We start from the raw sequence: 57,671 nt of genomic DNA, 5'->3' as shown, positions 1-57,671 counted from the left end.
CCGCCTTCACCGAACTGCTGGCGCGGGTGCGCGAAGCCAATCTGGCCGCCTACGACAACTCCGACATCCCCTTCGAGCACCTAGTAGAGATCGTCAACCCCGCCCGTTCCATGAGCCGCCACCCGCTGTTCCAGGTGATGCTGGCCTACCAGAGCGGCGCCGGGCCGCGGCTGGCCATGGAAGGCGTGCAGGCCGAGCGCGAGCCGGTGGCCGCCCCCGGCGGCAAGTTCGACCTGGCCGTGGAGTTCCGCGACCCCGGCGAGAGCGCCGGTCCCGACGGCGGGGCCATGCGCTGTGTCGTCGACTACAGCTTGGACCTGTTCGACGACGCGACGGTGCGCAACATCGCGCTGCGGCTGGAGCGGCTGCTGGCGGCCGCCGCCGAGGACCCCGCCGCACCCATCGGGCGGCTGGGCCTTCTCACCGCCGAGGAGTCCGCCCGACTCACCCGCGACGCCCAGGGCCCGCGCGTCGCGGTGTCCGCCCCGGAGACGGTCCCCGCCCTGTTCGAGGCCGCGGTCGCCGAGGGCCCCGATCTCCCGGCGCTGGTATGCGAGGGCGAGAGCCACGTTTTCGCGGAGCTGAACCGGCGCGCCAACCGCCTCGCCCACGAGCTGATCGCCCGCGGCGCCGGGCCGGAGGCGGTCGTCGCGCTGCTGCTGCCGCGCTCGGCCGACACCCTGGTCGCGATCCTGGCCGTGCTCAAGGCCGGGGCCGCCTACCTGCCGATCGACCCCGCCTACCCCGATGAACGCGTGGCCCACATGCTGAGCGACGCCGACCCGCTGCTCACCGCCACCACTCCCGAGCTGGGGGAGCGCGCGGCCGCGCTGGGGGCCCGCGGGATCCTCGCGCTCACCCCGCAGGCAGCGGCCGAGCGGTCGGCGACCGATCCCGCCGACGCCGACCGCACCGCGCCGCTGCGCCCCGACCACCCCGCCTACGTCGTCTACACCTCCGGCTCCACCGGACGGCCCAAGGGCGTCGTGGTCACCCACCGCAGCGTCGCCAACCTGTTTCACAGCCACCGCGAGACGCTGCACCGGCCCACGCGGCGCCGCGCCGGCCGCGACCGGCTGCGGGTGGGCCACGCCTGGTCGTTCTCCTTCGACGCCGCATGGCAGCCGCAGCTGTGGCTGCTGGACGGCCACGCCGTGCACGTCGTCACCGAGGAGGCCATGCACGACCCCGCGCTGCTGGTTGAGCGCATCCGTGCCGAGCGCATGGACTTCATCGAGGTGACCCCCTCCCACCTGCTGCAGCTGATGCGCGCCGGACTGGGCGAGCCGGGCACGCACACCCCGCTGACGCTGGGCGTGGGCGGCGAGGCGGTGCCGGCGTCGCTGTGGAGGCGGCTGGGCGAGCTGGAGGAACGGGGCACCGTCACCTTCAACCTCTACGGACCCACCGAGGCCACGGTCGACGCCCTGGCGGCCCGTGCCGCCGGACACGAGCGCCCGGTCATCGGCTACGCCACCGCCAACACCGCCGCCTACGTGCTCGACGAGCGGCTGAGTCCGGTGCCGCCGGGCGTGGTCGGAGAGCTGTACCTGGGCGGCGCCGGGCTCGCGCGGGGTTACCTCGCTCGCCACGGGCTGACCGCCGACCGGTTCGTCGCCGACCCCTTCGGCGCGTCAGGCGCACGCATGTACCGCACCGGCGACCTGGTGCGGCGGATGCCCGACGGGTCGGTGGACTACGTCGGCCGCGCCGACGACCAGGTCAAGGTGCGCGGCTTCCGCGTCGAGCCGGGAGAGATCGCCGCGGCGCTGAGCGAGCACCCCGCCGTCGACCAGGCGGTCGTCGACACCTGGGAGGCCGCGCCGGGGGATCGGCGGCTGGTGGCCTACGTCGTCCGCGGGCAGCAGCGGCAGCGCGGTTCCGGAGAGGGCGGAGCGTCCGAGGGGACGTCCTCGGCCGGCGGTGCGGCGCGGGGCAGGGGCGGTCCCGGTACCGCCGAGCTGCGCGCCCACCTGGCCGGGCGACTGCCCGACTACATGGTGCCCGCGGCGTTCCTGCCGCTGGAGTCCTTGCCGCTGACCGCACACGGCAAGCTCGACCGCGACGCGCTGCCTGCGCCCGACCCGGCCGAGCTCGCGCCGGAGCCCGGGCGCGAGCCGCGCGACGCCGCCGAGGCGGTGCTGTGCGAGGTGTTCGCCGAGGTGCTGGGCGCCGACCGGGTCGGCGCCGACGACGACTTCTTCGACCTCGGCGGACACTCGATGCTGCTGGTGCGGCTGCGCTCACGTGTCGAGGCCGAGACCGGCACCCGCGCGGCGATCGCCGACCTGTTCGCCAATCCCTCGCCGGGTGCGCTCGCCGCGCACCTGGCCGCACTCGGCGCCGGGCCGGGCGGCCGGGCCGACCGGCCCGGGTCCGCCGCGCCGCAGGAGGCCCCGGGCGAGCCCGGCGTCGTCGTACTGCGCTCGGGCGGCGAGCAGGCACCGCTGTTCTGCCTGCACCCCGCGAGCGGGTTCAGCTGGCCCTTCGTCGGACTGCGCCGCCACATCGGCGCCGACGTGCCGCTCCTGGGAGTGGAGGCGCCGGCGCGCGGAACCGCCGCGGGCACCGTCGCCGCACTCGCCGGCGTCTACGCCCGACGTATCCGCCGCGCCCACCCGCACGGCCCCTACCGGCTGGCCGGGTGGTCCTTCGGCGGGACCCTGGCCCAGGCCGTGGCCGCCGAGCTGGCCCGGGACGGCGCGGACGTCGAGTTGCTCGCGCTGCTGGACGCCTACCCGGCGCCCTGGCACGCACGGCGCGGCGCCCGAGCCACCGGGACCGGAGCCGGGGAGGAACCGGAGCGGCCGGCCGATGCCGGCGCCGCCGCGCTGGCCGCCCGGATCGGCGCCGAACGCGGCGACGCCGGCATGGCCGAGGCGAACCGTCGCTGGGCCGCCGAGGTCCTGGCCGCCTCCGTCGGCGAGGAGCCGCCCCGCCACATGGGCGATGCGCTCTGCTTCACGGCCAAGGACGCCCCCGCCGGCGCCGCCCGCGCCTGGGAGCACGGCATCGGCGGCGGCGTCGAGCACCACGAGGTCCCCACCGCCCACGACGATCTGCTCGCCTCCGAAGGCCTGGCGGTCATCGGCCCCGTCCTCGCCGCCCGCCTTGCCGGACCCCCGGACCGCACGGGGTGATCCCCGCCCCCCGAACGCGCGGCGGCCGCACCCGCTTGTCCCACCCCCGCATCAACCCTCTAAGGTAAGCCTCACCTTCCATAGATGTCTGGAGTCTCCATGAACCGATACCGCGCCTTGATCCCCCGATGGGGCATCGGTTTGATCGCCGCGGCGGCACTCACACTCAGCGGCTGCACCAGCGGCGCCGAGGGCGAGGAGAGCGGGTCCGAGTCCGCTCCCGTGCGCGAGTTCACCAGCGACCACGCCGATCAGCCGGTGGAGATCCCCCGAGACCCCCAGCGCATCGTCGCCATCGGCTGGGCCGTGACCCCGCTGATCTCGGTGGAGGAGGCGAACCTGGTCGGGGTCTCGAGCGGCACCCACGACACCGGCATGACCCCTGCGGAACTGGAGAAGGCCCAGGGCCTCCCTCAGGTGGGCCGCGACCTGGAGATCAACGTCGAGAAGGTCGCCGAACTGGAGCCCGACCTGATCGTCTCCGGCCTGCCCGCCGCCATGGAGTTCGACTACTCCAAGCTGGAGCGGATCGCCCCCGTCGCGGTCGCCGCGATGAACATCCCCTCCGAATGGAAGGACATGAACCGGCGCATCGCCGACGCCGCCGGCGTCTCCGACGCCCACTCCAAGCTCATCGACACCTACGACACGCGGGCGGCCGAACTCAGCGAGGAGTACTCCGAGGTCCTCGCCGACACCACCTTCGTCTCCATCGACGCCTACGGCGACGGCAAGTGGACCCTGGAGCACCAGGGCTCGCACGGGACCACCGTGCCCGCCGACGCCGGCCTGCGCTTCACCCCCGAGTCCGACGACGGCAACTTCAGCGAGTCCCTGCCGCTGGAGAACCTGGACCGGTTGAACGAGTACGACGTCGTCCTCACCCGCGCCGACGCCGAGGGCGATCCCACCGAGCCCATCCAGGAGGTCATGGACCAGGGGCCGTGGCAGGACCTGCAGCCCGTCCAGGACGAGCGCGTCTACTCCGTCCCGCAACTGGGCGCGATGAGCTACACGACCGGCCTGGACCTCTTCGACCAGCTGGAGGAGCGCGTCCTGCAGGACCTGTGAGCCGTCCGGCGCGCCCGCAGGCACGGCGCGCCTCGGCGGGCGCCCGGCACGGCCCGGGCGCCCGCCGGGCGCGGCGGCGCGAGTCCGCGGCGCCCGCCCTCGTTCCGCCCGCAAACGCCAGCACACCGCCCCGGTCCGCGGGGCACGACCGGAGGTGACGCACGTGTCCGTGCCCGAATCGACAGGCACCGGGCAGGCGCCCGACGCGGCGTACCGCCCCTCACCCCGCGAGATCCCCGTCGGCTCCGACGTCCTCGCCGTCGGCCCGCCGCCGACTCCGACGCTCGCGCCGCCCTACTCCGCGCGCCAGGCCCAGCCGCACGGCGCCGACCTGGACGCCGTGCACACCTGGATGAACCTCCCGCACGTGGCCCCGTTCTACGACCAGGCCTGGAGCCGCGAGCACTGGGCCGAGGAACTCGCCTCGCAGCGCGCCGGCACCTTCTCGCGGCCGTTCGTCGTCAGCAGCCACGGCGTCGACCTGGCCTACGTCGAGCTGTACCGGGCGGCGCGCGACGTCATCGCCTGGCACTACGACGCCGAACCGCACGACATCGGATTCCACATCGCCATCGGCGACCCGGGGGAGACCGGCCGCGGCGTCGGCAAGGAGATCCTGGACGCCTTCGCCGCCGCCGTCTTCGCCGCCGATCCGCGCTGCCGGCGCATCCTCATGGAGCCCGACGCCGACAACGCCGCCGCCCGCCGTGCGGCCCGCAAGGCCGGGCTCGGCTTCCTCGCCGAGGTCGACCTGCCGCACAAGCGGGCGGCGCTGTTCGTCCGGACGCGCGAGTGAGGGCGGTCGCCGGGGCGCACACGGGCGTATGCGAGGTCGCCCGGCCGCAGGGTCCTGCGCCGCGGGGCGGCCACAGGCCGCGACCGGTCCGCGCCCGAGGGGCGCCCTCGCGCGGCCGGACGGGGACCTCCGACGAGCGCGGAAGGGGGTCGGCGTGGCCGCGAGGCCGGTACTGCGGGGCCTGGTCATCGACCTGAGCCCGCTGCGCAGCGGCAGAGGGTTCAGGATCGTCTTCGCGGTCCGGCTGATCTCGCTGTTCGGCGGCGGGTTCCGACTCGTCGCCCTGCCGATGCAGGTCTATGCCATGACCGGCTCGTCGGTGCTGGTCGCCAGCGTCAGTGTCGTCAACGGGCTGGCCAGCTTCGCCGGCACCGCCCTCGGCGGGCTGCTGGCCGACAAGCTGGACCGGCGCCGGCTCATGCTGGTGAGCCTGGCGGTGGAGACGCTGGTCGTGGGCATGTTCGCGGTCAACACCTACCTTCCGGGCGGACCGCTGCTGGCCGTGATCTATGTGTGCGCCACCGTCAACGGCGTCATCGGCACCATGGGGCTGATCGCCCAGCAGTCCATGGTGCCCGCGCTGGTGGGCCCCGACCGGCTGCCCGCCGCCGGCGCGCTGTTCGCGCTGACCGCCCAGTCGGGCGCGGCGGCGGCGCCGGCGCTGGGCGGCGCGCTGATCTCGCTGGGCGGTGTGGGCGCCGGCTACCTCGCCACCTGCGCGATCGCCGCCGTCGCCACCGCGGCGGTGTGGTTCGTGCCGCCGACGCCCTTGGCCGGGGCCGCGGACGACGTCCCCGCGCTGCGCGCGGTCGCCGACGGGCTGGCGTTCGTCGCCCGCAATCCGGTGGTGCGCCCGCTGCTGCTGCTCGGCTTCACCCAGGTGCTGTTCACGATGCCCACCGTGCTGATCCCCGAGTTCACCGACCGTGTACTGGGCGGCGATGCGGCCTTGGCCGGGTTGCTCTACACCGCCCCGGCGGCCGGCGCGCTGGCGGCGTCGCTGACCAGCGGATGGACGGGCCGCATCGCCCGCACCGGCCCGATCGTGCCCGCGGCGGTGGCGATGTGCGGTGTCTCGGTGGTGCTGCTGGGCGCCGCCCGCAGCGCGGTGCTCGCGCTGGTCGCGCTGGTGCTGCTGGGGTGCTTCCAGGCGGTCGAGGAGATCCTCCGCTACTCCCTCATCCAGGCCCACACCCCCGACATGCTGCGAGGGCGGGTCAACAGCGCCTGGTTGGCCCAGGCCACGGTCGGCGGGTCGCTGGGCGCGTCGCTGATGGGCGGGCTCGCCACCGCCCTGGGCACGGCGGCGGCGCTGGTCGCGGCCGGAGCGGCGGGGGCGGCCCTGGTCGGTGCGATCGCCTTGACGGCGCCGGGTCTGCTGTCCACCCGCGGCGTCGTGCCGCCCCTTCCCGACGAGACGCGAGCTTGATAAGGTAAGCCTTTCCTAAAGTGATTGGAGTCGCGGTATGAGCAATCCCTTCGACGACCCCGAAGGCCGCTTCCTGGTGCTGGTCAACGACGAGGACCAGCACTCGCTGTGGCCGGAGTTCGCGGCCGTGCCCGACGGCTGGCGGCAGGTGCACGGCCCGGTCGACAGGGAGGCCGCACTGGCCTACGTCGAGGAGAACTGGACCGACCTGCGCCCGCGGAGTCTGCGCGTCGCGATGGGCGAGGCGTGAGGCGGAGCGCTCCGCCGCACAGAACCGCGTCGACCGTGCCCCCCTGGTCACCGGAGGACGTCCACGGTGACCACGGGTGCGCGCTCGGCGAAGGCCGCGCCCCTGCGGAGGCGGGCCGGTGAAGCTGCGCAACGCGCTCATCGACCTCACCCCGCTGCGCGTCAGCCACGCGTTCCGGGTGGTGTTCACCGCACGGCTGATCTCGGTCTTCGGGCTCGGATTCGCCATGGTGGCGCTGCCCATGCAGGTCTACTCGACCACCGGGTCCTCGGTCCTGGTCGCCGTCGTCAGCGCGGTCAACGGCGTCTCGATCTTCGGAGGCACGCTGGTCGGGGGAGTGCTGGCCGACCGGTTCCCCCGCCGCGGGCTGATCGTCGCCGGGCGCGGCGCCGCCGCGGTCGCCTTCACCGGGCTCACGCTGAACGCGGTGTGGGCCCAAAGCGGCGGCGCCGAGGCGGCCTTCGCTGTGATCTGCGCCTGCGCGGCGCTGAACGGCTTCGTCGGCACCTTCAGCACCGTGGCGCTGCAGGCGGCCGTGCCCGGTCTGCTCCCGCGCGATCGGCTGCCCGCCGCCGGGGCGCTGCTGGCACTGACCGGCCAGCTCGGGTCCATCGCCGCGCCCGCACTGAGCGGCGCCGTCATCGCGCTGTGGGGTTTTCCCGCCGTCTTCGGCATCACCGCCGCAGTCAGCGTGCTCACCACTCTGCTCGTCCTGCGCCTGCCGCCGCTGGCGCCGGAGGCCGAACACGGCGGGGGCAGGCAGGCGATCGCGGCCGCAGCGGTCGACGGGATGCGCTTCGCCGCCCGGCACCGCACCGTCGGGCCGCTGCTGCTGCTCGGATTCGTCCAGCTGCTGTTCGCCACGCCCTACGTGCTCATCCCCGAGTTCACCGACACCGTGCTGCACGCGGGCGAGACCGTCGCCGGCCTCCTGTACTCCGCCTCCGCCCTCGGCGCGGTCCTGGCTTCGGTCACCAGCGGGTGGACCGGCACCGTTCGGCGCAGCGGCACGGTGCTGCTGGCCGCGGTGGCCGGCTGCGGGGCGGCGTCGGCCGCCTTCGGCGCCTCGGGCCAGGTGGCGCTCGCTGTAGCGGCGCTGGTCGTGCTCGGCTTCGCCGAGATCGTCGAGGAGGTGCTGCGCTTCGCGCTGCTGCAGTCGCACACCCCCGACGCGCTGCGCGGGCGGGTCAACAGCGTCTGGAGCGCACAGAACACCGTGGGCGGGGCGCTGGGGGCGCTCGCTCTGGGTTCGCTGGCCCCGCTGATCGGTGCCGGTGCGGCCGTGACGGCCGGCGGCGCCGTGACCGTGGTCCTGGTGGCGGTGCTGGCAGCGGCGGCGCCCGGGCTGCGTCGGGCCGCCAACGCCGACGGTCGCAGCGGAGCCGAGGACGCGTCCGCGCAGCCGCGCCCGCCCGCCCCCGCGGCGAACAGACCCGCCGACGGCGGCGGTCCGGACGAACCCGGGCTGTCGAGTTAGCCAAGCCTAAGCTAAAGTGCGCGCAGGGGTCCGGTCCGCGGCGCGGAACCCGAACCCGCCGCCCTGCGCGGCCACGCCCGACACGACAGGAGTGATGCGCTCATGACCACCGTCCGCGACCCGCGCGTGGAGTTCTACCCCCTGCGCTCCCGGACCCTCCAGGCGCGCACCGTCGAGCGCATCACCCCCGGCATGATCCGCGTCGTCCTCACCGGGGACGACCTCGACGGCTTCCGCACCGACAACTTCACCGACCACGTGAAGCTCTTCTTCCCGAACGAGGAGACCGGCGAACTCCACCTCCCGCAGTTCAACGAGGACGGCCGGTGGAACATGCGCGCGCCGGAGCTGATCTACCGCGACTACACGGTCCGCCGCTACGACGCCGACGCCGACGAGCTGACCGTCGACCTCGTCGCCCACGACCACGGCCCGGGCGGCCGCTGGGCGGTGCGTGCCCGCCCCGGCGACCGGCTCGGCGTCCTCGGTCCGCGCGGCACCCACCACATGGACTACGACTTCGACTACTTCGTCATCGGCGCCGACGAGACCGCCCTGCCCGCGGCCGCACGCTGGCTGGAGCAGGAGCTGCCGCGCGACGCGCGCGTGCTGGCGTTTCTGGAGGTGGCCGACGCAGGCGAGGAGCAGGACCTGGACGTTCCCGCCGGCGCCACGGTGGCCTGGCTGCACCGCGACGGAGCCGCCCCCGGCAGCACCGACCTGCTGGAGCGCGCCATCCGCGGCGCGGAGCTGCCCGAGGGCCGGGGGTTCGCCTGGTGCGCGGGCGAGGCCACCACTCTCAAGCCGATCCGCCGCTACCTCAAGGAACGGGGATTCGAGCGCGGCACGGGCTTCGACGTCGACGGCTACTGGCGGCGCGGCACCAGCAACCACGACCACCACGAGGACGAGGAGTAGGCGCTCCTCCCGGGGCCCGCGGCCCCTCCGACGCTGCGGATGCACATGCCCGGCCCCGGTGCACGCGCGCGATCCGGCGCACACTACCCTCGGGGGCGATCGCGGAATTCGGTGCGGACCACGGGTGTTCCCGGCTTCGAGAAGACGGCACCCTCGCACCGCCGCGGTGCTTCGGACGCCGCCACGAGCGTGCACGGGACCCTCCACCAGGGCCTGTAGTCATATCGCAGTGAGGGAAACGAGGTAGGAGATCGTGCGTCGCACCCTGTTCCACGGCAAGATCCACCGCGCGACGGTCACCCAGGCCGATCTGCACTACGTGGGATCGATCACCATCGACGCCGACCTGCTGGAGGCGGCCGACATCGTCGAGGGCGAGCAGGTCCACGTCGTCGACATCGACAACGGCAACCGCCTCGTCACCTACACCATCGCCGGAGAGCGCGGCAGCGGTGTGATCGGCATCAACGGCGCGGCGGCCCACCTGGTGAACCCGGGAGACCTCGCCATCATCATGTCGTACGTGGAGCTGGAGGAGTCCGAGCGCTCCCAGCACCGGCCCCGCGTGGTCCACGTCGACACCGCGAACCGCATCGTCTCCCTGGGAGACGACCCCGCCGAGCCGGTCCCGGGCTCGAACCTGGTCCCGGGCACGGCCCTGGCCGGAGCCTGAGGAGGCGGGAGCCACGCCCGGCAGCAGCGCAGAAGGGCCTCGGAGCCGCCGGCTCCGAGGCCCTTCGTCTGCTGCGCGGACTCCGCCAAGGCGCCTCCACCGGGACCGGCCCCGGAGCTTCCCGGGGGTATACCTCGCGGGGCGCAGGGCGGCTAGGAGACGGCTTTCAGCGGGAGGTCGCCGCCACGCCAGGTGGCCGCCAGTTCCTGCACCGGCACGTTGAGCGCCTCGCCGAGGCTGATGATCGTGCCGAACCCGGGGGAGGGCAGGCGGCCGGTCTCGATCTTGCGGAGGGTTTCCGGCGAAACGCCGGCCGCGTGCGCGACTTCCGCGGGGTCGCGCCCCGCCCGAGCGTGGCGCAGCAGGGCACCGAGACGCCTGCCAGCCTCGATCTGTTCGGGCGTGAGCGGTTGGCGGACCATGCCCTCATGCTAGATCTGGTATTTCTATACCGAAACTCTAGCGCTTGACGGTATAGAAATACCAGAACTCCCTGCGTGAGGTGCTCGTGATCGAACTGAAGACGCCCGCGGAGATCCAGCGCATGCACGTGGCCGGGCGCTTCGTCGCCGAGGTGCTCTCCGAGGTCGGACGGCTCGCCGAGGTGGGCCTCAACCTCCTGGACCTGGAGCACCACGTTCGCGGCATGATCGAACGGCGCGGGGCGCAGTCGTGCTACTGGGACTACGCCCCGCCCTTCGGAAGGGGCTCGTTCCGCAACGTCGTCTGCCTGTCGGTCAACGACGCCGTCCTGCACGGCCTGCCGCACGACTACACGCTGCGCGACGGTGACGTGCTCACCGCCGACCTCGCGGTCAGCGTCGACGGCTGGGTGGCCGACTCGGCGCGCACGGTCGTCGTCGGGGCCGCCGCCGAGGAGGACCTGCGGATCGTCCGCGCCACCGAGGAAGCGTTGGAGGCGGCGATCGCGGCGGCGCGTCCGGGCAACCGCCTGGGTGATGTCTCTGCGGCGATCTGGGCGGTGGCCCGCGACTACGGTTATCCGGTCAACGACGAATTCGGCGGCCACGGCCTCGGCCGCACGATGCACGAGGGACCCCACGTGTCGAACAAGGGCAGGGCGGGCCACGGCCTGAGGCTCCGCCCGGGCCTGACCCTCGCGCTCGAACCCTGGTTCGCCCGCACGACCGACCGGATCGTCTACGACCCCGACGGCTGGACGATCCGGTCGGCGGACGGCTCGCGCACAGCCCACTCCGAGCACACGGTGGCCATCACCGAGGACGGCCCCCTGGTGCTCACCCGGCGCGCGCCCGGCGGCAAGCAGGCACACGCGCTCCCCGCAGATACCCCCATCGCCCCGGCCTCCGGGTGACCGGCCCCGGGCTCGCCCGCTCCCGGAGGGCCCCGGGCTGGACGCCGACAGTTAGGGAGCGGTCTGGAAGGCGCTGCCCATCTCCGTGGGGGCGGGGCCGCCGCGGTACAGCGCCGTGGTCGGCCCCGCCTCGTCGGTGCCCAGGCCGAACCAGGCGTAGCGCTTGAGGAAGGGCAACTCCGACAGCATCGCCGAGGACGCGGTGACGAAGGCGGCCTGCCGTGCCGGGGCGGGGTAGCGCGGTGTCCCGTCGGAGAAGTCGATCAGCGCGTACTCGGTGAGCCAGACCGGTTTGCCGTACTTCTCGTGGACCGCGGCGAGGTAGCCGCGCAACTGCTCGACGGCCGGACCCGTGCGGAAATCGGAGCCGTACCAGTGCACCGCGATGAAGTCGACGCGGTGGCCGCGCTGCTCGGCGCCGGTCATGAACCGGTCCAGCCAGCCGCCGTCGACGTCGGCGTCAGTGGCCACGGCGGGGCTTCCCAGAGTGCTGCCCGTCTCCTCCAACCGCGGCCACAGCTCCAAGGCCTGCTCCACGGTCATGTCGGCCTGCTCGCCCATGTCGGGCTCGTTGAACCCCAGCAGGTACGGGCCCGCCGCCTCGGCTTCGGCCAGGGCCTGGTCCGTGACCGAGTCGGCGCCCCAGACCATGGGTACGAACTCGGCCCCGGACGCGGAGCCGACGCCGGGAGGGGCGGTGGACCAGGTGTAGTACCAGCCGGCGCCCGACTGCCGCAGCGCCGCGTCTGCGCCTTCGAACTCCCACACGCCGACGCCCTTGCCGCCGGAGGCGGCGACCTCGGCGGCGTCGGGTTCGGGCTCGGCGGTCGGCGACGGCGGCGCCGCGGAGGCGGCCGCGCTCGGCGAGGCCGACGGGGAGGGCGAGGGAGAGTCCGGAGCCTCGCTGGACTCCCGGACCGCCATGGGCCCCGGGGCGGGAGCGGCCGACTGCGGCGACGCCGGGCCGTCGTCCGTCAGCGCGGACGCGACCAGGACACCCGTGGCGACAGCTCCCGCGCCCGCGGCGACCAGGATGCTCCGCCGGGCCGCGGGCGGGCGCGCCCGGCGGAGACCTGGAGCGTGCCCGCCGTGGTGCGAGGGCGGGCCGGCATGCGACTGCGTGCCGCCGACCGGATCGGAGCCCCCGCCGGCGGGCGCGCCGGTGTCCGCCGATCCCGCGGAGCCCTGGTCTGAGCCGTCCTGAGCCGCGTCGGGCAGGCCGAACCGGATGTATTCGGCGAGGGCCTGGTACAGCGGCAGCGGCGGCGCAAGCATCGGCAGTCCGCGCAGCAGCCCTTCCACCGGCGCGAGCCGTTCGGTGCGGTCGCCGCAGTGGGGGCAGCGGCGAATGTGGCGGGCCAGCCGCTTGCGCCACAGCGGGCTCGGTCGGCCGTCCCAGCCGCTCGTGATGTCGCCGAGCTGCGGACAGGCGGGCTGGGCGGCCAAGACGTGCACGACGGTGCGGCCGACGTCCAACTGGTCCTTCAGGCGGCGGACGCGCACGGCCGCGTGCCGTTCCGGCAGGCCCAGCGCCTCGGCGAGCTCGGAGCGCCCGAGCTGGCCGGTCTGCTCCAGCCACCACAGCGACAGCAGTTCGCGGTCGTCCTCGTCCAGCCAGCGCGTGGCCTCGGCGACCTCCCGGCGCTGGTCGGTCAGGTTCAACCGCAGGATCGTCAGCGAGGCGAAGTCGGACGCGTCGGGCAGGTGCTCGGCCTGCGGCAGCGACCGGAGGTTCTCCTGCGACCGCTGCCGGGCGCGGATCCAGTCCCGTATACGCCGCACGGTAATGGCCACCATCCAGGATCGGTACGACTCCGGCCGCTCCAGCTGATCGAGACGGTCCACGACACGCAGCACGGTCTCCTGCACCACGTCGTCCACGTCGCTGTGGCCGTCCAGTGCTCGGCCGACGATGTTGTAGATCAGCGGCAGCGATTGCGAAAGCAGCTCTTCGACGGCCTGCGGATCGCCGTCACGGGCGGCGGACACCAGTGCGGGGTCCGGCCCTGGCCAGGGCGCGTGACTCATTGCTGACTTCCCTTCGGTCTACTGCGGCGACGGGACCGGCTGCGGATCGTCATCCCGTTCCACCCCTGGGAGACGGGAGCGGGCCTGGGGAACAACAGAAAACCTGCGGCAGATTTGCGGCGCGGCGCCTACCGCTCCGTTCACCCGCAGGCCGGCACCGCCCAGCGGTCCGGGCCGCTGCGGGAGGCACTAGCGCGCGGGGATCGGAGGCGGCCGCCGACAGTGTCCAGTGCGGAACGGAATCCGCCAAGGGGGCCGGCGGATCGGCGCGGGTGAGATCCACTCCCGGTACGGCGCCGCGGACCGTGCCCAGGGCCGTACCGGGTGCTACCGGGCTGGGGGCGACGGGCGGCAGGCGCCCTCCTCCGAAACGGCATGTCTCCGTCCGGGCGGAGCGCACCTCCGACTCCCCGGGCCCGGATCGCCGAACAGCCGAAAGCGCATCGTCCGCATCGTCCGCACTCCGCCGGCGGACCGGCTGGGGCACGTGTGCGCTCCCGTGGCACGGGTTCCCTCGATGTCCAGGCCTCGGGGGTGACCACATCCGGCCCAATGGGGAGATATCGGTCCGGGTATGAGCCCTTCGCTATGGACGAGGGCGAAGACGACGATCGGCATGAGACCGCGGCGCACATCGAGTGGCAGAAGCAGGGCGTGTGGCTCGTGCTGTGGGGCTCCTACACCCGCCGCTTCTGGGCGTTCGCGCGCTGGCCCGTGCCCCAGGGCGGAGCCGTGGTGTCGGGCGTCGACCCCGACGCCCTGTACGCCGAGATGCGCCGTGTGGAGCGCGAGCACGGATTCCTCCGCTGGCGCTACGGCGGCGGCTGAGCGCAGGCGTCCAGTGCCGAACCGCGTCCTGCGGCACGGGGATCCCGCGCTGACCGGCCCCTCCACGGGGCGCCTCCGGAACCCGAGCCGCACCCGGGGCGGGCTCCGCTGTACGCAGAAGCCGAGCGGTGCCGATTATGCGGGTTCGCCTCCTATGATCGGCTCGTCCTGAGTATCCGCAGTGGCGCCGGCCGCCGGCGAATGGGGGAAGAGCATGCGCACACGCTCGCAGCGGCGATGACGGCTTCCGACGAGGCCGCGCCGCCGCCCCGCGACGCCCGTGCCGACCCCGACCAGGAGACCGCACGCCGCGCCGCGCGGTCGGCCCGCCCGCGGGTGCTCGCCGTGCTCACCGGGGCGCAGGTCGTCGGCGGTGTCGGCGTCGCCTCCGCCGTGTCGGTGATCGGTCTGATCGCCCGCGACCTCACCGGCTCCCAGGGCTGGTCCGGCATGGCGACGACGATGGTCACGCTCGGCGCCGCCGTGCTGGCCCTGCCGCTCGCAAGCGCCGCCGCCCGCCGAGGGCGGCGCTTCGGGCTGAGCCTGGGCTGGTTCCTGGCGGCACTGGGCGGCGTCGGCGCGATCGCCGGAGCCCAGTTGGCGCTCTTCCCCGCCTTCCTGCTGGGCATGGTGCTCTTCGGCGCGGGCAGCGCCACGGGCCTGCAGTCCCGCCACGGTGCCGCCGACCTGGCCGGCGACCGAACCCGCGGCCGCGACCTCTCGCTCGTGGTGTGGGGCACGACGATCGGCTCGGTGGCCGGTCCGAACCTGACCGGTCCCGGCGCCGCGGTGGCGGGGACGCTGGGGCTCGACCCGCTGGTGGGGCCGCTGGTCTTCAGCACCGTCTCCTTCGCCGCCGCCGGGACCGTCGTCGCCCTCCTGCTGCGTCCCGACCCGCTGCTGCTGTCCCGCGCCGCCGCCGGCACCGCCCCGGCGGACAAGGGCGGAGCGTCTCGGCAGCGCGGATCCCTCGCCGCGTCGCTGCGGGCGATCGCCGCCGAACCCCGGGCGCTGCTAGCCATCACCGGCATGGCCGCCTCCCACGCCTCCATGATCACCGTGATGACCATGACGCCGGTGCACATGGAGTCCGGCGGCGCGCAGCTGAGCGTCATCGGGGTGACCATCAGCCTGCACATCGCCGGAATGTACGCGTTGTCTCCGCTGGTGGGCTGGCTCGCCGACCGGTTGGGGCGCGTGCCGGTGCTGCTGACCGGACAGGCGCTGATCGTGGGGGCGGCCGCATTGGCGGGCACGGCCGGCCACGACTCCACGCAGGTGGCGGCCGGGCTGATCCTGCTCGGACTGGGCTGGTCTTTCGGACTGGTCTCGGCGTCTGCGCTGCTGGCCGAATCACTGCCGCCCGAGCGCCGCCCTCAGGCGCAGGGCACGGCCGATCTGCTGATGCACTCCTTCGGAGCCGCCGGCTCGGCGCTGTCGGGCGTGACCCTGGTGGCGTTGGGCTTCGGCCCGCTCAACGCCGTGGCGGCGGCGCTGGTGGTGCCGGTCCTCCTCCTCGCACTGCGGGCGCGCCGCACCGGCTGATCCGCCTGCCGTACACCGGCACCACCTCACGCCGCCGTGACGCACAGTGATGGGCGCACCTCCGTGAAACACCCTTCAACCTGCGTGTCTCTCCGGGTGCCGGTCGGTAACGTGACCAACGGGCGTTACCGTACGTGAGTCGTGTGTGGCACCCCGCGAAGGAGCCGGCGTGGATGACCGTGAGGCGGCAGCGATCAGAGGCGCCGGCGGCGCCGATCCGCGGCATGCCGACGACACCGCGTCCGGGATCGGGGAGCCGGAGACCGAGGCAGCGGGCGAGCCGTCGCCGGCCGCCGCGCACGCCGCGGATCACGATCCCGACGCTCACGCCCCCACCACCCCGGATGCGGCCGCCGAGCCCGCCGAGGGCGGCCCCGGTACCTCCGAACCGGAACCGGTTCCCCGGCGGCGGAGGTGGCCGAAAACAGCGGCCGCTCTCGGTGCGGCGGCCCTGATCGGTGGCGCGGCCGTCGCTGTACTGATCGGCGGCGGCCCGTCCACCCTCGGCGGAGTCGCCGCACGCCTGCCGACACCGGGCGCCCAGCCCGAGCGGCCGCCCGCCGACGGGGCCTGGGGCCGGGTCGGGGACCCCGTCTCCTCGGGTGCATTCGAGTTCACCGTCACCGGTGTGCACACCGACCTGGACCACGTCGGCGGCACCGTGCAGGGGGAGCGGGCCCAAGGCAGCTTCGTGGTCGCCCGGGTCACCGTGCGCAACGTGGGCGACAAGGCCGGGTTCTTCACCGACGCCGATCAGCGCCTCGTCGACACCCAGGGCGCCCGCCACCGCCCCGACAACACCGCGGGCCTGCGCGCGGGAAACCCCGACGCGCTGTTCGGCCGCCTCGCCCCGGGCATGCAGGTCCGCGGCGGCCTGGTCTTCGACGTCCCGCCGGGCACCCGGCCGGCAGCCCTGCGGCTGCACGACTTCACCTCCGACCACAAGCCCGCGGTCGTCCGCCTGAAGGGCTGAAGCCGCCGGGGCTCACGCGCGGATCTTTACGCATCGGCCGATTGCGGCCGCCCTCGGACCGCCTGGCGCCGAGTCCGTGAAGGGGCGCGGGGCCTAGACTTCGGCACCGTCGAATCCGGCGACGGCGGGAGGGACGGCATGGCGGCGCGTGTGGCGGCGGTGGGCCTCAGTTCGGAACACGCCTTCAGCAAAACGGCGGCGGAGTCCGTCCGGCTGCTGGAAGGGCTGGGCGTCGAGGGCGACGCGCACATGGGGGCCACGGTTCAGCACCGGTCGCGGGTGGCGCGCGATCCCACGCAGCCCAACCTGCGCCAGGTCCACCTGATCCCCGGAGAACTGCACGACGAACTGCGGGAATCGGGCTACCGCGTGCGCCCCGGCGACCTCGGGGAGAACGTCACCACCCGCGGACTCGACCTGCTCGCCCTGCCCACCGGAACGCTGCTGGACCTCGGCCCGAGCGCGGTCGTCGAGATAACGGGGCTGCGCAACCCCTGCACGCAGATCGACGGCTTCCAGCAGGGACTGCTCGCCGAGGTGGTCGGCCGCGACGCCGACGGTGCTGTGGTGCTCAAGGCGGGGGTGATGGGCGTCGTGCGTGCCACGGGCCCGGTGCGGCCGGGCGACGCCATCGGCGTGCGCGCTCCCGCGCCCCCGCACTCCCCGCTGCGGCGCGTCTGAGTCGCCGGTCCCGGGCCGGGCGGCTGCGGCGCCGGGTAGGGAACCGGCTCGTGGAGCACTCTCATGGAGGGCGCCCGCGGTTCCTCGACGTGTCAGAGGGGAGCGGCCTGCACCGGGAGAGCGACCGTCGGGGGCGTGCCGTCGCCCGAAGCCGACGAGACCGGCCGGTCAGCACAGTGGGCTCCGTGCTTCCGCCCGCGGCCACCGCGCTGGGCGGGGGTTCCGAGAAAACCCCGCCCGGTCCCGCGAGGGCCGCGGGCTCAGCGCCCTACGGCGCCAAGGCCGGGTTGCGGATCCACTCCTGGAGTTCGGCGCGGCGGTCGTCGTCGCACTTGAGGGGGCACGTGGTGCAGAAACCGTGCTCGGGGTCGCCCTTGTAGTCGAAGCAGCACGTGCCCCGTACGGCCCAGGTGCCGCGCGGGTGCTCCTCGTAGAAGGGGAACAGGCGCGGCCGCGCACGGGTGACCGCGCCCGCCTCGATCAGCGCCTCGCCCAGGGCCCCGGCGCGCTGCCAGGCGTCCTCGGCGTCGCGGCCCAGGAAGCGCGCCGGGTTGAGCATGTAGAAGTGCTGGGTGTCGAGCACCCATCCCCACAGCGTGCGCAGCCCCACGCGCGTGTGCTCGTGCAGCGCGTCGATGATCGGGGAGAACGCACCCACCAGGTGGCGGGCGGCTATGGCGTTGAGGGCGTCCTCGTCGGGCACCACGACCGCGTCGGGGTGGCCCGCCGCCGGGTCGTCGGGCAGTACCGCCATGCGGGTGCTGGTGATGGTGGGCGCGCCGAAGGCCGAGGTGGACAGCCACGGGAACCACAGGTGGCGCTCGTCCAGCAGGGTGGCCCTGCCGGTGAGGTAGATGCCCGCCGAGACCAGGAAGATCGGCTCGCGCAGCAGCGCGCGCATGAAGTGGGTGGCGCCCGGCAGCTTGTGGTCGGGGCCGTGCTGAGCGGTAAGGCGGTTGAACAAGGGGCCGACCGCGCCCTCGGCGACCATGAGGTCGGTGCGGTACCAGTGCTCGGTGGCCGGGTGCTCGCGCGCGGACTGCACGGAGGTGGTGCGCACGTCGGGCAGCGGCGCGAACTTCAGCGGCCGGCAAGCGTCGATCACCGCCTGCAGCGGGGCCTGCTCATCGGCCATGCGGCCTCAGCCAACCTTTCTGCACCGCGTCGGGCGTTCGGCTTCGGGGCGTGCTACGCGGAACCGAATGCCGACCAAGCTGCGGAACGGGGAAGTCGATCACCGTCCTTTAGATGAGGCTACCCTAATATGCGATCTCGGGGCAATGAGCGCCCCGGCCGCCACGGACGCCCCTTTGAGGGGCCCTCTACCCGAGATGCTCGTGTAGCCACTCCGCCGCCTCCCGCTGCATCGGCGCGGACAGCGCGTGGCCGCCGGGATGGAAGCTGCCCTTGTAGGCCGAGGGGTGGCGGGCCGCTGCGTAGCGGGCCCGCAGGACTGCGTCGGCGCCGCGCATCCCCTCGGGCGTGAACAGGTGGTCCTGCTCGGCGTACTGGACCAGCAGCGGCGCGGGCGCGCGCGTGGCCGCCAGTTCGGGCCAGTCGCACTCGCGGCTCAGTCCCGCCGGGAACAGCATCCAGGTGTGCGGATCGACATGGCGCGCCGACAGCTGGGCGAAGGTCGACATCATGGCCGCCACCGCGCCGGCGCCGATCCGGTCGTCGAGCGCATGCAGCAGGGTCGCGCGCCATCCACCGCCGGACAGGCCCATGCAGCCGATCGCGTCGGCGCGCACGTCGGGCCGTGCGGCCAGGTGGTCCAGCGCCAGGAGGTCCTCGCGCGCCACCATGCCCGCCAGTGAGCTGCCCAGCAGCGTGCAGTACTTGGCGAGGGTGTGCTCGTGGTGGCGGGCGGCCGCGTCGTAGCGTTCGGCCGTGCCGGGCGGGGGTCCGGGGCGGGCGGCGAGTTCGGCCTCGGCGTCGCGCAGCACCCGCTCGGGCATGGCCGCCGCCTCGAATCCCCGGCTGCCCCAGGAGAAGGCGTCGTGGCAGAGCACGGTGAATCCCTGGCGCGCCAGGTCGTCGGCGACCGCCCGGTCGGCGTAGAGGTCGCCGCGCAGCCGGACCGCGGTCGGCGCAGGGCCCTCGGGTCCGTCGGCGAGCCGCTCGCGTCCGATGTGCTTGGTCCCGGCGTGGCAGTGCAGCGCGAGTACGCCCGGAAGCGGCTCCGTGGCCCCGGTCGGCCGCAGCACCCAGGCGCGTGTGCGCGGGCCGAACCCCGGCCACCACGACACCTCTCGGCCGTCGACGCCGTCCCGGCGCCACGTGCGGCCCTCGCGCACGCGCATGTCCTCGGGCGGCGCGAGCAGCCCCAGTACCGCGCGCAGCCGCTCGGGGTCCGGGCCGCGGCCGCCCGAGTCGAAGAGCCGGTGGCTGCGGCGGGCCAGCTCCACCCAGTCGTGGAACGCCCCGAGATGGGAAGCGCTTTCCTGCACTGGCTGCCGTCCTTTCGTCCACGGGGTCTCGGCCCCGCCCTGCGCACTGCCGTCTTTCGGATGCCCGGCGCGATCCGGTGTAGCGCCCCGCGCAGGATCGCTGACATGGGGTTGCGTATGCGGTGAATTGTTCCGGCAAGCGCTTTCCAGGTAAAGGGGGTGCACGAATGTCCCGGGGCGACAGCGCCGGCGGATCCGCCGGCCGACGCGCACGCAGGTCTCCGGCAGCGCCCGCGGCATGTCGGCGGCGGCGCGGTCGGACCTGTATGCGATACACGGTTCTAGGATGGGGTCGAGCCGGAAGTACGAAGTGGTGGACGATGGCGACGCAGCGCGACGAGCACGGCGGCAGCGGCGACGGGCAGCCGGAGATCGAGCGGCGTCTGGAGCTGCTATGGGGGGTGGCCGCTCGCCCTCGGCGGGGACCGCGTCCCCGGATGAGCCTGGAGGCGGTCGTGGCCGCGGCCGTGGGCCTGGCCGACGCCGAAGGGCTGGGTGCCGTGTCGATGCAGCGCGTGGCCGCCGAGCTGGGCTACACGACGATGTCGCTGTACCGCTACGTGCAGGGTAAGGAGCAGCTCGTCGAGCTGATGGCCGACACCGCCGTGGGCGAGCCGCCCGAGCGGGGCGGGGCCGCCGACTGGCGCGCCCGGCTGGAGGCGCTCACGCGCGCCATGGTGGACGGCTACCGCGCCCGGCCCTGGCTGCTGCGTGTGGAGATCTCCGGGCCGCCCCGGGCACCCAATCAGCTGGCCTGGTTCGAGGCCTACCTGGAGGCGCTGTCGGTCTCCGGCCTTTCCGGCGCCGAGCGGATCTCGGTGGTCATGTTCGTCGACGGAGCGGTGCGCGAGCTGGCCCGCATCGCCGTGCAGATCGAGGACTCGCGCCGCGGCGGCGGTGTCGGCGCCGCGGCGGCCGGTGCGGCCTACGCCGCGGCCTTGCGCCGCTTCGCCGCACCCGAGCGCTACCCCAACGTGGCGGCCCTGGTGGCCGAAGGGCTGTTCGACCCCGCGCCGCCGGCCCAGGGCGGTGCGGCCGCCGACGAGGAGGCGGCCGGCGAGGGGGGACCTGCCGACGACGTCGGCACGGACATCGTGTTCGGTCTGCGGCGCATGCTGGACGGTGTGGAGTCCTACGCCCGCGAGCGCGCGCAGGCGGGCGGCGCCTGAGGGAGCCGCCGGGGATGAAGCGGCTCCGGTGGGTTCGGGCGGACGCCGGGCGTCGGCCGGCCCCGTGCGGGGTCTCCGACCGGGCGGAGTCGCGGCATTCGCGACCGTCATCCGCGCCGGGCCGCCGGGGCCCGGTCCCGCGCGCGAGGCCCGCCCCTGCGCCGAGGAGGTCCCGGCGCTGGGGAGCCACGCCGCGGCGGCCCGCGCCCCAGCCGAGGCCACGGGATGTCGGGACGGCGCTGCGCAGCTGCGCGCCGCCGCCCCGCCCTCGGGGATCAGCGCAGCAGCACCAGTTGGTGGCGTACGAGCGCGCGCAGGACCGCGGCCGTGGTCTCCAGCGGGGTGCCGGAGTCCTCGGCCAGCTCGCCCGCTGTCGTGCGCGGTCGGCGGGCGAGTTCGGCCAGTACCGGCTCGGCCGCCGCGGGCAGGCGGTAACGCTTGCCCGAGACCGTGACCGCGACCTGCTCGCCCTCGCGCTGCATGGGCGGCGGCAGGATCGGTACGAACTCCACCCGGGTCTCGGCCTGCGGTGTGGCGCCGTCGACCGCCCAGGGCAGGGCGAAGGACTGGCGCCGGGGGAAGCGGGAGTCGTGCTCCTCCAGGAAGCCGTCGAGGTCGTGCTGCTCGGCCACGTCGACGAGCCGGCGGATCAGCTCGTGCTGGTGCTTGCGCCGCTCCTCGGCCGAGTCGAAGCGCGGCAGGTCGGTACGAAAGAAATCTACGTCGTAAAGGCGTTCCAGGACCGAGCGCGCCCAGTCGATACCCGTCGCGCGAGTGAAGCCGAACGTCAGGTGCATGCTGACGTCGCCGGTGCCCTTGACCGTGTGCCACCACCCGCGCGGTACGTGCAGGACGTGGCCGGGGGAGAGGACGCCCTCCCACACGGTGCCCTCGGGCGGGCTGTGGCCGTGGTCGGAGTCGACCTTCATCGGGTGCGGGCGGGTGCCGGGCCCGTGGACCTGCCAGGACTTGGTTCCCTCGACCTGGACGATGAAGGTGTCGTGGTCGTCCCAATGGGTGTCGAAACCGTGGGAATCGCCCCAGATCAGATACAGGTTCACCTGCGCCCGTTCGCGCACCAGCCGCATCAGGTCGTCGGTGGCCTCCTGCACGGGCGTGTGCAGCCGGTCGACGGCGTCGAGCACGAGGCTCGCGCCCTCCCGCAGTTCACGGTAGAGGCCGTCGGGGCGGATCACCGCGCGCTCGGCGCCCGAGGTGCTGCCCGAATCGGTGTAGCGCGCGGCGGGCACCGGTGCGCCCTTGCGGTGCAGCCGCAGGCGCGGGGGCTCCAGCGCGCAGCGGGCCAGGATGTCGTTGAGCGCGTCGAAGGTCAGCAGCGGGCGGACGGTCTCGGCGCCGAGGTCGGCGAAGACGACGTCGGTGGACAGCCGCGTGGAGAGGAGGTCCTCGCCCACGGCGGCGAGCAGCGTCTCGGTGAACAGGCGGTCGGTCACGACGGGGGCCTCCACTGCGGCGGTTGCGGCGGCGGGCCGCCGGAGGCGCACGACGCGCTCCGGCGACCTGTCGGTGACGGATGGGTCATGCCGACGTCGTCGGTCAGATGAAGTCGGAGCTGGAGTCGGTGCCGTCGTTGTCGCCGCCGGCGGTGATGTCGCGCGAGGTGACCTCGGTCAGCTCCTCGACCTCGACGTCGAACTCGTTGTGGTCCATGGCGTCTCCTGTTCGTTTCGCGGATGTGCCACTCGGTGCCCGCCGGCCGCAAGGCCCGGCCGCGCCCTCGGGCGCGGGGCGGTGCACCGCCAACCCCCGTCAGGGGGAGGTGCCGCCCCCGCGCTGTGCTGCGCGGGGGTGCGGCCGCCGGTGCGGCGGCCGCATGCCTGGGATGCCGCGGTGCTCACGCCTGCTCCCACCGCCGCACGAGCCGGGAGGCCGGCGCTTCCGCCGACGTCCGCGGGAGCACGAGACCGGTCGCGTCGGCGGCGAAGGCGTGGGCGTCGGCGGCGAGTTCGATCGCCTTGGTCACCGCGCGCGGGCCGTGGCCGACGTCGTGCTCGTAGCGCAGCAGCGCAGGGCGCTCGCCGGTCCGGTGGTGCAGCAGCGCGGCGCACATCTTGCGCGGATGTGCGGCGTCGGTGCGGGTGTCGCCGTGGAAACCGGTCAGCAGCACCGCGGGCCGGCCGCGGGCGCCGTCCTCCAGAACGCGGTGGTAGGGCGAGTAGGACATCAGCGCGGCGAAGTCCTCGGGGTCGGCGGCGGTGCCGAACTCGCGGATCCACATGGGGCCCATTCCCAGCCGCTCGAACCGCGCCATGTCGGCCAGCGGCGCCGAGGCGATGACGGCTCCGCACACGTCCGGTCGCCGGGCCGCCGCGGCCAGGACCAGCAGGCCGCCGGCCGAACCGCCCGAAAGGCACAGCTGCTCGCGGCTGCACGCGCCCTCCTCGACGAGGGCGTCGGCCGCGGCGACGAGGTCCTCGACCGAGCGCGGCTTGCTGCGGCGTGCTCCGCGCAGGTGCCACTCGCGCCCGAAGTCGCCGCCGCCGCGCACGTGGGCGACCGCGTAGCGGCCGCCGGCCAGCAGCCAGGCCAGCACCGTCGCGCTGAACCCGAACTGGCGGGGGCGGCCGAATCCGCCGTAGGCGTGCAGGATGGTCGGTCCCGGCTCGGTGGGCTCGGCGGAAGCGGCGGAACCGGAGCCGTCCTCGCCCGGGCCGCCGACGACCGAGAACACGGTGACGGGCACGCGCGTGCCGTCGGCCGAGCGGCATTGCAGGGTGCGCCGCCGGACGGTGGCGGGCGGGCGCGGCTGCGAACCCCGCGGCCACGGGCGCGGCCGGGTGCCGCCCGCCTCCAGCGCCAGGACGCACTGCTGGGTGGCGACGTCGGCGTAGCACAGATGGGCGCCGCCGGATCCGTCGGGCTCCAGCCGGGTGACCATGCCCTCACCGGGCAGGTCGATGCGGCGCAGCAGGCGGCCGTCGGCGGCGTGGCCGGTGAGCTCGCTGATCCCCAACCGGGTGCGGGTCACCAGTACCTCGGGGTGCTCGGCGGCGCCGACGGCGGCGAATCCGTCCAGGGTGGCCTCGGAATCCTCGCCGACGACCTCGTGCCAGTGGGCGGTGCCGGGCGTGCGTGGGTCGGTGGCGCAGACGCGGCGGAGCGGTGCGCCCAGTGTGGTGCGCAGGTAAAGCGTGCCGTCGGGGCCGAGGTCGGGGTGGGACTCGATCTCCTCGCCTGAGTGGACGGTGCGCCAGTGCGGAGCGTCGTAGGCCCCGGCCACGGCGGCGGAGCCGCTCGGCGCCAGGTCGGCGATCCAGACGTCGTTGCGGTGGCCGGTGCCGTGGCTCTCGGTGACCACCAGCCAGCGCCGCCCCAGCAGCCGCACGCCGGGAACCGTGCGCGGGCCGGTGCAGGCGCGTACCAGCACGTCGGGCTCGGGACCGGTGGGCGAGACGCGGTGCAGCCACACGCCGCGGCGGCCGTCGCCGTCGTCGCGGCGGACGTAGTAGAAGGCGTCGGGGCCGATCCAGGCGACGTTGGAGTAGCGCACGCCCTCGACGGGCGCCTCGACCGGCAGGCCGGTGGGGACCGAGAGCACCCGCAGCGCCCCGCGTTCCGTGCCGCCGGTGGAGGTCTGCACGGCCACGTACGCGCCGTCGGGGGAGGGCTCCCAGGAGTCCAGCGTGGTGGCGCCGCTGGGATCGAAGGCCTGCGGGTCGAAGACCGTCCGCTCGCTGCCGCCGTCCCCGCCTTCGTCATCGGGATCGGGATCGGTGAAGACGACGATGGCGGGGTGGTCGCCTCCGGCGGGCCGGCGGGTGGCGAAGACCCGGCGGCCGCGGCGCAGCGGCGGGGTCCACAGATCGGTGGCCACCAGGTCGCCGATGCACTCGGCCAGCGGCTCCCGCAGCGCCCACCGCTGGGCGGCCGCGACGAACTCGTGTTCGCGCTCGGCCAGCCACCGGCGGGTGGCGGGGGAGTCGGGGTCCTCAAGCCAGCGGTAGGGGTCGGCGACCTGGGTGCCGTGCACGGTGTCGACGACGCACAGCAGCGCCGCCCGGCCGTCGTCGCGGGCGGTCCCGTGGTTCGGGGCGGCCATGCTCACCTGGAGCCGAGGGGACGGGGGCGGCGGAGGACGGGTGCATGAGCCAAACCAATGCCACGGATGCGCACGCCTACATGGTTCAGAAGGGCTCCAACGCCGGTCAAGGTAGTCATCGCTGACCGGTGATCACGCGAATGTGTCCGCTAAGCCAGGTTTGCTACCTGACTGGGCTGCTCGCGCGGGCGGAGGGGATCATGGTGCGTCGGCGTCGGGCCGCCGAGGAGACCACGGGTGCGGCCGCCGGGGCCGCACGCGGACCTCGCGCCCCAGGCCGCCGGCTCGGCCCGCCGGAGGCGGCGGTCAGCCGACGGTGCGGCGGGTGCCCAGCAGATCGGCGGTATCGCAGATCCGCGTGTCCAGCGGGCCGGGGCAGAGCGCCGCGACAGCGGCCCGGTAGCCGGGGCCGGCGTCGAGGTCGGTGAGCCGCACGTCTTCTGGAGCCGCGGGGGAGTCCCACTCGACCACCGCGGCGGGATCGAAGGGGCCGCTGACGCCCACCGTGGCCAGCCCGCCGGAGATCCCGTCGCCGGTGGCCTTGAGCAGCGCCTCCTTGCGCGCCCAGTAGCCGAAGAAGCCCTCGGCCCGCTGCGGGGCGGGGACCCGGTCCAGGTCGCGGCGCTCCCGAGGACGCAGGCAGTAGTCGACGAGGCCCTCGGTGTCGCGGTCGGGCGCGACCTTCTCGACGTCGGCGCCCACGGGCGTGCCGTGTGCCAGCGCGAGCAGGACGCGGTCGCCGGAGTGGCTGATGGAGATCTCCAGCCCGGCGGCGGGGCCGGCGGGGCGCGGTTTGCCGTGGGGCTCGGGGCGGGGGTCGGGACGGCGCCGGCAGGCGCGGCAATGCAAGGTGAAGGTGACCTGTTCGGGAGCGCACCCGGCCTCGCGTGCGAGCGCCAGCCGGGCCAGCGCGTGGGCCACCAGGTAGCGGTCGCGGTCGGCCGGTGCCCGGAAGCGTTCGCGGCGTTCGCGCTCGCCGGCGTCGAGAAGGTCCAGCAACGCGGGAGAGGCGTCGTCTGGCGAGGCCCACCACAGCCGGCACGTCAGCGCAGTCACCCGTCCATTCTGTCGTGTTCGTCCACCGAACGCACCCCGGGTGCTTCGCCGTCCGCCGCCCGGTGAGCGCGGGTCCGCGGCCCCGGCGGCGGTGCGGGCAACTCGCCTCGCCGGGGCGGCATGAAACCGACTGCTACGGGGCATCGATGGGGTGAGTGACCCCGCGGCGCGGGCCCTTCCCGAATCGCGGTGTCGCCGGTCGGCCCGCTCGCCAGGGAGGCCCCCCGTGTCCATGATGGCGCTGTTCGGTATCGCGACATTGGCCGTGCTCGGCCTGCTGATCGCCCTCTTCGTCGTCGTCTTCGTCCTCCGCGGCCCCTCGTTGGAGGACGACGCCTCCGCCGACGACACGGCCATCGACGAATCGTTCCACACCCACGGAGTGCACATGAGCTGACCCCGGCGGCTCTATCATCGGAGCGCGGCCCCCCAGCCAGCACCGGAGATGGAGTATCCCATGGCAGACGAGACCAGGCCGGCGTTCGCGGCCGAGCGCCGCGAGAGGATCCTGGAGCTGGTGCGGGCCAACGGCGCCATGGCCTTGCGTGAGATCGCCTCGCGTGTGCGCGCCTCGGAGGTCACCGTGCGCCGCGACGTGCGGGCCCTGGAGGCGGACGGCCTCATCGACCGCAGGCGCGGCGGCGCCGCGCTGCCGGGGCGGTTGGGCTTCGAGCAGAGCTACACCCAGAAGAGCGGTCAGGCCGCGCCTGAGAAGCTGGCCATCGCGGCGGCGGCGGCGCGCCTCGTCGAGGACGACGACGCGGTGGTGCTGGGTCCGGGCAGCACCACCGAGGCCCTGGCGCGCGAGCTGGTGAGCCGCCAGAACCTCACCGTGGTGACCAACTCCCTGCTGGTGGCCGAGGTGCTGGCCTCGGCCCCGGGCGTGGAGGTGGTGATGACCGGCGGCACCCTGCGCGGGCCGATACGTGCTCTGGTGGGCGCCGCCGCCGAGCAGGCGTTGTCGGGACTGCGCGTGCGCATGGCCTTCGTCTCGGGCAACGGGGTCACGGCCGAGCGCGGCCTGAGCACCCCCAACCCCGCGGTGGCCAGCGTCGACCGCGCGCTGGTGGCCTGCGCCCAGGAGGTCGTGGTGCTGGCCGACCACACCAAGGTCGGTGCCGACACGATGGTCCAGACCGTGGCGCCCGAGCACATCGCCCACCTGATCACCGACAACCACGCCGACCCCGAGGTCCTGATGACGTTGGAGGACATGGGAACCCTGGTGCACGTGGCGGTGCTGGAGGTCGACCGGGGAGAATAGAGGCCGAGCGCCTTCTCGGTGGTGTGCGGGGCCGCCGCCCCGTACGCTGCCCGATGAGCCCGAAGACCCGCGGATTTCCTGGAGCGCCCATGCCGAGTCCGGTGACCCTGCCCGAACCGTGGGCGCGGTCTGCGGTCAGCGTCGTCGTGCCCACCTACAACGAGGCCGACAACCTGCCCGTGCTCGCCCGCGGGCTACTCGAGTCCCCGCTGCCCGAGCTGCGCCTGGTCGTCGTCGACGACGACTCGCCCGACGGCACGGGCAAGATCGCCGAGGAGATCGCCGCCCGGTACAACACACCCGACCGCGAACGCGTGACGGTGGTGCACCGCACCGCCAAGGAAGGGCTGGGGCGCGCCTACGTGGCGGGCATGACCCGCGCGCTCGCGGACGGCGCCGAGTTCGTCGTGCAGATGGACGCCGACCTCAGCCACCCGCCGGGATACGTGCCCCAGCTCCTGGGCACCATGCTCTCCACCGGGGCGGGCGTGGTGATCGGGAGCCGCTACGTGCCCGGGGGCAGCCTGTCGCAGGAGTGGCGCCCGCACCGGCGGCTCCTCAGCTCCTGGGCGAACACCTACGTCAAGACGATCCTGGCCATGCCGATCCGCGATGTCACCGCCGGTTTCAAGATCTGGCGGCGCGAGGCGCTGGAGGCCGTGGATCTGGAGACCGTGGACAGCAGCGGCTACAGCTTCCAGGTGGAGATGCACTACCGCGCCTTCACCCGCGGCCAGAAGATGGTGGAGATCCCCATCCACTTCGAGGACCGCCGCGAGGGCGACAGCAAGATGGACCTGGCGGTGCAGGTGGAGTCGGCACTGCGCCCCTTCCGCCTCAAATCCGCCGAGCGCCGCACCCGCGGGAGCTGAGCCCGGCGAGGTAGCAGTCTGGACCCCGGGCACCTGTGTCGAGGGACGCGCTTAGGCCTGGCCCCGTCCCGGCGGGGTGCGCAGCACGGTGTCGGCGAGGCGCTGGGCCAGCGCATCGGCCTGGTCGCGGATGCGCGGGACCGTCGCTTCGGAGTCGCCGCGGCGCACCGACCCGATCGCGAAGAGCCGGGCCGCCTCGCCCTGCGGAGTGGTCAGCGCGCCGCAGGAGCAGGCCGACAGCCCCGACGCCCCCTGAGCGCCCTGGGCAGCACCCTCGACCGGGGGCGGCGCCGTGACGGCGGGGTCGCCCGTGGCCACCACCGCAGCCGCGGCCCCTATCCGCTCGCCCGAGGCCAGCTGCACCGCCGCGCCGCCGTCGTCGCCGCCGACCCCTACCGCACGGTCGGTGCAGGTGTGCAGCGTGGCGTAGGGGGAGGCCCAGGCCGCCGTGGCCGCCAGCGTGTCGGCGAGGTAGTCGCCGTAGACGCGGCGCGACAGCAGCGTGTCGGGTCCGCAGGCCGCCGGGGCGAGCGCGGTGGCGCCTGGGGACGGCGCGGCGGCGCCGCCCGTCCGGCGGGGGGAGGACCGCTCGGCGCGGGCCCACTCCATCAGGTGGCAGGGGCGGTCGGGCAGCGCCGACATGTGCTTGACGGGGATCTCCAGCAGGCACTCCCCGCCCGCTCCGCCGTAGGGCCGCCCGCGCGCGAACCGGCCGTGCTCGTCGATCAGAACGATGCGGTAGGCCAGGCGCAGCCACGTGGTGGCGCGCAGCAGCGCGATCGCGGCGAGGGCCGCCCCCGCTCCGCCGCCCACGAACGCGATGGCCGGCTCGCCGCCGTCCTTGGCCGCGGCATCTCCCATGTCCCCGACTCTAGGACCTCTCGCCGCCCCCGCGAAGGGGGTCGCCCGCAGACGAACCGGGACAGCGGTGCAGCGGCGGCCCCGACACGCCGCAGAACCTCCGCCCCGACGCCGGCGCGGGCGTCCGGCGGCGCAGCAGCGCCAGCGCCAGCAGGCCCGCCGCGGCGGCGAGGCCGGCGGTGATCAGCATCGCCGGGCCGAATCCGCCGGAGATCCCCGCGTCTCCACTGACGCCCGCGAGCACCGGCACCGCCGCCACCCCGATCAGCTGCGCGGTGCGCGCCAGCGTGTTGTTCACGCCGGAGGCGACGCCGGCGTGGCGCTCGGCGGCCGAGGCCAGCACCGTGGCGGTCAGCGGCGCCACCGCGGCCGACAGGCCCAGCCCCACCAGCACCACGCCCGGCAGCACTCCGGTGGGGTAGGAGGTCCCCGGCTCCAGCCGGGACAGCAGCACCAGCCCCGCCGCCAGCACCAGGGGGCCGAAGCCGAGTTGCCAGCGCGGTCCGATCCGCTGGGCCAGCCGGCCCGACTGCCCCGAGAGCGCCAGCATCAGGACGGTGATGGGCAGCGACGCCGCCCCCGCCGCCAGAGCGGAGTAGCCCAGCACCTCCTGCAGGTAGATGACCAGCAGGAACATCTGCGGTCCCAGGGCGCCGTACATCGCCACGGTGATGATGTTGGTGATCGTGAACCGGCTGGAGGAGAAGATGTCCAGCGGCAGCATGGGGTGGCGGCTGCGGCGCTCCACCGCGGCGAAGGCCGCCAGCGCCGCCGCGCCGGCGACCGCGGCGCCCGCCACCCGCCAGTCGGCGGCGGTCTCGCCCGCCGCGATCAGCGCGTAGGAGAGCCCGGCCAGCCCCGCCATGCCGAGAACGGCTCCCGTGTAGTCCAACCGTTCGGGTGCCTCGGCATCGCGCGACTCGGGCAGGTGCACGCGTGCGATCACCAGCACCACCGCCGCGATCGGCAGGTTGATCAGGAAGATGAGCCGCCAGGAGCCCGCGTCGACCAGCCAGCCGCCCACGAACGGCCCGATCGCCGAGGCCACCCCCGTCAGCCCCGACCACGCGCCGATGGCCCGCGCCCTGTCGCGCTTGCGGAAGCCCGCCTGCAGGATCGCCAGGCTGCCCGGGGTCAGCAGCGCGCCGCCCACCCCCTGCAGCACCCGGCCGGCGATCAGCCACTGCAGGGTCGGTGCCAGGGAGCACAGCGCCGAGGCCAGGGCGAAGAAGGCCACGCCCGCCGAGAACACCCGCACCCGCCCGTACCTGTCACTGAGCGAGCCGCTGAGCAGGATCAGCGACGACAGCGTCACCATGTAGCCGTTGGCGGTCCACTGCAGGCCCGCGACGCCGGAGTCCAGGTCGCCGGAGATCGCGGGCAGCGCCACGTTGACCACCGTGGAGTCCAGAAAGGCCATCCCCGAGGCGAGCGCGGTGGCCGCCAGCATCCAGCGCGCGGCCGGCGTGCCCCACGCTGCGCCTTCCGGCGCGTCGGCGTCCTCGGCTGTCATTCCTTCGCCTCTTCCGGCCGTGGGCGGCAGCCCCGCAGGGGCGGGCGGGCCGCGCTCGGCCCGCCCGCCCCCACGGTAGGCAGCCGCCCTGCGGGCCACCACCTCGGCGCCGGTGTGTCGGCGTAGGCGCCTACTCGCTGGCCATGGCCGCGGTGATGGAGGTGCGCGCCGCCCGTCGCGACGGCAGCACCGAGGCCAGCAGCCCGGCCGCGACCGCGGCCGCCAGGAAGGCGGCGATCTGCGCGGTCGGCACGCGGAACAGCAGGTCGTCCAGGACGGCGGCCGAGGCGGCCCAGCCGAAGAACACCCCCAGGCCGATGCCCACGAGCGCCCCGACCAGGCACATCAGCACCGCCTCCCACATGAGCATCACCCGCAGCTGAGCGCGTTTGAGGCCCATGGCCCGCAGCATCGCCGACTCGCGGGTGCGCTCCAGCACCGACAGGGCCAGCGTGTTGGCGATCCCGAACACCGCGATCACCACCGCCAGGCCCAGCATCGCCACGACGGCCAGGAACGCGGTGTTCAGCACGTCCTCGTACTGCCGGCGCATCTGCGCCATCGAGTCGACCTGGAGCGTTGGTCGGTCCTCCACCGCCGCGTAGACCGCGTCGCGCAGCTCCTCGTCGCCGGCGGACTCGGCGCCGGAGACCATGAGCATCTCGTCGCCCCGGACCTCGGGGAACGCCGAGGAGAAGTCCTCGGGGTCCATCAGCACGCTCCAGGAGCTCTGCGCGCCCTCCACGAGGGCCGCGATCTCGTAGTCGCGCTCGCCCTCGCCGGTCGTGAGCGCGAGCGTGTCGCCGACGCCGCGCTCTCCGGCGACGTCGGACACCACCGCCACGCGGCCCGGTCCCACGTCGGCCAGGTCCCCGGCGTCCGTGCCGCCGCCGGCCGCCTCCTCCGGCGGCACGCCGCGGAAGGTCGTGTACCGGACGAAGCCGTCCCCGGTCTCCGCGGTCGCGGAGCGCTGGGCGACCACCTCGGCGACCTCGGGCGACTCCCGCAGGTCGCGGGCCACCTCCGGCGGGACACCGGGCCCCTCCTCGGCGAATTGGGCGCGGACCTGGTAGTCCATCGGGAACTGCCGATCGAGCATGTCGGTGGTGGTGGCCATCATCGAGGCGTTGACCACCGAGTAGCCGGTGATCAGCGTGGCGCCCACCGTCAGGGCGATCATGGCCGTCGCCGCGCGCCGCGGATTGCGGCGCGCGTTGTCGGCGGCCAGCGCGGTGGAGACCCCCAGCGCCCGCATCAGCGGGGACACCGCCGCTACAGCCGCCCGCACCAGTAGGGGGCTGAGGACGATCACGCCGGCGAACGCGACGAAACCCGCGCCGACCACCAGGTACAGGCCGGTCTCGGGATCGTCGGTCTGCCGGGCGAGGGCGACCACCCCTGCGGAGGCGAGCAGGAGCACGGTGCCCGTCGCCATGCGCAGAATCCCGACGCGCGTATCGAGCGCGGTCGCGGTCGCGCTGGTGCGCAGCGCGGCCAGCGGCGGCACGAGCGTGGCGCGCCGCGCCGGGAGCACCGCCGCGATCAGGGTCGTCACGGTGCCCACGGCCAGCCCGATGAGCACCGTCTGGGCCTTCACCACGACGTCGGCCGAGCCCGCGTCGGCGTCGAACGCCTCGGCGCCCACCGCGAAGCCCGCGTAGCCGAGCCCGACCCCGGCGAGCACGCCCAGCGCCGAGGCCAGCAGCCCCACGACCAGCGCCTCGGTCACCACGGCGGTGAATACCTGTCGGCGCACCGCGCCCACGCAGCGCAGCAGCGCCATCTCGCGCTGGCGCTGGGCCACCAGGATGGCGAACGTGTTGCTGATGACGATGGCCGCCACCACGACCGATACCAGGGCGAACAGCAGCAGCCCGGTGGCCAGGGCGTCGGCCTGGGCGCCGGCCTGCTCGGCCAGTCGGTCGCCCAGCTCCTGCCCGGTGAGCACCTCGGTGCCGTCTCCGGCGACAGCGGAGACCGCATCGGCCGCCTGCTGGGCCGAGACGCCTTCGGCGGCGAGGGCGTCGATCTCGGAGTAGCCCTCGGCGCCGGTCATCTCGGCGGCGACCGGCGATGTGAAGGCCACCGCTCCGCGGTAGGCGAGGGAGGGCTCGGTGCCGAAGTCGATCAGGCCGGTGACGGTGAACTCGTGCTTCTGCTCGTCGGGCCCCAGGACGGTCGCGCTGTCGCCGACCTCATAGCCGGTCGCTTCGGCGGTGGAGGTGGCCAGGGCCGCCTCGCCCGGCCTGTCGGGCAGTTCGCCCTCGTCCGCCGAGAAGCGGGTGGGCTCGCCCACCGACACCCCGGCGGTGGGCACGCTGCCGACGGCGCGGCCGTCCTTGTCCAGCAGCGGGGCGTCGCCCATGGTCACGCCGGCGGCACGGTCGATCTCGGGCAGCTCGCGGACCTCGTCGAGGACGTCGCCGGAAACGGGATCCTCGCTGCCCTGCGCCGGTAGGACGACGGCGTCCATCCGCTCCGCCGAGCCCATCACCTGGCTGGAGAAGCTTTCCCGCAGGGTGTCGGAGAACACCAGCGTGCCGGAGACGAACATGACGCCCAGGGCGATGGCGAGTGCTGTGGTGACGAGCCGGCCCTTGTGCATGCGGAGGCCGGCGAGTGTGGTGCGCAGCATTGCGGCTCAGGACTCCAGCTTCACCAGGCGGTCGAGCACGGTCTCGGCGGTGGGCTGGTGGACCTCGTCCACCAGCCGCCCGTCGCGCAGGAACACGACCCGGTCCGCGTAGGCGGCGGCCACCGGGTCGTGGGTGACCATGATGACCGTCTGGCCCAGATCGCGCGCGGAGTCGCGCAGGAAGCCGAGCACCTCCGCGCCGGAACGGGAGTCGAGGTTGCCGGTGGGCTCGTCGGCGTAGACGACCTCGGGGTCGCCCAGCAGCGCCCGGGCCACCGCGACCCGCTGCTGCTGGCCGCCCGACAGCGCGGAGGGCAGGTGGCCGAGCCGGTCGCCCAGCCCCACGACCTCGACGATGCGCTTGAAGCGGGCGGGATCGTGCCTGCGCTTGGCGATGCGGCCGGGCAGCAGGATGTTCTGCTCGGCGGTGAGCATCGGCAGCAGGTTGAACGACTGGAAGATGAATCCGATGCGGTCGCGGCGCAGCAGCGTCAGCTGCTTGTCGCGCAGCCGGGTGATCTCGGTCCGGCCCAGGTGCACCGTCCCGCTGGTGACGGTGTCGAGGCCCGCGAGGCAGTGCATCAGGGTGGACTTGCCGGAGCCCGAGGGCCCCATGATCGCGGTGAACGCGCCGCGGGCGAAGTCGACGGTGACGCCGTCCAGGGCGTGCACGGCCGAGTCGGCGCGCCCGTAGACCTTGACGAGGTCGCGGGAGGTGACCACGGGCGGTGCGTGGGTGGGGTCGGATGCGGGGGCGGCCTTGGCCGCGCTCTGGCTCACGTCGTGTTCTCCGGATCCGCTACGGGGACGGTGCATGGCAGTGCGGCGTTCGAAAGCGCCCTCGGCGCCCGTTCGAACGCAGTCCCGGACACGCTACGGCCGCCGCGGGCGGCGATTCCTCCGCCGCAGTGCCCAGATTCGCGGGGAGGGAAGGCGACTTCCGCCCGGTGGCCCCCGCACATCGGCGGCGATCGGCACCGACTTTCGTCGGGGCGGCCCGGGGCGGGCGCGCTCGCCCCCGGTGGCGCTCGGGTGCGGGGCGGCGGTGCTGACCGGGGGTGCCGCAACGGCACCGACTTTCGTATGGGAGGGGAGAACGCCGCAGGTCGGCGGCTGTACGGCGCGTTTGCTCGGCATAGACTGGCCGACCATGGCGCAGGATGGGGCGGCACCTCCCTCGGGTGCGAGTACGGCGCGGCCCGAGCCGGGATGGGCCCGCTGGTGGGCGCGCAGGCACCGCGTCGCCGATTGGCTGCTTGCCGCGGCCTTCCTGCCCTGGACCGGCCTGATGCTGGTAGGCGAGCCGCACGGCCTGCTGGGCCTGCCCGCCCTGGCGGCGGTCGGCATCGCCGCGCCGGTCGGCAGCACAGCGGGCGTCCTCCTCGCCCTTCACACCGCGTGGGGTGCGCTGACATTGGGTGCGGCGGTCTCGACCGTCGTGCTCTTCCGCCGCACGCGGCCCCGGCTGATGTTCGGCGCGGCGACTGCCACGCTGCTGGGCTACGGCGACATCGGCATGGCCGCCCTGGCCCTGTTCACCTACGCGGCCTGGTACGACGACCGGCGGCGGCTGGGGCTGTGGGCCGCATGGCTGACGCTGTGCACCCTGGCCGTCTACACGGTCGGCGGACCCATTACCGCACCGGCGGCCTCCAGCATGCTCATCATGTTCTACGGCATGCCGCTGGCCGTGGGCCTGTGGATCGGCACCCGCCGGGTGCTCATCGCCAACCTGCGCGAACGCGCCGAGCGCTTGGAGCACGAACAGCACCTGCTCGCCGATCAGGCCATCACCGCCGAGCGCACCCGCATCGCCCGCGAGATGCACGACGTAGTGGCCCACCGCGTCAGCCTGATGGTGCTGCACGCCGGCGGGCTGGAGGTGTCGGCCCCCGACGAGCGCACCGCGCAGAGCGCCGGGCTGATCCGCACCACCGGCCGGGACGCGCTGGCCGAGCTGCGCGATATCCTCGGCGTGCTGCGCGACGAGCCGGAGGCGAGCGCCCCTACCGCGCCCCAACCGGTGCTGGCCGACCTCGCCCACCTCGTCGACGACTGGCGCGCCGCAGGCCTGTCCGTTGACAGCAGCAGCGCGGGTACGCCGGTCGCGCTGCCCGCCCAGACCGAGCGCACCGCCTACCGCACCGTCCAGGAGGCGCTGACCAACGCCGCCAAGCACGCCCCCGGAGCGCCGGTGCGTGTCTACCTGCACCACCGTCCCGACATCCTGGAGATCACCGTGGACAACGCACCGCCGCCCGCCGGATCCGCCGCCGAAGCGCCCCCTTCCAGCGGCTACGGGCTCGCCGGCCTGCGCGAACGCGTCGTCCTGGCGGGTGGCGAACTGTGGTCGGGACCCCTGCCGCACGGCGGGTGGCGGGTCGGCGCCGCGCTGCCGGTGGCGCGCCGGGACCGCGGCGCGACGGAGGCGGCCGAATGATCCGCACCCTCCTCGTCGACGACGAGCAGCTGGTGCGCTCGGGTCTGCGGATGATCCTCGAAAGCGCCGAGGACATCGACGTCGTCGGCGAGGCCGGTGACGGCGACGAGTCGCTGGAGCTGTCCGCGCGCCTGGAGCCCGACGTGGTGCTGCTGGACATCCGCATGCCCGGCACCGACGGGCTGACCGCCGCGGCGTCCATGGCGCAGCTGCCGCGCCCGCCCAAGGTGGTGCTGCTGACGACCTTCGACCTGGACGAGTACGTGCACCGCGCGCTGCGCGCCGGCGCGATGGGCTTCCTGCTCAAGGACACCCCGCCGCGCGACCTCGTCAGTGCGGTGCGCACCGTCGACGAGGGCAACGCGATGCTGGCGCCCAGCATCACCAAGCGCATGCTGGAGCGCTTCGCGGTCTCGGCCTCCGGGACCGCGGCCGAGGCCGCCCGCAGGCTGCAGGTGCTCAGCGACCGCGAACGCGACGTGCTCGTCGCCGTCGCCGGCGGGATGTCCAACGCCGAGGCGGGCCGCAGCCTGGGCATGCGCGAGGCGACGGTCAAGGCCCACGTCAGCAGCATCCTGGCCAAGCTGGGCATGGGCAATCGCGTGCAGGCGGCCATCCTCGCCCACGACGCGGGATGGGCGTGAGCCCGGCCGGCGCCGGGCCTGGCTCCGCGCCGCGCCCCCGAGTGCGTCTATTGTGTTGTGGTGTCCGCCCGCGGGCCCAGGGGGAGCCGCGGGGCGCAGGCAAGGTTTCCGCTGTCGTAAGAGAGGTCGTGCCGTGGCCGTTCGCACCCACGGGGGCACGGGGATGTCGGCCGTGACCCCTGCTGATTCCGCCGAGTCCTCGGTCCCGCGGCGGCTGCTCGCCGTGGCGACCCGCCTGTTCGCCGAGAAGGGCTTCGACCGCACCTCGGTGCAGGAGATCGTCGATGCGGCCGACGTCACCAAGGGGGCGATGTACCACTACTTCGACTCCAAGGACGACCTGCTCGCCGAGATCTACGCCCGCGTGCTGCGCCTGCAGATGTCGCGGTTGGCCGACATCGCCGGCCAGGACCGGCCGGTGGCCGAGCGCGTCGAGCACGCCGCCGCCGACGTGGTGGTCAGCACCATCGAGAACCTCGACGACGCGACGATCTCCTTCCGCTCGCTGCACATGCTGCGCCCCGAGAAGCAGCGCGAGGTGCGGGACGAGCGCCGCCGCTACCACGAGCTGTTCCGGTCGCTGATCACCGAGGGCCAGCAGCAGGGCGTCTTCACCGACCGGGTGCCCGCCGACATCGTCGTCGACTTCTACTTCGGCAGCGTGCACCACCTCAGCACCTGGTACCACCCCGAAGGCGCGCTGAGTCCCCGGGAGATCGGCGCGCACTACGCCCGCCTGCTGCTCGACGCCCTGCGCCCGGCTCCCTCCGCCCACTGAGGCGCCGCGCGGTCCCGCCGGACAGGGCCGGGCCGGCGCCGTCCCGGCCCCGAGGCGTCGGCGGCCGCGCCTGCGCGGCAGTCAGGCCGAGGGCGCCGCGTCCGATGTCGGCCGCGTGTCCACAGGCGGGGTTTCACGTGGTGGTCGCGGGTGTGGCGGGATTAGTCTCAGGTGGCACACGATCCGCCCAGTCCTGTCATCGCTAAGAGGTTCGAATCACCGTGGCTGACCCCTTCGTCCACCTGCACGTCCACACCGAGTACTCGATGCTGGACGGCGCGGCCAAGCTCAAGCCGCTGTTCGCCGAGGCGGCCCGGCTGCAGATGCCCGCCGTGGCCATGACCGACCACGGCAACATGTTCGGCGCCTACGAGTTCTGGGAGCAGTCCAAGGGCTCGGGAGTGAAGCCGATCATCGGCATCGAGGCCTATGTGGCACCGGAGTCGCGGTTCCACAAGAAGCGCGTGCGCTGGGGCCGCGGCGACTCCAACGAGAACACCGAGGGCGGCAAGGACATCTCCGGCGGCGGCCGCTACCTGCACATGACCATGTGGGCGCGCAACGCCGTGGGCCTGCGCAACCTGTTCCGCATGTCCTCGCTGGCCAGCATCGAGGGCTACTACGGCAAGCCGCGCATGGACCTGGAACTGATGAGCCGCTATTCCGAGGGGATCATGGTCTCCACCGGCTGCCCGTCCGGCGGCGTGCAGACCCGCCTGCGGCTGGGCCAGGAGAAGGAGGCCGTCGAGTACGCCGCCAAGCTGCAGGACATCTTCGGCAAGGACAGCGTGTTCCTGGAGCTGATGGACCACGGCATCAGCATCGAGCGCGACGTCCGCGACGGGCTGCTGAGGGTCGGTCGCGAGCTGAACCTTCCCCCGCTGGTGACCAACGACTCCCACTACGTCACCCAGGACCAGGCACAAGCCCACGACGCGCTGCTGGCGGTGGGCGTGGGCAAGAACCTCGACGACCCCGCCCGGTTCCGGTTCAACGGAGACGGCTACTACATCAAATCCGCCGAGGAGATGCGCGCCCTGGTGAGCCTGGACGAATGGGCCCAGGGCTGCCGCAACACGCTGCTGGTCGCCGACAGCGTCGAGGACGGCGCCTACGACGAGGTCTTCGCCCACCGCGACCTGATGCCCAAGTTCAGCGTCCCCGAGGGCGAGAGCCAGGCGTCCTGGCTGCGCAAGGAGATCGACCGCCTCACGCCCACCCGCTACCCCGACGGCGCGAGCCGGCCCGTGCAGGAGCGCATCGACCACGAGCTCGACATCATCAACGGGATGGGCTTTCCGGCCTACTTCCTGGTGGTCTCCGACATCTGCCAGTACGCCCGCAAGCACGGCATCGCGCTGGGTCCGGGCCGCGGCTCGGCCGCCGGGTCGATGGTGGCCTACGTTCTCGGCATCACCGACCTCGACCCGCTGGAGCACGGGCTGCTGTTCGAGCGGTTCCTCAACCCCGAGCGCGTCACCATGCCCGACATCGACCTGGACTTCGACGAGCGTCGGCGCGGGGAGATGATCGACTACGTCACCGAGCTCTACGGCGACGAGCGCGTGGCACAGATCCTCACCTTCGGCACGATCAAGGCCAAGGCCGCCGTCAAGGACTCCACCCGCATCCACGGTCTGCCCTACGCCCTGGGCGACCAGGTCACCAAGGCGTTCCCGCCGCCGGTGGGCGGCAAGGAGATCGCGCTTTCGGAGGTCGAGGACGAATCGGCCGAGCGCTACGCCGAAGCGGTCGAGCTGCGCACGCTGATGGAGAAGGACCCGCAGGTCAAGAAGGTCTTGGAGACCGCGCGCGGTATCGAGGGCCTCACCCGCGGCACCGGTGTGCACGCCGCCGGGGTCATCCTCTCCGCGGAGCCGCTGCTGGACGTGGTGCCGCTGCACAAGCGCGACACCGACGGCGCCATCATCACCGGGTTCCCCTTCCCGCAGTGCGAGGAGATGGGCCTGCTGAAGATGGACTTCCTGGGCCTGCGCAACCTCACGATCATCGACGACGCGATCCACAACGTGAAGTCCAACGAGGGCGTCGAGATCGACTGGTCCGGGATCGGCTTCGACGATCCCAAGACCTACGAACTGCTGGCGCGCGGCGACACCCTGGGCGTGTTCCAGCTCGACGGCACGGCCATGCGGGCGCTGCTTCGGCGCATGCAGCCCAAGCAGTTCTCCGACATCGTGGCCGTCAACGCCCTGTACCGGCCCGGGCCGATGGCGGCCAACGCCCACAACGACTACGCCGACCGGTCGAACGGGCGCCAGGAGATCACGTCGATCCACTCCGAGCTCTACGACGCGTTGGACCCGATCCTGTCCGAGACCTACCACGTGCTGGTCTATCAGGAGCAGATCATGGCCATCGCCCAGGAGATGGCCGGCTACTCGCTGGGCGGCGCCGACCTGATGCGCCGCGCCATGGGCAAGAAGAAGAAGGAGGCGCTGGAGAAGGAGTACACCAAGTTCAACTCCGGCATGCTGGAACGCGGGTTCTCCCAGAAGGCCATCGACACTCTCTGGGAGGTCATGCTCCCCTTCTCCGGCTACGCCTTCAACAAGTCCCACGCGGCCGGCTACGCGATCCTCTCCTTCCGCACCGCCTACCTCAAGGCCAACCACCCCGCCTCCTACATGGCGGCGCTGCTGACCTCGGTCAGCGGCGACAAGGACAAGATGGCGGTCTACCTCGCCGAATGCCGCAAGATGGGCATCCAGGTGCTGCCGCCCGACGTCAACGAATCGGCGCTGCGCTTCTCCGCGGTCGGGGCCGACGTGCGCTTCGGCCTGGGCGCGGTGCGCAACGTCGGCACCAACGTCGTCGAGTCGATCATGAACACCCGCAAGGCAAAGGGCGAGTTCACCTCCTTCGTCGACTTCGTCTCCAAGATCGAGTTGGCCGCCTGCAACAAGCGCGTGGTGGAGTCGCTGGTCAAGGCCGGGGCCTTCGACAGCTTCGGCCAGCCCCGCATGGACCTGTTCAACCACCATGAGCACGCCGTCGACGCGATGATTTCGGCCAAGAAGCAGGAGGCCCACGGCCAGTTCGACCTGTTCGGCGGCGCCGACGAGGCCGAGGCCGCACCGATCGGGCTCGACATCAACTGGTCGGACCAGGAGTGGGACCGCAAGACCAAGCTGGCGTTCGAGCGCGAGATGCTGGGGCTCTACGTCTCCAGCCACCCGCTCGCCGGCGCCGAGCGCATCCTCGCCCGCTCCAGCGACGTCTCCATCCTCGACATCAACAACGGCGAGCGCCGCGACCGCTCCGAGGTGCAGGTGGCAGGGCTGATCTCCGGAGTGGAGCGCCGGGTCAGCAAGCAGTCCGGCAACCCGTGGGCCAAGGTCACGGTCGAGGACCTCGACGCCAGCATCGACGTGCTGTTCTTCGCCGAGTCCTACACCCTCTACTCCGAGGTGCTGGTCGAGGACACCGCCGTGTCGGTCAAAGGCCGGGTCAAGGAGCGCGAAGGCGAATACTCCATCCAGGCGTTCGAGCTGACACCGCTGGACATCACCCACATCTCCGAGGGCCCGCCCCCCATGCTGCTGACCGTGCAGGAGCAGCGGTTGACCGCCGACCTGGTCGACGAACTCAAACACGTCCTCAAGGCCCACCGCGGCGAGACCCCGCTGACCATCCGCGTCGAGCACCCGGTCAAGTCGCGGGTCTACGACATCCCCGGCTATCCCGTGCGCGTGGGTCCCGAGCTGGCCGGCGACCTGAAGTCGCTGCTGGGTGCGGAGGCGGTGACCTACTAGGCACCGGGCGTGCGGGGACCGCCCAGGCGGGGCGGGCCCCGCACGCCCCGCCGCCCCCGGCCCCCGGCCGCCGGCGGCGCCGCACGTCGCGCGCCCGCCTGCTCCTCCCATGCGCCGCTCTACCGTCCACCGGTGGCGCTGCGCGCCGCACCTGTGTCGCCCGCCGCTTCCGCGGGTCCGTCGGCGCGTGGCCCACGCGCTGCGACGTGGGTCCGGTTTTACCCGGCTACCTGCGGGCAGCCGCGTGCATTGCGGCCTGTGAACCGGAGTGCGCGCAGACAGTGGCCGGGTGCCGCCGCGGGGCGGCGCGCGCCCGGCTGTGCAGAGCAGCCGACGACGAAGGGGGGCGCCGATGCCACGGCCAAGCGACTGGCTGTCCCGGCGCGAGCCAGCCGTCTTCCTCATCTCAGGATTACTGGCCCTGGCGTTTGTGATCTTCGGAGCCGTGTTCACCGACGCGGCCCGCTACGTTCTCGAGGACGTGCTGCTCGCCGGGATCACCGACAACTTCGATTGGCTGATGATCGGCGCGGTCGCGGCACTGATCGTCTTCTGCTTCTACCTGATCATCGGCCCCCACGGCGGAATCCGCCTCGGCCCGCCCGACAGCCGCCCCGACTACAGTTACCTCTCGTGGTTCGCCATGCTCTTCAGCGCGGGCATGGGCATCGGACTCGTCTTCTACGGCGTGGCCGAACCGGTGGTGCACTTCGCCGAGGCGCCGCGCACCGCCCCCGAGACCCCGCAGGCCGCCCAGGACTCCATGGTGCTGGTGTTCCACCACTGGGGTCTGGGGCCCTGGGCCGTCTACGCCGTCATCGGGCTGGCGCTGGCCTACTTCGGCTTCCGCCACGGGCTTCCGCTGCGGGTGCGCTCGGCGCTCTATCCGGTGTTCGGAGAGCGCATCCACGGCACCGTCGGCCACGCCGTGGACATCCTCTCGGTGCTGGGCACCCTCTTCGGCGTCGCCACCTCTCTGGGGCTGGGCGTGCTCCAGGTGAACGCCGCGCTGAGTTATGTGGGCGGAGTCCCCCAGAGCCCGCTGGTGCAGGTCGCCCTCATCGCGGTGATCACGGTGATGGCGACCCTCTCGGTCGCCTCCGGGCTGGACAAGGGCATCCGCATCCTGAGCCAGACCAACCTGATCCTGGGTGCGCTGCTGCTGGTGTTCATCGCCGTCGCAGGCCCCACGGTGCTGCTGGTGGCGGCCTACCTGGAGAACATCGGCGCCTACATCGGCGAGGCGGTTCCGACCATGTTCTGGTCCGGCACCTACTCCCACAGCGCCGAGATCGACACCTGGCTCAGCTCGTGGACCCTGTTCTACTGGGCCTGGTGGATCTCCTGGTCGCCGTTCGTGGGCATGTTCATCGCGCGCATCTCCCGCGGCCGCACCATCCGCGAGTTCGTCTCCGGCGTGCTGATCGTCCCGGCGCTGCTGTCGTTCCTGTGGTTCACCGTGCTGGGCAACACGGCCTTGGAGATGGAGCTGCGCAACCGCGCCGACCTGATCGGGGAGACCTTCGCCGACCCCTCGTACTCCTTCGCGCTTTTCGCCCTGCTGGAACAGCTGCCGCTGTCGACGGTGACCTCCGTCCTGGCAGGGCTGATCGTGGTGTTCTTCTTCGTCACCAGCTCCGACTCGGGGTCGTTCGTGATCGACATCATCACCACGGGCGGCAACACCGAGCCGCCCACGGCCAGCCGTGTCTTCTGGGCGCTGCTGGAGGGCGGTATCGCGGCGGTGCTGCTGCTGGCCGGCGGGCTCTCGGCACTGCGGGCCGGTGCGCTGACGACCGGACTCCCCTTCACCGTCGTGCTGCTGCTGGTGATGGTCGGGCTGTGGAAGGCGCTCGGCGAGGAGAGACGGGGCCAGAACGTGGTCCGCGAGGCCGACCGCGAAACGGACGGTCCGCCGAGAGAAGAGCACCAGGACGGGAATGAGAGTCGTCAGGAGGGCGGCGTCCCAGCAGGCGCCGCGGACCGCGAAGGGAGCCCATGATGCGCATCGCCGTCGCGATCGACGCCGCGCGCGCCTCCGCGCGCGCCATGCGCACCGCTGTCGATGAGGCGCGGGCCCACGGGGGCGGCATCGACGTCATCTACGTCTACCGGGAGGCCGCGCCGGTCGCGGCCTTCCCCAGCTTCCCCGAGAAGGGCCGCGACCGGCGCGATCCCTCCGCCTCCGAGCGGCAGGCCCGGGCGGCGCTGGACGACTGGTTGGACGGTTTGGAGCTCGACGTCGGCGACGTCGAAGTGAACAGGGTCGTCCTCACGGGCGCCAACCCCGCGCGTACCCTGATCGAGCGCTCGAGCCAGTACGACCTGATGTGCGTCGGGTCGCGCAGGACGGGTGTCTTCCGCGATCTGCGGCCCAGTGTGGTCAGCGAACTGGTGGCGCGCCGGGCGCACTGCTCGGTGCTGATCTCCCGCGGTCCCCAGGCGTGAGAGAGCCCGCCCCCCGCCTGCCGGGCGGTGGGGCGGGGTGCTCCCCGCCAAGATACCGACCAGATGGTATGTTGATCCCGGTTGAGGCGACGGCAGGCCGTCGGACCGCGGCATCCCGCCGACGCGCGGAGTCCGTGCCCGGCAGCGGCGGCCCGGATGCAGAGCGTGGGAGAGCGCATGGGCGAGACGGGCGTGACGAATCCGCCGGGACTGGACCTGCGGCGGTTGGGGGAGTATCTGGAAGAGCAGCGCCCCGGCATGCTCGGCGGGCCGCTCTCCGGCGAGGTCATCGCCGGCGGGCGCTCCAACCTCACCTACACCGTCACCGACGGCCGCGGGCGCTGGGTGGTGCGCCGGCCCCCGCTGGGCCACGTGCTGCCCACCGCCCACGACATGGGCCGCGAGCACCGCGTGATCAGTGCGCTGTCCGACACCCCCGTTCCCGTGCCCTACACCGTGCTGCTGTGCGAGGACACCGAGGTCCTCGGCGCTCCCTTCTACGTGATGGAGCACGTCGAGGGTGTGCCCTACCGCAGCGCGGAGCAGCTTGATGCGCTGGGCGCCGCCCGTACCGGCGGCATCGCCGCGTCGATGATCGACACCCTGGTGGACCTGCACGCGGTCGACCCGGCCGCTGTGGGACTGGCCGACTTCGGCAAGCCCGAGGGGTTCCTGGAGCGGCAGCTGCGCCGCTGGAAGAAGCAGCTGGAGGCCTCGCGCAGCCGCGAACTTCCCGGCATCGACCGCCTGCACGAGCGGCTCAGCGTCCGGATCCCCACCTCGCCCGAGCCCGCCGTCGTCCACGGCGACTACCGCCTGGACAATCTGCTCGTGGGTCCCGACGACGAGATCAAGGCGGTGCTGGACTGGGAGATGTCCACGCTGGGCGACCCGCTGACCGACCTCGCGCTGATCATCACCTACAGCAGCGCCGCCATGGTCGGCAGCACCACGGTCAGCAACGCCCACACCGCCGAGGGCTACCCCGACGCCGACGAGATCATCGCACGCTACGCCCAGCGGTCGGGCCGCGACGTCTCGGCGCTGGACTGGTACGTGGGCCTGGCCTTCTTCAAGCTCGCCGTGATCCTGGAAGGCATCCACTACCGCCATGCCCAGGGGAAGACGGTCGGCGAGGACTTCGAGGGGATCGGCGACGTGGTGCCCGGGCTGGTCGACGGCGGCCTCAAGTACCTCGACGGGGCCTGAGCACCGGCGCCTGGGGCCCTGCCGTGCTCAGGCGGGCCCGGTCGTGGGGTGCGTCGAAGTCCAGCAGGGGCCCGGCCGGGACGATGCGCTTGGGATTGAGCGCACCGTGGGTGATGTAGTAGTGGCGCCGGATGTGGTCGAAGTCGGTCGACTCGCGAAAGGCCGGCAGCGAGTACAGGTCGCGGGTGTAGCCCCACAGGTTCGGATAGTCCGCCAACCGCCGGATGTCGGTCTTGAAGTGGGTGTGGTAGACGGGGTCGAACCGGGCCAGGGTCACCCAGAGCCGTACGTCGGCCTCGGTGACATGGTCGCCGGTGAGGAACCGCCGGGTGGCCAACCGCTCCTCTAGGCCGTCCAGCGCCGCGAACAGCTCGTGCACCGCGGCGTCGTAGGCCTCCTGCGTCGGCGCGAAGCCGCAGCGGTAGACGCCGTTGTTCACGGCGGGGTAGACGTGCTCGTTGAGCGCGTCGATCTCGCCGCGCAGATCCTCGGGGTAGAGCTCGGCGTCGTGCTCGGCCCAGGCGTTGAAGCAGGCGTTGAGATCGACGGTGATGTCGGGGAAGTTGTTGCTGACGATGCGCCGCGTGGCGGTGTCCCACAGCACCGGCACCGAGATGTGGCCGTCGTAGCCGGGTTCCGTGGCCTCGTACGCCTCACGCAGCAGCGTGAAACCGCCCACGGTGTCGGGACCGTGGCCGGGCCCCTCGCGGAAGGCCCAGCCGCGGCCGTCGCGGACCGGGTCGACGATGCCCACCGAGACCGCGTCCTCCAGCCCTTTGAGCTTGCGGACGATCAGGCTGCGTGTGGCCCACGGGCAGGCGTAGGAGGCGTAAATGTGGTAGCGCCCGGCCTCGGCCGGGAACTCGGCGCCGCCGAGGCGGCCCCGGAAGGGGTAAGCGGGACGCTGGAAGGCCGCACCCCGGGGTTTGGTCATCCGCTCCCCGTAGTCGCCGTGGATCTCGAAATCGGCGGGCGTGGCGACGATGGCGGTGGGCACTGCGGGCCTCCCGGTGCAAACGACGGCTCTCGCCTGGCGCGGCCGCTCGGGCGCGCACGTCCTCCTGCATACCCGCGATACCGCGCCGCCACCACGCGGCCGCGCCGCTCGTCGGCGCATCGGGTCGCCCCGCGGCGCGGGACGACTCCTGCCGGGTGGTGGCGGGTGGGAGGGTGGACCCGCACGTCGCAGCGGGAGCGCCGCAGGTCTCGGTTCCACGTACCGCCCGGTAGCTCGATACGCTGCTTCCCGTTCTGTCCATGGTCGCGACGGCGCCTTGCGGCGCGCTAAGGAGCACGAAATGTCCCGATCGGCATTGGTCACCGGCGGCAACCGCGGAATCGGCCGGGCCATCGCCGGCGAGCTGTCCGCCGCCGGCGACCAGGTCGCGGTGACCTACCGCTCCGGCGAACCTCCCGAGGGGCTGCTGGGAGTCAACTGCGACATCACCGATACCGCCCAGGTCGACACCGCCTTCAAGCGGATCGAGGAGGAGCAGGGGCCGGTGGAGGTGCTGGTGGCCAACGCCGGGGTCAGCAAGGACAACCTGCTGGCCATGATGAGTGAAGAGGACTTCTCCTCGGTGCTGGACACCAACCTCACCGGTGCCTTCCGCGTCGCCAAGCGCGCGGCCCGCGGCATGATCCGCCGCCGCAGCGGCCGCATCGTGCTGATCTCCTCGGTGGTGGGCCTGATGGGCTCGGGCGGACAGGTCAACTACGCCGCCTCCAAAGCCGGCCTGGTCGGCTTCGCCCGCTCGCTGGCCCGCGAACTCGGCTCGCGCGGCATCACCGTCAACGTCGTCGCCCCCGGCTTCGTCGAGACCGACATGACCGCAGATCTGCCCGAGGAGCGCCAGGCCGAGATCAAGAAGAACGTCCCCCTGGGGCGCTTCGGCGCGGCCGAGGAGGTCGCCACGGCCGTGCGCTTCCTCGCCAGCGAGGACGCGGCCTACATCACCGGCGCCGTCATCCCCGTCGACGGCGGTCTGGGCATGGGCCACTGACAGCGCGGCACCGCCCCCGCTCACCCCCCGCGAACGCGCCCCACCCCCCTTCAATACCGACGAACCAAGAACAGGACGGCACATTCCATGGGAATCCTCGAGGGCAAGCGCATTCTCGTCACCGGGGTGATCACCGACAGCTCGATCGCCTTCCACGTCGCCCGCATGTGCCAGGAGCAGGGCGCGACAGTCGTGCTCACCGGCTACGGCAGGCTCTCCCTCGTCGAGCGGATCACCCAGCGCCTGCCCGAGGCGCCGCCGGTACTGGAGCTCGACGTCACCGACGAAGAGCACCTCTCCAGCCTCGCCGAGCGCGTCAGTGAACACGTCGACGGCATCGACGGCATCGTGCACTCCATCGGTTTCACCCCCACGGAGGCGCTGGGCGGCAACTTCCTCAACACCTCCTGGCAGGACGTCGCCACGGCGCTGCACACCTCCACCTACTCGCTGAAGGCGCTGACGACGGCGCTGCTGCCGCTGATGAAGGACGGCGGATCCGTCGTCGCCATGGACTTCGACAACTCCGTCACCTTCCCCGTCTACGACTGGATGGGCGTGGCCAAGGCCGGGCTCGCCTCCACCGCCCGCTACCTCGCCCGCTACCTCGGCGAGCAGGACATCCGGGTCAACCTCGTCTCCGCCGGTCCGCTGCGCACCATGGCCGCGCGGAGCATCCCCGGCTTCGACGAGCTGGCCGACGCCTGGCCCCAGCGCGCGCCCCTGGGCTGGGACACCTCCAACCCCGAGCCCGCTGCGCGCGCCGTCGTCGCACTGCTGTCGGACTGGTTCCCCGCAACGACCGGCGAGACCGTGCACGTCGACGGGGGATTCCACTCCACCGGCGCGTAGACTGCCATCCGCTGAATCACGCGAACGCGGGCGTCCCTCCATCTGCACGGGGGCGCCCGCGTTCGCGTCCGACGCCCGAACAGCCACGCATGCAACGAGAGGGGACCGCCACCATGGATCTGGGACTGCACGGCGCACGCGTCGTCGTCACCGGTGCCAGTCGGGGGATCGGCCGGGCCATCGCCCAGACCTTCGCCGAGGAGGGCGCCGACCTGGCGATCTGCGCGCGTTCGGCCGAACCGCTGCAGCGCGCCGCCGAGCAGTTGCGCGTGCTCGGGCGCACCGTGGTGGAGCAGGCGCTCGACGTGTCCGACACCGATGCGCTGCGCGGCTTTCTGGATTCCTCCGCCGAGCGGCTGGGCGGCATCGACGTCCTGGTCTCCAACGTCTCGGGAGGCAGTTCGGCCACGCCCGACCAGTGGGAGCGGGGCTTCAGTACCGACATCATGCCGTTCGTCCGCATGGCCGAGGACGCCCGGCCCCACCTGGAGGCCTCCGAACGCGGCGGATCCATCGTGCTGATCTCCACGACCTCGGCGCTGCACACCACCGCGCCCTCGGGGCCCAAGGCCTACGGTGCGGTCAAGGCCGCCCTCAATCAGCACGCGGCCGCGCTCGGCCACACGCTGCCGGCGCAGGGGATCCGGGTGAACACCGTCTCGCCCGGTCCCATCGAGTTCGAGGGCGGCGGCTGGGCCCGGCGCCGCGGATCCGACCCCGACTTCTACGCCGCCATCCGCGACCGCATCCCCGTGGGGCGGCTCGGCCGCCCCGAGGAGGTCGCCCGCGCCGTCGCCTTCCTCGCCAGCCCCGCGGCCTCCTTCGTCACCGGGTCCAACCTGGTGGTCGACGGCGGGTTCGTCGACAGGGTCTGAGTACCCGCCGGGGCGGCGCCCGCGGTGTCCGCCCCGGCGCCCCCGTGCACGGTGCCGCCCCGCGGGAGGCAGCGGGCGGGCGCGGCCGCTCAGCCTTCGCGCAGCACCTGCACCAGGCGGGTGGTGCGGGGGAGCGCGGCGTTGTCCCGCACGCCCTGCGCCCAGGTCGATCCGGCGGCCTGGACGACCGACAGATGGCGCCGCGCCGCCGTCAGCGCCGTGTAGACCTGGGGGCGCGAGGCCCGGGTCTCGGGCGGGAACACGGCGACGACGGCGGGCCAGCGGCCGCCGTGCGCCGCGGCCACGGTGACGGCCCAGCCGGGCCGCAGGTGCGCGGAGTCGGCCACCGGGCACAGCGCCCCGCCGGGCAGCTCCACGGCCAGCGCGCTTCCCGAGCCGCCGCCGGCGTCCGTGCCGCCCTCCTGCACGCGCAGGAAGCCCACGTCGCCGGCGGCGTAGCCCGGCCCGTCGGCGGAGAGGAGCACCCGGTCGCCGGCGTCCAGCCCGCCGTGGGCGCCCGGGCCGGGGTTGAAGTGCTCTTTGCAGGCCGTGTTCAGGGCGTCGGCGCCCGCCTCGCCGCCTCGCATGGCGGTGACGATCTGCACCTGCTCGGGCGGGATCTCCAGAGCGCGCGGGATCGAGTCGGTGATCAGCTGCACCGCGCGGTGCGCCGCGGCCGAGGCGGAGTCGGCGGGTACGAACACCACTTCGCGCCCGGGCGAGCCGACCTCCTCGGGCTCGCCCGCGGCGACCTGGGCCGCCGTGCGGGCGAGCGGCCCCGCGTCGGCGTCCTGCGGCAGCGTGGCGACGTGCACGGTGCGTGAGGTGAGCAGGTCTGCGACGACGCTGCCGGGCGCCGCCGAGGGCGCCTGCGCGGGGTCGGCCAGCAGCACGAGGTGGGTGCCGTCGGCGCAGGCCTCGACCAGCGCTGCGGCGTGCTCGACGTCCAGCCACATCGCGCCCGCGACCACCACGAGCCCGGCCTCGATCGGGTTCTCGGCGCCGCGGCCGCGCGTGCCCGGCGCGCGGGTCTCCAACAGCGCGGCAAGCGACACCGCACGCACGCCGGGGTCGGCGCCGAGCCCGGAGAGCGCGTCGTCGAGCTCGGCGGCGGCCTGGGCGGTGGGTGCCGCGAGGGCCATGCCGACTTCGCTTTCGGCGGCGATGGCGGCGGCGCAGGCGAGGGTGTGCGCGATCGCCGTGTCGGAGCCGGCCCCGTGTTCGAGCACGCAGATCCCGCGCAGGGCCACGGTCACCAGCGCCGCGGTGGTGCGCGGGTCGACGGCGGCCCCCATGCGCTGGGCGGCGGCGTCGACGGTCTCGGCGGCGGTGGCGGAGTCCATGATCGGCTCGCTGGCGGCGCTGAGCCGGTTCAGGCCCTCGCCGAGCGCCTGCTCGCCCTGGCCCAGGCGGGCTAGGGCGTACCAGCGGTCGGGGTCGGGCATCTCGCCCGGGTCGCCGTCGAAGTCCTCGGGCTCGTCCGGCTCGTCGAACATCTCGAAGAGCATGACGTCGCCCTCCTCCAGCGCCGCGGTGAGCGCGGCGTCGACCGAGCGCACCCCCGCCGACCGCAGCGCGGCGGTCAGGCGCTGCTCCTCCAGCGCCGTGTGCCCCTCGCGCGCCGCACGGCGCAGCAGGTGCGCCGCCAGCGCCCGGCCGCGGCGCCGGTCGTCGGGCGAGGCGTCCTCGCCCAGCGCGCGCCGGGCGCAGTAGTCGGCCTGCTCGGGCGTCACCCCGCTGACGGCCAGCAGCCGCCACGGGTCGGCGGAGACCTCGGCCCCGGCCCCGGGCCCCAGCGCCGCCACCAGCGGCCCGGCCAGCTCTGCCGGCGCGCCCATCCGCTCCAGAGCCGCGCGCGCCCGGTCGGCGGCGTCCTCGCCGCTCGTTGCGGCCTCCTGCGGCGGCCCCGGCGGCACCTCGGACCCGGACGTGGCGGACATGGCGAAAGATCCTCTCCGACGGCGTTCTACGTCCCTGCGGAGCTTAGCGATCCCCACCGACTTCCGGACGCGCCCTTCCACAGGCCGCCGCGTATCCCCCGAGCGCTACGGGCCGTGCCCGCCTACGGGTCGGGGGCCGAGGAGGCGTCGTCCAGCGCCTCGCGGATCTCGCGCGGGAGCTCCACGCTCTCCATGGACAGGATCTCCTCCAGCTGGGCCGTGGTCCGCGGTCCCACGGCCGCAGCGGCCACGCCCTTGCGGTCGCGGACCCAGCTCAGGGCCACGGCCAGCGGCGAGACCCCCAGGCCCTCGGCGGCCGTGCAGACCGACTCGACGATGCGCCTGCTGCGTTCGTCGAGGTAGGGCTCGACATAGGCGGCCATGTGCGGCCGGGCGGCCCGCGATTCGCCGGGGACCCCGCTGCGGTACTGGGCGCTGAGGACCCCGCGTCCCAGCGGGGACCAGGCGATCAGGCCGGCGCCGAGGTCGCCGAGGGCCGGCAGCAGGTCGCGCTCGGGCGCGCGGTTGAGCAGGGAGTACTCGCAGCCGGCGGTCACGATCGGGGCCGCGGAGTGCCGGGTGGCCGCCCGCTGCCAGGCCGCGTAGGTGGCGAACTGCCAGGCGGTGAAATCGCCGGTGCCCGCGTAGCGCACCTTGCCCGCGCGCTGGGCGGACTCCAGCGCGGACAGCGTCTCCTCCACCGGGGTGTCGGGGTCGCGCACGTGCAGCTGCCACAGGTCGATGTGATCGGTTCGCAGCCGGCGCAGCGACGCGTCCAGCGCTGCGAGCAGGTGACGGCGCGACAGGTCGCAGCGCCGGTAGCCCTGCGGGGTGTGCCCCGACTTCGTGGCGATGATCACATCGTCGCGCCGCACGACCCCGCTCACCAGCCGGCCGACGATGCGCTCGCTCTGGCCGCCGCCGTAGATGTCGGCTGTGTCGATCAGCGTTCCGCCGGCGTCCACAAACGTGGTGAGCTGGTCGGCGGCCTCTTCTTCCTGGGTGTCCTTTCCCCAGGTCATCGTGCCCAGGGCCGTGCGCGAGACCCACAGCCCCGATCCGCCCACCTGTCGCTGTTCCATGGCGCGGAGGTTACCGCGTGCCGCCGTCACGGGCGCTGGGCCGCACCGCGGAAATCCGAGGTCACCCAAAGTCACCGGCCGGGGGCCGCAGGCGGCGGGCCGGCCGCTCCGGCGTCCGCGGCCGGGCGTACGCGGGGTTCGCGAGGATGTCGTGAGTCCTGTGATCCCAGTAAGCTGCCGTGGTCTGCCCCCCGCGTACCGCGTGGCGCCGCCCTGTCCGGCCGACGACGGTACGCCTCCGCGCGCCGGCGTGCGGACGCCCGGCCGTGCCTGCGCTCCCACGGCCGGCCGCGGCGACCGCCCCCGGACCGCGAACACCCGGGCACTGGAGCCCCACGCACCCGACCGAAGACCCAGGAGCCGAGCCCGCCGTGTCCATAGTCGAGGCCATCATCCTTGGTGTCATCCAAGGACTGACCGAATTCCTGCCGATCTCCTCCAGCGGCCACCTGCGCGTGGTGTCCGCCTTCCTCGGCTGGCCCGATCCGGGGGCCGCTTTCACCGCGGTCAGCCAGATCGGCACCGAGCTCGCCGTACTGCTCTACTTCCGCAAGCGCATCTGGCTGATCCTGTCCACGTGGACGCGGTCACTGCTGAACCGCGAGCTCCGCTCGGACATGAACGCGCGGATGGGCTGGTACGTCATCATCGGCACCATCCCCATCGGCGTGCTCGGCCTGGCGCTGGAGGAGCAGATCGAGAGCCTGTTCCGCGACCTGCGGCTGATCGCGCTCACCCTGATCGTCTTCGGCGTGTTCCTGGGCATCGCCGACCTCCACATGCGCAAGCACCGCACCCTCGTCGACCTGACCGTGGGCCGCGGCCTGGTCTACGGCCTGTTCCAGACGCTGGCGCTGATCCCCGGCGTCTCGCGCTCCGGCGCCACGATCACCGGCGGCCGGCTGCTCGGCTTCAAGCGCGCCGACGCCGCCGAGTACGCCTTCCTGCTGGCCATGCCGGCCGTGTTCGCGTCGGGCTTCTACAAGCTCACCGACATCGGCGACAACGAGTACGCGGGATGGACCGCCGCGATCGTGGGGACCGTGGTGGCCTTCGCTATCGGCTACGTCGTCATCGCCTGGCTGATGCGTTTCATCACCACGCACAGCTTCATGCCCTTCGTCTACTACCGCTGCGCGCTGGGCGTACTCATCCTGACGCTGGTCAGCTTCAACGTGCTCGAACCCGGGGGCGGCGAGGTCGGCACCGAGACGCCGCCCCCGAGTTCCCAGGGTGAGCAGAACCGGCCCGAGTCCGGCGGCGAGGCCGACGACGATCGCACGGCCGAGCCCGAGGAGCAGGGCGCACAGGGGTCGCCCTCGCCGAGCGGCGAGCCGTCCCCCTCCGCCCAGCCCAGCACCGACCCGGTCACCGGCTGGCCGATCGACCCCGAGACGGGCCTGGCGCAGGACCCCGGGACCGGGCAGTACCGCGACCCCGACACCGGCGAGAACGTCCAGCTCGACCCGGAGACCGGGCTGCCCATCGACCCCTACACGGGGCAGCCCTACGACCCGCTGGCCGACTCGGCCGCCGGGCAGTAGGCGGGCGGCCGATAGGGTGGCGTCGATGGCCACCGCTACGCAGCAGCAACCAGGAACCGAGTCGCGCGAAGAGCGGCCGCAGCCCGAACCCGTCGCGACCCTGCTGTTGGTGCGGCACGGGCTCACCGAGTCCACCGGCGCCACCCTGACCGGCCGCAGCCCCGGCGTCCACCTCGACGAGCGCGGCCGCGCCCAGGCCGCCGACCTCGCGCGGCGGTTGAGCGGGCTCGATCTGGACGCCGTCGTCTCCAGCCCGCTGGAGCGCTGCCAGGAGACCGCGGCAGAGATCGCCGCGGTCGCCGGACGCGAGGTGACCACCGACGGACGGTTCGTCGAGGTCGACTACGGCTCCTGGACCGGCCGCAGGCTCGGCGACCTCGTCGGCGAGCCGCTGTGGCGCACCGTCCAGGCCCACCCGAGCGCGGCCCGGTTCCCCGGCGGCGAGAGCCTCAGCGAGATGTCGGCGCGCGCCGTGGCCGCCGTGCGCGATTGGAACGAGCGGCTCACCGCGGGCGCGGCCAACCCGGTCTACGCGGTGTGCAGCCACGGCGACGTCATCAAGGCGATCGCCGCCGACGCGCTCGGACTGCACCTGGACCAGTTCCAACGCGTCCAGGCCGACCCCTGCTCGCTGACCGCGGTGTGCTACACCAGCGTGCGGCCGTTCGTGCTGCGGCTCAACGACGTCGGGGGCGCTGTGGAGGGCCTGGTGCCGACACCCGAGCAGACGTCCGGCGACGCCGCGGTAGGCGGCGGCTCGGGCGGCGCCGAGCCCGCGCCCGCCGGTGAATCGCAAGGCTGAGTACGATCCTCTAGGGTTCATTGCATGTCCGTGTTCGAGTACGACCCTCCCGAGCGCTTCGTCGCCGGAACGGTGGGGCAGCCGGGGGAACGCACCTTCTTCCTCCAAGCCGCCGCCAGCGGCCGCGTCACCAGCGCCGTGGTGGAGAAGGCCCAGGTATCAGCGCTGGCCGAGCGCATCGAGGAACTGCTGGAGGAGGTGCGGCAGCGCTTCGGCGAGCCGCTGGAGTCCGGTGAAGCGGCCGAGCAGGACGACGGCCCGCTTGAGCAGCCCATCGAGGAGGACTTCCGGGTGGGCACTCTCGCCCTGGCCTGGGACGCCGAGTCCTCACGGGTCATCATCGAGGCCCAGCAGATCGACGAGTCCGAGGACGAGTCGGAGTCCGAAGGCGAGAGCGAGAGCGACGAGGACGTCGCTGTCTTCGCCGAGGACGTCCCCGAGGGGCGCGACGTGCTGCGCGTGCACCTGACTGCCGAGGCGGCGCGCGCGTTCGCGGGCCGCGCGATGAAGGTCGTCGCGGCCGGGCGGCCCAACTGCCCGCTGTGCGGGCAGCCGCTCGATCCCGAGGGGCACATCTGCCCGCGCCAGAACGGGTACAAGCCCGGCGGAATGTGAGGCCGCACGGAGAAAGCGGGACCGGTAGAGGACGGGGGCCATGACCGCGTCGTTCGAGGGGCTGTCGACCAACGCCGCCCTGGAGCTGCTGAGCACCGGCGAGCTGAAGCCCGTGGGTCGGCTGACCGAGGCGTCCAACGCCACGCTGTACTGCACCGTCGCCGCGCCCGGCGGCGCAGAGGCCGGCTGCGTCTACAAGCCCGTCGCCGGCGAGCGCCCGCTGTGGGACTTCCCCGAGGGCACCCTCGCCGGGCGCGAGCTGTCGGCCTTCGCCGTCTCCGACGCGCTGGGTTGGGACGTCGTACCGCCCACGGTCCACCGTGACGGCCCCTTCGGCGAGGGCATGGTCCAGCTGTGGATCGAGGGCGACACCGCGGTGGACCTCGTCGACCTCGCCCGCGACACCCGCCATCCGGGGCTGCGGCGCATGGCCGTCTTCGACGCGGTGATCAACAACTCCGACCGCAAGGTCGGCCACCTGCTGCCCACGCCCTCCGGCCACCTTTACGGCTGCGACCACGGCGTCTCCTTCGCCGAGGACTACAAGCTGCGCACCGTGCTGTGGCAGTGGCAGGGCGAGCCGCTCACCGACGAGGCCCTGGCCGGGCTGGCGCTGCTGGAGGAGCGGCTGCGCGATCCCGACAGCCCCGTCGCCGCCGAGCTGCGGCGCCACCTCACCGAACCGGAGGCCTACGCGGTGCTGCGCCGCGTCGAGCTGCTGCGCCACCACCGGGTCCACCCCTACCCCTCCCCGGACTGGCCCGCCGTGCCCTGGCCGCCGGTTTAGGCGGTGTCCTGCGGAGCGGCGGCCGCCCGCCCCGGAGCCGGGGGCGGCGAGCCCGCCTGAAGGCGCCCCGCGCTCGGCGGAGAGCAGGCACACGCGCTGCGCGCGACTCCCTCGCCACAACGCTGTAGCGGGATTTCGGGCGGTTGCCGGAGGGCCCCCGCTACCGGGTGCGGCCGGGTCCGCGGAACACCCCGGCCCGCGGGCGCGTTGCCACCGTGTGCGGATTCTCCCAGGCTCGCGGGCGCGGGCGCCGCGCAGGAGACGGAGGCGAGATGTGCACCGTGATAGTCGGCTTCGACCCTGAGGCGTCGACGCCGCTGGTGCTGGCCGCGCTGCGCGACGAGATGGTCGACCGCGCCTGGGAGCCTCCGGCCGCCCACTGGCCCGACCGCCCCGATCTGGTGGGCGGGCGCGACGTGCGCGAGGGCGGCACCTGGCTGGCGGCGCGCCGCCCCGGCGCGCCCGGCGCACCGTGCGTGGCCGCCCTGCTCAACGGCGCTCAGCCCGCCACCCCCCGCCCCACCGCGCCGGGGCGCTCGGCCGCACCGGTCTCGGCGGGAACGACCCCGCCCCCCGACACCTCGGTGCCGCCCGGCACGACCCGCTACACCCGCGGCCGGCTTCCGCTGGCGGCGGCCGACAACGGCGAGATCGAACTCGACCCCGCCCAGGCGCGCCACTACGAGCCCTTCCACCTGCTCGTGGCCGATCCCGGCGGCGCGGTTCTGCACTCCTGGGACGGCGGCGCGCTGCGCGAGGAGCGCCTGCCCACAGGCGTCACCGTCCTGGTCAACTCCGGCTGCGACGCCCAGGAGCCGCGTGCCCGCCGCCACGGCCCCGCCTTCGCCCGCACGCGCCCCTATCCCCATGCGTCCCGGCTCGCCGCCGCCGACACCGCGGAGGCGGTCTGGGGCGAGTGGCCCGCCCTGCTGGACGAGGCGGCGGGCGGCGACGCCCGCACCGGCGGTTTCGGCGCGGCCACCGACGATCCCTCCTCGCTCATCGCCCGGGCCCCGCTCGGCGGCGGGCGGGTGTGGGCGACCTCCTCGGTGACGCTGGCGGCCTGCGACCGCGACACGCTGCGCTACGCCTTCACCGCCCGTCCGGGCGATCCCGCGGCCTGGTACCTGGTGCGCTGAGGCCGCCGCGGGGCGTCCGTTCCGCCGCCTTACCCGTGCGTAAACCGCGGGTCCGCGGCGGACGTCCATCTGTGACAGGGACCGTGCCGGCCGCGCAGCCGCGGCGGCGAACGTCCCCCACGAGGGAACCGGGATCGCCCGGCAGCCCTGCCACGGGCGCGACGGGGGAGGGTACGGCGATGCCGCAGACGAGACACGTATGGCCGGGCCGCGACAGGCGGCAGCGCCCGCACGGAACCGGGGAGCAGGCCAGCTACTGGCTGCTCTACGTTGTGGCGTTTCCCGCAGCGCTGCTGCACTTCCACGCCGGCAACGACGGCCCGGCCCTGCTGTGCGCACTGGCGGCGGCCGCCGCCGTGGCCTGCATCGCCATCACCCACCACCGGCGCTGAATCCGGCGTGGCCGCCCGGTCGGCAACACTACGGTGCGTCCGGGGCTTCGGGCTCCAAAACGGCCGATATCCTCGGTCTATGCGTTCTTGGCCCGCTCCCGACCTCGTCCGCCTGCCCGGAAACGGCGGCCCCCTCCGCGTCCACGACACCGTCGCAGGCGCCGTCCGCCCTCTCGACCCCGGACCCACGGCCCGGATGTACGTCTGCGGGATCACCCCCTATGACGCCGCCCACCTCGGGCACGCCTTCACCTATCTGACCTTCGACCTGGTGCAGCGCGTGCTTCGCGACTCCGGCCACCGCGTCGACTATGTGCAGAACGTCACCGACGTCGACGACCCGCTGCTGGAACGCGCCCGCGACAACGGCGAGGACTGGCGGGAGCTGGCCGAGCGCGAGATCGGCGTCTTCCGCGAGGACATGGCCGCGCTTCGGATCCTGCCGCCCCGCGCCTTCGTCGGCGTCGTCGAGTCGGTGCAGCTGATCGCCGACTTCGTCGACCGCATCCGCGCCGCAGGCGCCGCCTACGAGCTTGAGGGCGACGTCTACTTCTCGGCCGCCGAGGCCGAGTGGTTCGGCGAGGTCAGCGGCCTGGGCCGAGAGCAGATGCTGGAGCTGTTCCCCGAGCGCGGCGGCGACCCCCAGCGCCCCGGCAAGAAGGACCCGCTGGACTGGCTGCTGTGGCGCGCCGAGCGCCCCGGCGAGCCGGCCTGGGACACCCGCCTGGGGCGCGGCCGCCCCGGCTGGCACGTCGAGTGCAGCGCCATCTCCCTGACCGAGCTGGGCGCGGGCTTCGACCTCAACGGCGGCGGCGACGACTTGGTCTTCCCCCACCACGAGATGGGCGCCGCCGAGGCGCGGTGCGCCACGGGCACCGGCCCGCACTCGCGGGCCTACATGCACGTGGGCATGGTCGGGCTCGACGGCGAGAAGATGTCGAAGTCGCGCGGCAACCTGGTCTTCGCCTCGGAGCTGCGCACGCGGGGCGTGGACCCGATGGCCGTGCGCACGGCCATGCTGCCCCACCACTACCGCACCGCCTGGCAGTGGAGCGACGAGGTGCTGCAGGAGGGCGCCCGGCGCCTGCAGCGCTGGCGCGCGGCGGCCGACCTGACCTCCGGTCCCGACGCCACGCCCGCGCTGGAGCGTGTCCGCGCGGCCCTGGCCGACGACCTGGACACAGCGGCGGCGGTCGCCGCCCTCGACGAGTGGGCCGACAGCGCGCTGGCCGACGGGGGCGACGACCCCGCCGCACCGGCGCTGATGCGCGACATCGCCGACACCCTGCTGGGCGTGCGGCTGTGAGGCACCCGAGGCGC

Annotated in this window: 48 protein-coding genes (1 of these 48 running past the window's edge); 34 read left to right on the top strand and 14 right to left on the bottom strand. The window is 73.5% G+C overall.

All coding sequences use genetic code 11. The annotated features are described in order from the left end of the window. The 8 genes from LP52_RS22760 to panD form a co-directional block, all read left to right on the top strand. Positions 1-3,140: the end of a non-ribosomal peptide synthetase gene (locus LP52_RS22760; RefSeq protein ID WP_040276421.1), read on the top strand. 4,360 nt of this gene lie to the left of the window's left edge; only the last 3,140 of its 7,500 coding nucleotides appear in the window; its start codon lies beyond the left edge, outside the window; its stop codon occupies positions 3,138-3,140. 99 nt (positions 3,141-3,239) lie between these two features. After that, positions 3,240-4,211 carry an ABC transporter substrate-binding protein gene (locus LP52_RS22755; protein ID WP_193790032.1) on the top strand — a complete coding sequence of 324 codons (972 nt, stop codon included), beginning with the start codon at positions 3,240-3,242 and terminating at the stop codon, positions 4,209-4,211. Positions 4,212-4,380: 169 nt separating this feature from the next. Continuing rightward, entirely contained in the window at positions 4,381-5,007 is a 627-nt protein-coding gene (locus LP52_RS22750) for a GNAT family N-acetyltransferase (RefSeq protein ID WP_040276438.1), read from the top strand. A 154-nt stretch (positions 5,008-5,161) separates the two neighbouring features. Continuing rightward, the gene (gene entS, locus LP52_RS22745; protein WP_238581057.1) at positions 5,162-6,436 is read left to right on the top strand and encodes an enterobactin transporter EntS; all 1,275 of its coding nucleotides are present in this window, start codon (positions 5,162-5,164) and stop codon (positions 6,434-6,436) included. A 37-nt stretch (positions 6,437-6,473) separates the two neighbouring features. After that, the gene (locus LP52_RS22740) at positions 6,474-6,686 is read left to right on the top strand and encodes an MbtH family protein (RefSeq protein ID WP_040276419.1); all 213 of its coding nucleotides are present in this window, start codon (positions 6,474-6,476) and stop codon (positions 6,684-6,686) included. Positions 6,687-6,804: 118 nt separating this feature from the next. Then, the gene (entS, locus tag LP52_RS22735) at positions 6,805-8,163 is read left to right on the top strand and encodes an enterobactin transporter EntS (RefSeq protein ID WP_084723425.1); all 1,359 of its coding nucleotides are present in this window, start codon (positions 6,805-6,807) and stop codon (positions 8,161-8,163) included. A gap of 102 nt (positions 8,164-8,265) precedes the next feature. Then, positions 8,266-9,081, top strand: coding sequence for a siderophore-interacting protein (locus LP52_RS22730; RefSeq protein WP_040276418.1), 816 nt, complete (start codon positions 8,266-8,268; stop codon positions 9,079-9,081). 253 nt (positions 9,082-9,334) lie between these two features. Then, positions 9,335-9,754 (top strand): aspartate 1-decarboxylase, encoded by a 420-nt coding sequence (gene panD, locus LP52_RS22725; RefSeq protein WP_040276417.1) that lies wholly within the window; start codon positions 9,335-9,337, stop codon positions 9,752-9,754. A 152-nt stretch (positions 9,755-9,906) separates the two neighbouring features. Here panD and LP52_RS22720 read toward each other — a convergent pair whose 3' ends face one another. Next, positions 9,907-10,176 carry a helix-turn-helix domain-containing protein gene (locus tag LP52_RS22720; RefSeq protein ID WP_040276416.1) on the bottom strand — a complete coding sequence of 90 codons (270 nt, stop codon included), beginning with the start codon at positions 10,174-10,176 and terminating at the stop codon, positions 9,907-9,909. An 86-nt stretch (positions 10,177-10,262) separates the two neighbouring features. Between LP52_RS22720 and map the strand changes: the two genes are divergently transcribed. Next, entirely contained in the window at positions 10,263-11,090 is an 828-nt protein-coding gene (map, locus tag LP52_RS22715) for a type I methionyl aminopeptidase (RefSeq protein WP_052810170.1), read from the top strand. 51 nt (positions 11,091-11,141) lie between these two features. Here the strand turns inward: map and LP52_RS22710 are convergent, their stop codons facing one another. Then, positions 11,142-13,118: a sigma-70 family RNA polymerase sigma factor gene (locus tag LP52_RS22710; protein WP_040276415.1), complete on the bottom strand. Its 1,977-nt coding sequence runs from the start codon at positions 13,116-13,118 to the stop codon at positions 11,142-11,144. A 588-nt stretch (positions 13,119-13,706) separates the two neighbouring features. On the opposite strand from LP52_RS22710, the gene LP52_RS22705 reads away from it, so the two are divergent. From LP52_RS22705 to LP52_RS22690, 4 genes are all read left to right on the top strand, one after another. Then, positions 13,707-13,946, top strand: a complete 240-nt coding sequence (locus LP52_RS22705; RefSeq protein WP_193790031.1) for a hypothetical protein — start codon at positions 13,707-13,709, stop codon at positions 13,944-13,946. 237 nt (positions 13,947-14,183) lie between these two features. Then, entirely contained in the window at positions 14,184-15,491 is a 1,308-nt protein-coding gene (locus tag LP52_RS22700) for an MFS transporter (protein WP_040276413.1), read from the top strand. Between the two features lie 169 nt (positions 15,492-15,660). Beyond that, complete coding sequence (locus tag LP52_RS22695; RefSeq protein WP_052810164.1) at positions 15,661-16,464, top strand: DUF4352 domain-containing protein; 804 nt, start codon at positions 15,661-15,663, stop codon at positions 16,462-16,464. A gap of 138 nt (positions 16,465-16,602) precedes the next feature. Then, the gene (locus LP52_RS22690) at positions 16,603-17,145 is read left to right on the top strand and encodes an MOSC domain-containing protein (RefSeq protein WP_040276412.1); all 543 of its coding nucleotides are present in this window, start codon (positions 16,603-16,605) and stop codon (positions 17,143-17,145) included. 268 nt (positions 17,146-17,413) lie between these two features. Here the strand turns inward: LP52_RS22690 and LP52_RS22685 are convergent, their stop codons facing one another. Both LP52_RS22685 and LP52_RS22680 read right to left on the bottom strand, forming a co-directional pair. Beyond that, positions 17,414-18,280 carry a (2Fe-2S)-binding protein gene (locus LP52_RS22685; protein ID WP_040276411.1) on the bottom strand — a complete coding sequence of 289 codons (867 nt, stop codon included), beginning with the start codon at positions 18,278-18,280 and terminating at the stop codon, positions 17,414-17,416. A gap of 187 nt (positions 18,281-18,467) precedes the next feature. After that, entirely contained in the window at positions 18,468-19,595 is a 1,128-nt protein-coding gene (locus LP52_RS22680) for a dienelactone hydrolase family protein (protein ID WP_052810163.1), read from the bottom strand. Between the two features lie 320 nt (positions 19,596-19,915). On the opposite strand from LP52_RS22680, the gene LP52_RS22675 reads away from it, so the two are divergent. Continuing rightward, on the top strand, positions 19,916-20,764 hold the full coding sequence (locus tag LP52_RS22675; protein WP_052810162.1) for a TetR/AcrR family transcriptional regulator: 849 nt from the start codon (positions 19,916-19,918) through the stop codon (positions 20,762-20,764). Between the two features lie 275 nt (positions 20,765-21,039). On the opposite strand, the gene LP52_RS22670 is transcribed toward LP52_RS22675, so the two are convergent. The 3 genes from LP52_RS22670 to LP52_RS22660 all read right to left on the bottom strand — a co-directional run bounded on the left by LP52_RS22670 (position 21,040) and on the right by LP52_RS22660 (position 25,880). Further along, a complete protein-coding gene (locus LP52_RS22670; RefSeq protein WP_040276431.1) occupies positions 21,040-22,218 on the bottom strand; it encodes a JmjC domain-containing protein in 1,179 nt (392 codons plus the stop codon). Positions 22,219-22,619: 401 nt separating this feature from the next. Continuing rightward, positions 22,620-24,824, bottom strand: coding sequence for a prolyl oligopeptidase family serine peptidase (locus tag LP52_RS22665; RefSeq protein WP_052810161.1), 2,205 nt, complete (start codon positions 24,822-24,824; stop codon positions 22,620-22,622). Positions 24,825-25,130: 306 nt separating this feature from the next. Then, positions 25,131-25,880: a 4'-phosphopantetheinyl transferase family protein gene (locus LP52_RS22660; protein WP_338011655.1), complete on the bottom strand. Its 750-nt coding sequence runs from the start codon at positions 25,878-25,880 to the stop codon at positions 25,131-25,133. A 226-nt stretch (positions 25,881-26,106) separates the two neighbouring features. On the opposite strand from LP52_RS22660, the gene LP52_RS27495 reads away from it, so the two are divergent. From LP52_RS27495 to LP52_RS22650, 3 genes are all read left to right on the top strand, one after another. After that, positions 26,107-26,277 carry a hypothetical protein gene (locus tag LP52_RS27495; protein WP_157036440.1) on the top strand — a complete coding sequence of 57 codons (171 nt, stop codon included), beginning with the start codon at positions 26,107-26,109 and terminating at the stop codon, positions 26,275-26,277. Positions 26,278-26,337: 60 nt separating this feature from the next. Further along, on the top strand, positions 26,338-27,144 hold the full coding sequence (locus LP52_RS22655) for a DeoR/GlpR family DNA-binding transcription regulator (protein ID WP_040276410.1): 807 nt from the start codon (positions 26,338-26,340) through the stop codon (positions 27,142-27,144). Positions 27,145-27,233: 89 nt separating this feature from the next. Then, entirely contained in the window at positions 27,234-28,016 is a 783-nt protein-coding gene (locus LP52_RS22650; RefSeq protein ID WP_040276409.1) for a polyprenol monophosphomannose synthase, read from the top strand. 51 nt (positions 28,017-28,067) lie between these two features. Here the strand turns inward: LP52_RS22650 and LP52_RS22645 are convergent, their stop codons facing one another. The 4 genes from LP52_RS22645 to LP52_RS22630 all read right to left on the bottom strand — a co-directional run bounded on the left by LP52_RS22645 (position 28,068) and on the right by LP52_RS22630 (position 33,805). Continuing rightward, the gene (locus tag LP52_RS22645; RefSeq protein ID WP_040276408.1) at positions 28,068-28,877 is read right to left on the bottom strand and encodes an FAD/NAD(P)-binding protein; all 810 of its coding nucleotides are present in this window, start codon (positions 28,875-28,877) and stop codon (positions 28,068-28,070) included. Between the two features lie 10 nt (positions 28,878-28,887). After that, positions 28,888-30,390, bottom strand: coding sequence for an MFS transporter (locus LP52_RS22640; protein WP_040276407.1), 1,503 nt, complete (start codon positions 30,388-30,390; stop codon positions 28,888-28,890). Between the two features lie 130 nt (positions 30,391-30,520). Continuing rightward, positions 30,521-33,025 carry an ABC transporter permease gene (locus tag LP52_RS22635; protein ID WP_040276406.1) on the bottom strand — a complete coding sequence of 835 codons (2,505 nt, stop codon included), beginning with the start codon at positions 33,023-33,025 and terminating at the stop codon, positions 30,521-30,523. 6 nt (positions 33,026-33,031) lie between these two features. Next, the gene (locus tag LP52_RS22630; protein WP_040276405.1) at positions 33,032-33,805 is read right to left on the bottom strand and encodes an ABC transporter ATP-binding protein; all 774 of its coding nucleotides are present in this window, start codon (positions 33,803-33,805) and stop codon (positions 33,032-33,034) included. Positions 33,806-34,175: 370 nt separating this feature from the next. Here LP52_RS22630 and LP52_RS22625 point away from each other — a divergent pair, with 370 nt between their 5' ends. From LP52_RS22625 to LP52_RS22595, 7 genes are all read left to right on the top strand, one after another. After that, positions 34,176-35,465, top strand: a complete 1,290-nt coding sequence (locus tag LP52_RS22625; RefSeq protein ID WP_052810168.1) for a sensor histidine kinase — start codon at positions 34,176-34,178, stop codon at positions 35,463-35,465. Next, a complete protein-coding gene (locus tag LP52_RS22620; RefSeq protein WP_040276404.1) occupies positions 35,462-36,109 on the top strand; it encodes a response regulator in 648 nt (215 codons plus the stop codon). The genes LP52_RS22625 and LP52_RS22620 overlap by 4 nt, the downstream gene beginning before the upstream one ends. A gap of 163 nt (positions 36,110-36,272) precedes the next feature. Continuing rightward, positions 36,273-36,887 (top strand): TetR/AcrR family transcriptional regulator, encoded by a 615-nt coding sequence (locus LP52_RS22615; RefSeq protein ID WP_040276427.1) that lies wholly within the window; start codon positions 36,273-36,275, stop codon positions 36,885-36,887. 221 nt (positions 36,888-37,108) lie between these two features. Continuing rightward, a complete protein-coding gene (gene dnaE, locus LP52_RS22610) occupies positions 37,109-40,663 on the top strand; it encodes a DNA polymerase III subunit alpha (protein ID WP_040276403.1) in 3,555 nt (1,184 codons plus the stop codon). Positions 40,664-41,015: 352 nt separating this feature from the next. Beyond that, positions 41,016-42,665: a BCCT family transporter gene (locus LP52_RS22605; RefSeq protein ID WP_084723422.1), complete on the top strand. Its 1,650-nt coding sequence runs from the start codon at positions 41,016-41,018 to the stop codon at positions 42,663-42,665. Beyond that, on the top strand, positions 42,662-43,111 hold the full coding sequence (locus LP52_RS22600; RefSeq protein WP_084723421.1) for a universal stress protein: 450 nt from the start codon (positions 42,662-42,664) through the stop codon (positions 43,109-43,111). Before LP52_RS22605 ends, LP52_RS22600 begins: the two co-directional genes overlap by 4 nt. 177 nt (positions 43,112-43,288) lie before the next feature. Beyond that, the gene (locus LP52_RS22595; RefSeq protein ID WP_040276425.1) at positions 43,289-44,320 is read left to right on the top strand and encodes a phosphotransferase family protein; all 1,032 of its coding nucleotides are present in this window, start codon (positions 43,289-43,291) and stop codon (positions 44,318-44,320) included. Here the strand turns inward: LP52_RS22595 and LP52_RS22590 are convergent. Further along, complete coding sequence (locus LP52_RS22590; RefSeq protein WP_052810167.1) at positions 44,298-45,254, bottom strand: glutathione S-transferase family protein; 957 nt, start codon at positions 45,252-45,254, stop codon at positions 44,298-44,300. The genes LP52_RS22595 and LP52_RS22590 overlap by 23 nt on opposite strands. 364 nt (positions 45,255-45,618) lie before the next feature. On the opposite strand from LP52_RS22590, the gene fabG reads away from it, so the two are divergent. From fabG to LP52_RS22575, 3 genes are all read left to right on the top strand, one after another. Further along, positions 45,619-46,323 (top strand): 3-oxoacyl-[acyl-carrier-protein] reductase, encoded by a 705-nt coding sequence (gene fabG / locus LP52_RS22585; RefSeq protein ID WP_040276400.1) that lies wholly within the window; start codon positions 45,619-45,621, stop codon positions 46,321-46,323. Positions 46,324-46,410: 87 nt separating this feature from the next. Continuing rightward, positions 46,411-47,175 (top strand): enoyl-ACP reductase FabI, encoded by a 765-nt coding sequence (gene fabI, locus LP52_RS22580; RefSeq protein WP_040276399.1) that lies wholly within the window; start codon positions 46,411-46,413, stop codon positions 47,173-47,175. 113 nt (positions 47,176-47,288) lie between these two features. Beyond that, a complete protein-coding gene (locus tag LP52_RS22575) occupies positions 47,289-48,050 on the top strand; it encodes an SDR family NAD(P)-dependent oxidoreductase (protein WP_040276398.1) in 762 nt (253 codons plus the stop codon). Between the two features lie 89 nt (positions 48,051-48,139). Here LP52_RS22575 and LP52_RS22570 read toward each other — a convergent pair whose 3' ends face one another. Both LP52_RS22570 and LP52_RS22565 read right to left on the bottom strand, forming a co-directional pair. After that, a complete protein-coding gene (locus LP52_RS22570) occupies positions 48,140-49,990 on the bottom strand; it encodes a helix-hairpin-helix domain-containing protein (RefSeq protein WP_084723419.1) in 1,851 nt (616 codons plus the stop codon). 122 nt (positions 49,991-50,112) lie between these two features. Further along, a complete protein-coding gene (locus LP52_RS22565; protein WP_084723418.1) occupies positions 50,113-51,072 on the bottom strand; it encodes an aldo/keto reductase in 960 nt (319 codons plus the stop codon). Positions 51,073-51,443: 371 nt separating this feature from the next. On the opposite strand from LP52_RS22565, the gene LP52_RS22560 reads away from it, so the two are divergent. From LP52_RS22560 to mshC, 7 genes are all read left to right on the top strand, one after another. Next, positions 51,444-52,616: an undecaprenyl-diphosphate phosphatase gene (locus tag LP52_RS22560; RefSeq protein WP_040276397.1), complete on the top strand. Its 1,173-nt coding sequence runs from the start codon at positions 51,444-51,446 to the stop codon at positions 52,614-52,616. Between the two features lie 25 nt (positions 52,617-52,641). Then, entirely contained in the window at positions 52,642-53,418 is a 777-nt protein-coding gene (locus tag LP52_RS22555; protein WP_040276396.1) for an MSMEG_4193 family putative phosphomutase, read from the top strand. A 24-nt stretch (positions 53,419-53,442) separates the two neighbouring features. Next, positions 53,443-54,033 (top strand): DUF3090 domain-containing protein, encoded by a 591-nt coding sequence (locus tag LP52_RS22550; protein WP_040276395.1) that lies wholly within the window; start codon positions 53,443-53,445, stop codon positions 54,031-54,033. A gap of 40 nt (positions 54,034-54,073) precedes the next feature. After that, positions 54,074-54,820, top strand: a complete 747-nt coding sequence (locus LP52_RS22545; protein ID WP_040276394.1) for an SCO1664 family protein — start codon at positions 54,074-54,076, stop codon at positions 54,818-54,820. 272 nt (positions 54,821-55,092) lie between these two features. Continuing rightward, positions 55,093-55,959, top strand: coding sequence for an NRDE family protein (locus tag LP52_RS22540; RefSeq protein WP_040276393.1), 867 nt, complete (start codon positions 55,093-55,095; stop codon positions 55,957-55,959). Between the two features lie 179 nt (positions 55,960-56,138). After that, positions 56,139-56,351 carry a hypothetical protein gene (locus tag LP52_RS22535; protein WP_040276392.1) on the top strand — a complete coding sequence of 71 codons (213 nt, stop codon included), beginning with the start codon at positions 56,139-56,141 and terminating at the stop codon, positions 56,349-56,351. A 79-nt stretch (positions 56,352-56,430) separates the two neighbouring features. Next, on the top strand, positions 56,431-57,657 hold the full coding sequence (gene mshC, locus LP52_RS22530; protein ID WP_040276391.1) for a cysteine--1-D-myo-inosityl 2-amino-2-deoxy-alpha-D-glucopyranoside ligase: 1,227 nt from the start codon (positions 56,431-56,433) through the stop codon (positions 57,655-57,657). Positions 57,658-57,671: the final 14 nt, after the last annotated feature.

Origin of the sequence: Streptomonospora alba (genome assembly GCF_000826685.1) — a bacterium.
Taxonomy (GTDB): domain Bacteria; phylum Actinomycetota; class Actinomycetes; order Streptosporangiales; family Streptosporangiaceae; genus Streptomonospora; species Streptomonospora alba.
Note: the sequence above shows the minus strand (reverse complement) of the source record. Positions and strands in the feature narration are given on the sequence as shown.

Coding starts and splice junctions, on each gene's coding strand:
- LP52_RS22540 (WP_040276393.1), top strand. CDS start 55,093: ATGTGCACCGTGATAGTCGGCTTCGACCCTGAGGCGTCGACGCCGCTG.
- LP52_RS22700 (WP_040276413.1), top strand. CDS start 14,184: ATGACGGCTTCCGACGAGGCCGCGCCGCCGCCCCGCGACGCCCGTGCC.
- mshC (WP_040276391.1), top strand. CDS start 56,431: ATGCGTTCTTGGCCCGCTCCCGACCTCGTCCGCCTGCCCGGAAACGGC.
- LP52_RS22730 (WP_040276418.1), top strand. CDS start 8,266: ATGACCACCGTCCGCGACCCGCGCGTGGAGTTCTACCCCCTGCGCTCC.
- LP52_RS22620 (WP_040276404.1), top strand. CDS start 35,462: ATGATCCGCACCCTCCTCGTCGACGACGAGCAGCTGGTGCGCTCGGGT.
- LP52_RS22545 (WP_040276394.1), top strand. CDS start 54,074: ATGACCGCGTCGTTCGAGGGGCTGTCGACCAACGCCGCCCTGGAGCTG.
- LP52_RS22590 (WP_052810167.1), bottom strand. CDS start 45,254: ATGACCAAACCCCGGGGTGCGGCCTTCCAGCGTCCCGCTTACCCCTTC.
- LP52_RS22635 (WP_040276406.1), bottom strand. CDS start 33,025: ATGCTGCGCACCACACTCGCCGGCCTCCGCATGCACAAGGGCCGGCTC.
- LP52_RS22705 (WP_193790031.1), top strand. CDS start 13,707: ATGGACGAGGGCGAAGACGACGATCGGCATGAGACCGCGGCGCACATC.
- LP52_RS22640 (WP_040276407.1), bottom strand. CDS start 30,390: ATGACAGCCGAGGACGCCGACGCGCCGGAAGGCGCAGCGTGGGGCACG.
- LP52_RS22655 (WP_040276410.1), top strand. CDS start 26,338: ATGGCAGACGAGACCAGGCCGGCGTTCGCGGCCGAGCGCCGCGAGAGG.
- LP52_RS22625 (WP_052810168.1), top strand. CDS start 34,176: ATGGCGCAGGATGGGGCGGCACCTCCCTCGGGTGCGAGTACGGCGCGG.
- LP52_RS22710 (WP_040276415.1), bottom strand. CDS start 13,118: ATGAGTCACGCGCCCTGGCCAGGGCCGGACCCCGCACTGGTGTCCGCC.
- LP52_RS22665 (WP_052810161.1), bottom strand. CDS start 24,824: ATGGCCGCCCCGAACCACGGGACCGCCCGCGACGACGGCCGGGCGGCG.
- LP52_RS22535 (WP_040276392.1), top strand. CDS start 56,139: ATGCCGCAGACGAGACACGTATGGCCGGGCCGCGACAGGCGGCAGCGC.
- LP52_RS22650 (WP_040276409.1), top strand. CDS start 27,234: ATGCCGAGTCCGGTGACCCTGCCCGAACCGTGGGCGCGGTCTGCGGTC.
- LP52_RS22615 (WP_040276427.1), top strand. CDS start 36,273: ATGTCGGCCGTGACCCCTGCTGATTCCGCCGAGTCCTCGGTCCCGCGG.
- LP52_RS22645 (WP_040276408.1), bottom strand. CDS start 28,877: ATGGGAGATGCCGCGGCCAAGGACGGCGGCGAGCCGGCCATCGCGTTC.
- LP52_RS22575 (WP_040276398.1), top strand. CDS start 47,289: ATGGATCTGGGACTGCACGGCGCACGCGTCGTCGTCACCGGTGCCAGT.
- LP52_RS22565 (WP_084723418.1), bottom strand. CDS start 51,072: ATGGAACAGCGACAGGTGGGCGGATCGGGGCTGTGGGTCTCGCGCACG.
- LP52_RS22600 (WP_084723421.1), top strand. CDS start 42,662: ATGATGCGCATCGCCGTCGCGATCGACGCCGCGCGCGCCTCCGCGCGC.
- LP52_RS22740 (WP_040276419.1), top strand. CDS start 6,474: ATGAGCAATCCCTTCGACGACCCCGAAGGCCGCTTCCTGGTGCTGGTC.
- LP52_RS22675 (WP_052810162.1), top strand. CDS start 19,916: ATGGCGACGCAGCGCGACGAGCACGGCGGCAGCGGCGACGGGCAGCCG.
- LP52_RS22550 (WP_040276395.1), top strand. CDS start 53,443: ATGTCCGTGTTCGAGTACGACCCTCCCGAGCGCTTCGTCGCCGGAACG.
- fabI (WP_040276399.1), top strand. CDS start 46,411: ATGGGAATCCTCGAGGGCAAGCGCATTCTCGTCACCGGGGTGATCACC.
- LP52_RS22555 (WP_040276396.1), top strand. CDS start 52,642: ATGGCCACCGCTACGCAGCAGCAACCAGGAACCGAGTCGCGCGAAGAG.
- LP52_RS22755 (WP_193790032.1), top strand. CDS start 3,240: ATGAACCGATACCGCGCCTTGATCCCCCGATGGGGCATCGGTTTGATC.
- LP52_RS22605 (WP_084723422.1), top strand. CDS start 41,016: ATGCCACGGCCAAGCGACTGGCTGTCCCGGCGCGAGCCAGCCGTCTTC.
- LP52_RS22595 (WP_040276425.1), top strand. CDS start 43,289: ATGGGCGAGACGGGCGTGACGAATCCGCCGGGACTGGACCTGCGGCGG.
- LP52_RS22570 (WP_084723419.1), bottom strand. CDS start 49,990: ATGTCCGCCACGTCCGGGTCCGAGGTGCCGCCGGGGCCGCCGCAGGAG.
- LP52_RS22685 (WP_040276411.1), bottom strand. CDS start 18,280: ATGGCCGATGAGCAGGCCCCGCTGCAGGCGGTGATCGACGCTTGCCGG.
- LP52_RS22690 (WP_040276412.1), top strand. CDS start 16,603: ATGGCGGCGCGTGTGGCGGCGGTGGGCCTCAGTTCGGAACACGCCTTC.
- LP52_RS22720 (WP_040276416.1), bottom strand. CDS start 10,176: ATGGTCCGCCAACCGCTCACGCCCGAACAGATCGAGGCTGGCAGGCGT.
- fabG (WP_040276400.1), top strand. CDS start 45,619: ATGTCCCGATCGGCATTGGTCACCGGCGGCAACCGCGGAATCGGCCGG.